A 57,671-nucleotide genomic window follows, 5' to 3' on the forward strand; every position below is an offset into this window, starting at 1 on the left:
TCGCGGGGTGGAGCAGTCCGGTAGCTCGTCGGGCTCATAACCCGAAGGTCGCAGGTTCAAATCCTGTCCCCGCAATCATGAAAAAAACGAAACTTAGGTTTCGTTTTTTTGTTTTATCTGATATTCGAAGAATATGTCCTTAACTTATTTGTTTCTTCTTTTGAAACAAGGTAAACTACATATAGAATGGTTTTTGTTCCATAATATTGCGTTTATGGTTCTCGACATGAACTATAGGACGGACGTTTTCCTAATAATGATAAAGGTGATTGATATATGCAACATGTTGAATGGATTTCTCAGAATGAGGAAGAAACAGCGCAATTTGCGCACAAATTGGCACAAAAGCTTTCCAGTGGAGATGTGCTGGCTCTAGAAGGTGACTTGGGTGCAGGGAAGACGGCATTCACAAAAGGGCTGGCTAAAGGATTGGGTGTTACCAGAATGGTGAATAGCCCTACCTTTACGATAATAAAGGAGTACATGGGTCGCTTGCCTTTGTATCATATGGATGTCTATCGGGTAAGTGAATCGGAAGAAGATTTAGGATTTGATGAATATTTTGATGGTGATGGTGTGACTGTCGTTGAATGGGCCCATTTAATAAAGGATCACCTCCCAGAGGAAATCTTGACCATTTATATCTATCGTTTGGGCGATACAAGCCGGCGTATTGTTTTGGAAGCCAAAGGCGAACGATATGTAAAGTTATGTAAGGAGATTATTTGATGAAGGTTTTAGCTATAGATACATCGAATTTCACATTAGGGATTTCACTTGTAAACGGGAATCAAGTAATTGGTGAGTATACGACGAACCTAAAGAAAAATCATTCGGTGCGGGTAATGCCAGCAATTGAAACACTGTTGAGGGACTGCGATACTAAACCGAAGGAATTGACTAAGATAGTGGTCGCTCAAGGTCCAGGCTCCTATACAGGGGTCAGGATTGGAGTGACGATAGCGAAAAGCTTGGCCTGGACGCTTCAGATTCCGTTATCAGGTGTTTCCAGCTTAGAGGTTTTAGCAGCTAATGGACGTTATTTTAACGGGTTGATATCTCCCTTGTTCGATGCAAGAAGAGGGCAGATTTATACTGGTTTATATGAAATGGAAAAGGATTCTTTAAAGACAGTCATTGAAGATTGTAATATTCTATCCTCTGAGTGGGCGAATCAATTGAAGGAATTAAATCGTCCTGTTTTATTTGTTGGTCAAGATGTTGACATCCATCGGGTTGCAATTACCGATGCATTAGGTGAATTAGCGGTATTTGCTCCAGTACAGTCTTATAATTCAAGGCCAAGCGAACTGGCCTTCATTGGTCTTGATAAGGCTGAAGTGGATGTTCACCAGTTTGTACCGAATTATATCCGCATGGCTGAAGCAGAAGCTAAGTGGCTTGAACAGCAGGGGAAATAAACAAGGAAAGCGACGATCATTATGAGTAAAACATTGACGTTCCGAAAGATGAATACGGCAGATATCGACCAAGTGCTTAACGTGGAAAAGCAGTCCTTTACTTTGCCTTGGAGCCGGGAAGCTTTTTTTAATGAATTGAATCATAATCAATATGCTGTATACATGGTGATAGAGGATGAAGGGAAAATTGCCGGTTATTGCGGTGCCTGGATCGTCATTGATGAATCACACATCACCAATATTGCGATATTACCAGAATACAGAGGGCAAAAGCTTGGAGAAGCTTTGCTCAGGAAGATGATTGAAATCTCCATTTCAATGGGTGTGGTGAGGATGACACTAGAGGTCCGTGTCAGTAATGTCGTAGCCATTTCGCTTTATGAAAAACTTGGTTTCCAAAAGGGCGGAATCCGAAAGAATTATTATACAGACAATCAAGAGGATGCTTATGTTATGTGGGTGAATTTTTCATGAAAAAGGAACAAATTATATTAGGAATTGAAACAAGCTGTGATGAAACTGCTGCAGCCGTCATAAAAAATGGAACGGAAATACTGAGTAATGTCGTGGCTTCACAAATAGAAAGTCATAAACGTTTTGGCGGTGTCGTTCCGGAAATAGCTTCCCGTCATCATGTAGAACAAATTACTATTGTTCTTGAAGAAGCACTGCTGCAAGCGGGTGTGACATATGAAGACTTGGATGCCATTGCCGTTACAGAAGGTCCCGGCCTTGTAGGGGCACTATTAATAGGTGTGAATGCGGCGAAGGCTGTAGCTTTCGCACATGGAATACCAATTGTCGGTACGCATCATATCGCAGGTCATATCTATGCAAATCGGCTTATTCAGGAGATTGAATATCCTGCGCTTTCTTTAGTCGTTTCGGGAGGCCATACGGAATTGGTGCTTTTAGAAGAACCGGGTTCTTTCAAGGTCATCGGGGAGACGCGGGATGATGCAGCAGGAGAGGCGTATGATAAAGTGGCTCGAACCTTGGGGCTCCCTTATCCTGGCGGGCCTCATATCGATAGGCTTGCGCAAGAAGGCTCACCATCTTTGAAACTGCCTAGGGCATGGTTGGATGGCAGCTATGACTTTTCTTTCAGCGGGTTAAAATCAGCGGTAATCAACACTTTGCATAATGCAGAACAGCGCGGGGAAAAAATTGAACCTAAAGATTTAGCGGCAAGCTTCCAAGCAAGCGTGATTGAAGTGCTTGTAATGAAAGCTGTGAAGGCTGCAAAGGAATATAATGTGAAACAGGTATTGCTTGCTGGAGGAGTTGCGGCAAATAAAGGCCTTAGGGAAGCATTAACGGAAGCTTTTAAGGATTTACCTATGGATATATCCATTCCGCCCCTATACCTTTGTACCGACAATGCTGCCATGATTGGTGCTGCTGGCAGTGTCATGTTTGAAAAGGGAAAGCGATCCGGTTTGGATTTGAACGGAAATCCTGGATTGGATATAGAAGCATTTTAATGGACGAGAAGACAGGATCCCTCACTTTGGCATCCTGTCTTTTTATCGTGTTAATGAAATAATAGAATATTCTGTGGATAAAGTTTTTTTGATAATCATCCTGCATGTGTATAAAGTGGTGTTTCTGTGGATAAGTGGATATGTTTCTGTGGATAATGTGTATAACTCAAATTAATGGCTAATGAGCGGTAAGTGGTTTGTTAACAAGTTTGTGGATAACTTTCAAGCGACACTTTGGTTGGAAAAGAAAAAGACCGAGTCAATTGACTCGGTCTTTTTCATTCTTCCAGTTCAGCCCATTCTTCGAGAAGCTGATCCAAACTTTCTTGTGCATGATCAAGTTTTGTTTGGACTTCCATTACCTTTTCGTGGTCCTGAAAAACATTTGGATCACATAGGAGGTCATTATATTCGTTTATTTCGGTTTCAAGAAGCTCCATGGCTGCCTCGATTTCCTCAATGCGCCGTTTTCGCTGGCGTTCAGCTTTTTTTGCTTCTTTATCAATTTTGTAATTTGTTTTTTCTACAGCTGCATCTAAAGATTTAGCCTGATCCTGCTGTTCAAGTGCTTGGATTTCCGCTTGCTCCTGTTTCTTCTCTAGATAGTAATCATAATCACCGAGGAATTCTTCGTTGCCGTCTTTGGAGAGCTCTATCACTTTCGTTGCTATCCGATTTATGAAATAACGGTCATGTGAGACGAATAGAATAGTTCCCGGATAATCAATTAATGCATTTTCAAGCACCAATTTACTATCGAGGTCCAAATGGTTCGTTGGTTCATCAAGAATTAAAAAATTGCCTTTTTGCATCATCATTTTGGCTAGAGCAAGCCGAGCCTTTTCGCCCCCGCTTAGTGTGGAAACGGTTTTCAAAACATCGTCCCCGCTAAATAGGAAATTACCGAGTACGGTGCGAATGTCCTTTTCCGGTTTAAGGGGATAGTCGTCCCATAATTCATTGAGTACGCGTTTATTGGAAACAAGGTTAGCCTGTTCTTGATCGTAGTAGCTGACTTCTACGTTCGTTCCAAACCGGAAATCCCCAGAAAGGGCAGGCAGCTTGGAAATGATCGTTTTCAATAAAGTTGATTTTCCAACTCCATTTGGGCCGACAAGAGCTATGCTCTCTCCTTTTGTCATCCGGGAATTAATATTCTTTGATACCGTTTCCCCTTCGTATCCGATAGCCAGGTCCTGGAGGTGGAGTACTTCATTTCCGCTTTGCCTTTCAATCTGGAAAGAAAAATTCGCGGACTTTTCATCACCTTGCGGCTTGTCCAGTACATCCATCTTTTCGAGCTGTTTACGTCTGCTTTGTGCTCTTTTCGTTGTGGAAGCCCTTGTGATATTACGTTGGACAAAATCGCGAAGCTTTTCGATTTCCCCTTGCTGTTTCTCGAACAGTTTCATGTCCCGCTCATAATCTTCCGCTTTTCCCTCTAGGTAAGAACTATAATTACCATGGTATTTTTTCATGTTATTCCGGGAAATCTCATATACCAGGTTTACTACTTTATCTAAAAAATAGCGGTCATGGGAAACAATGAGGACAGCTCCCTGGTAGCCTTGTAAATATTGTTCAAGCCAAGAGAGGGTTTCGATATCCAAATGGTTCGTCGGCTCATCCAGAATCAATATATCCGGTTTCCTTAAAAGCAGCTTACCTAATGCAAGCCTTGTTTTTTGCCCGCCGCTTAAAGTGGAAATTGGGGTAGAATAGTCAAAGTCGGCAAACTGAAGACCATGCAATACGGAACGGATATCCGCTTCATATTGATAACCGCCTTTCTCTTTGAATGCCACCATCAAAGTGTCGTATTCATTCAGCACTTTTTGGTAAACCGTTTCGTTTTCAAAGATGTCAGGTCTGGCCATATCAGCCTCAAGGCGACGCAGTTCCTTTTCCTGCTCTATAAGATCAGTGAATACAGTAAGCATTTCATCCCAAATTGTCAGTTCGGATTCCAATCCAGTATCCTGGGCCATATAGCCGATGGTGACGCCTTTTGGTTTGATTATTTCACCGCCATCATGGGAAAGCTGCCCGGCTATGATTTTTAGCAGGGTGGATTTGCCGGCGCCATTTCGGCCGACAAGGGCAATTCGATCTTTATTTTGAACTTCGAGCTTCATATTTGATAAAATAAGTTCAGCTCCATAATATTTCGATAGTTGATTGATTTGTAATAAAATCATAGATTTCACCTCAATTGATTACTGTTAGTTTAACGTATTTTAGTTATTATCGGCAACAGCTTGGTTCCAAGCTGAAAGAAAAGCTGTTACATAAAGTGGAATAATAGTGTATGATTTAGGAGGGGTTACTTAAATGGGAGACTTAACGCATTTTAATGAACAGGGCAGGGCCAAAATGGTCGATGTGAGTGCTAAGCCTGAAACAACCCGGACGGCAGTGGCTCAATCGAGCATTTTATTGAATGATGAAATATATGAATTGGTCACGAACCATAAGATGAAAAAAGGTGATGTACTGGCTGTTGCACAAGTTGCAGGAATCATGGCCAGCAAAAATACATCCAATATAATTCCGATGTGCCATCCCATTGCTCTGCAAGGGGTCAATATAGCCTTTGATTGGGAAAAAGAAGAACAAGGATATAGGCTTAGGATTGAAACGGAAGCTAAGACAAAAGGGAGTACAGGTGTGGAAATGGAAGCGTTAACAGCTGCATCCGTGACTGCCTTGACTGTTTATGACATGTGTAAGGCCATTGATAAGGGAATGGTGATCGGGCCTACATTCTTAGTGGAGAAAACAGGCGGAGTGTCTAGTAGCGATTATAAAAGGCAAGTAAAACGAACAGATAGAGATTAAGTTGAAAAGCATGTGTGAAGGCGGGGAAGAACAATGAACCATGACCCAAAGATACCGCAGGCAACAGCCAAAAGGTTGCCATTGTATTATCGATTTTTAAAGAACTTACATTCCTCAGGCAAACAAAGAGTTTCCTCGGCTGAGCTAAGTGAAGCCGTAAAAGTGGATTCTGCTACCATTCGCCGTGATTTTTCCTACTTTGGCGCGCTTGGGAAAAAAGGCTACGGCTACAATGTCAATTATTTATTATCCTTCTTCAGAAAAACACTTGATCAAGATGAATTGACCAAAGTCGCTTTAATCGGAGTGGGAAATTTAGGAACCGCTTTTTTAAATTACAATTTCATGAAAAATAATAATACAAAAATTGAAATGGCTTTCGAAGTTTCTGAAGAAAAGGTCGGCAAGCGAATAGCTGATGTGCCCATCTACCATATGGATCAAATCGATACACTATTGCAGGAAAATAATATTACTGCAGCTATATTGACAGTGCCTGCACAGGTAGCCCAGACGATAACCGATCGTCTAGTCAAAGCTGACATAAAAGGAATATTGAATTTCACACCTGCACGGCTGACCGTGCCGCCATCCATAAGGGTCCACCACATTGACCTGGCCGTGGAACTTCAGTCGCTCATCTACTTCCTGAAACATTATCCGGTAGTGGAAGAAGCCGCTTTGGAGGAATGAAAAAACGCTGCTTTTATGCAGCGTTTTTTCATTTTTTCTTATTTTTTTGTGCGGCTTTAATCTTAAAGTGCAGCATGATCATGCGTAATCCCGATCCAAAATCAAGAGTCGCAATAAGGACAAGTATGTAGGCAAAGAGTCCCCATCCTGAAGAATTGACGGTTTGAATTGCGATAGCGGTAAAAAGAGCTCCTAAGCCTGCATAAATGATGCCCATGAATAATGGTGATTGACGTTTCATAATAAACCTCCGATGAAGGCCTGTGCAGTATCTAGCATCTTCTCAATATCCTCCCGATATACCACTTGAAGGATGATAACAAGCGTGTTCATCGCAATATGAGCGCTCATGGATACGAGAATGCGGCCTGTTTTCGCATAAAGGAAAGCAAAAGTGAAGCCCATTGCCGTATATAAAAGAAGATGTTCAAATTCACCATGCGCCAAGCCGAAAATAACTGAGCTGATTAAAGCTGAAATAAAGAAGTTAAAGCGTTTATGAAGTGATCCGAAAATAATTTTACGGAAAATTAATTCTTCCAATATAGGTCCAATTACTGAAGTGACGAAAATGACCATGGGGACTTTGTAAATAAGTGAAATGAGTTGCTGCGTATTTTCAGATTCAGACTCCACCCCAAGCATTTGTTCAATGCTTCCGGCAATGCTTTGCGCAAAAAGAGCCATGAAGACTCCTGCAATTGCCCATAATATCGACATGGATACGGAAGTTTGGTTTCTCGTGTCCAGCTTTTCCCTCATATCTTTTCTCATTAAAAAAAGAATCAAGAATAAAGCAGCGAGAAAACTGAAAACTATCCAGTATGCTGCAGATTTCACTTCGAGTTCATCAGCCGGCATTCCGGTATAAGACCCGATCAGCATGAAAATGGGTACCCCGACAATACTGGATAATTGCATGGCAATATAAATGATGATGACGAACCAATATTCTTTTTTCAAAAATGAAAACTCCTTTATAGTCACCCATCCGCTTGGAACGTTACTGACATGGGGACAATCTATAAACGCATACTACAAAATGGTATCAAAAATTGGGGCAGAACACCACTTAAAGGTACCCCTAACATGACATTTCAATGACTATGTTTAGGAAATCATTATGCTAATGTAGTTTACCCGTAATTTATCAGAAATTAATAAAAAATTTTCAATAAGATACTTGCAAAAAAGGCTCGGTTTATTTAATATTATAAATGTGTTAGCACTCGATGATGAAGAGTGCTAATAATCATGAAACAAATTATCAAGAGAATATGAGGAGGTTGTTTCACTTGTTAAAACCATTAGGTGATCGCGTTATTATTGAACTAGTTCAAACTGAAGAAAAAACTGCAAGCGGTATTGTTCTTCCTGATACTGCTAAAGAAAAGCCACAAGAAGGTAAGGTAGTAGCAGTTGGTACTGGCCGTGTCCTTGAAAATGGCGAACGTGTTGCTTTAGAGGTTGCCCAAGGCGATCTAATTATCTTCTCAAAATATGCAGGTACTGAAGTTAAATACGAAGACACTGAATACTTAATTTTACGTGAAAGCGACATTCTAGCTGTTATCGGCTAATTATACATCATACTTAACTGAACGAAAATTTTCTTAAATTTTAGGGAGGTACTTATAAATGGCTAAAGAAATTAAATTTAGTGAAGAAGCTCGCCGCTCCATGCTTCGTGGTGTGGACGCACTTGCAGATGCAGTTAAAGTAACGCTTGGACCAAAAGGTCGTAACGTGGTTCTTGAGAAAAAATTCGGTTCGCCGCTTATCACAAATGACGGTGTGACGATCGCTAAAGAAATCGAATTGGAAGATGCATTCGAAAACATGGGTGCGAAATTGGTTGCTGAAGTAGCAAGCAAAACAAACGACGTAGCTGGTGACGGTACAACTACTGCAACGGTTCTTGCGCAAGCGATGATCCGTGAAGGTCTTAAAAACGTAACAGCTGGTGCGAACCCAATGGGTATCCGTAAAGGAATCGAGAAAGCAGTCAATACTGCAATCGCAGAATTGAAAGCCATTTCCCAACCTGTTGAAAACAAAGAGTCTATCGCACAAGTTGCTGCCATCTCTTCAGCTGATGAAGAAGTGGGCCAACTGATTGCGGAAGCAATGGAGCGCGTTGGTAACGACGGCGTCATCACAATCGAAGAGTCTAAAGGTTTCACAACTGAGTTGGACGTAGTGGAGGGTATGCAATTCGATCGCGGATATGCATCTCCATACATGGTTACTGATTCAGATAAAATGGAAGCTGTCCTTGAGAATCCATATATCTTGATCACTGATAAAAAAATCACGAATATCCAAGAAATCCTTCCTGTACTTGAGCAAGTTGTACAACAAGGAAAACCGCTATTATTGATTGCTGAAGATGTAGAAGGCGAAGCACTTGCAACTCTTGTTGTGAACAAACTTCGTGGAACATTCAACGCTGTTGCGGTTAAAGCTCCTGGATTCGGTGACCGTCGTAAAGCAATGCTTGAAGACATCGCAGCTCTTACAGGCGGTGAAGTAATCACTGAAGAAATCGGACTTGATCTTAAATCTGCAACAATCGATTCATTAGGCCGTGCGTCTAAAGTGGTTGTTACGAAAGAAAATACAACGATCGTTGAAGGATCTGGGGATACAGCTCAAATCCAAGCTCGTGTAAACCAAATCCGTGTTCAATTAGAAGAAACAACTTCTGAATTCGACCGTGAAAAATTACAAGAACGCCTTGCTAAATTAGCTGGTGGTGTAGCGGTAATCAAAGTCGGTGCAGCTACTGAAACAGAATTGAAAGAACGTAAACTTCGTATTGAAGATGCATTGAACTCCACTCGTGCCGCTGTTGAAGAAGGTATCGTAGCCGGTGGTGGTACAGCACTTCTTAACGTATACAATAAAATCGCTGAAATCCAAGCGGAAGGCGACGTAGCAACAGGCGTGAAAATCGTTCTTCGTGCCATCGAAGAGCCTGTTCGTCAAATCGCTCACAACGCTGGACTTGAAGGCTCTGTAATCGTAGAGCGCCTTAAAGGCGAAGCAGTAGGCACTGGCTTCAACGCAGCTACTGGACAATGGGTGAACATGATCGAATCAGGTATCGTCGATCCTACAAAAGTAACTCGTTCAGCTCTACAAAATGCTGGTTCTGTAGCAGCTATGTTCTTAACTACAGAAGCTGTCGTTGCTGACAAACCAGAACCTGCAGGCGCTGGCGGCATGGGCATGCCTGACATGGGCGGCATGGGCGGCATGGGCGGCATGATGTAATTAGGGTTTTAAAACCTTGTTATATCAACGTCTAAAATGATAATATGCTTTTCTTGTCCTCGGATTTGTCCTCGTTTTATAAAAAACATGGCAACCTATGACAAAAAGTTAACTATAGGAGAAGGTCTTTCATCAGTTTGCTAAACTGTTGGGAGGCCTTTTCTTCCATATTGGCAGTCATGTGAGCATAGATATTCATTGTAGTATTAATATCTGTATGTCCAAGCCTCTGTTATATTTCTTTAATGCCTACTCCAGCTTCAATCAATAGTGAAGTGTGAGTATGTCGAAATGAGTGTGGAGTAATGTTCTTTTCTATTTCTGCTTTTTTCAGAAGTCTCTTAAGCCGGGTCTCAACAACTTTTCTTAATTTTGGATGTCCATCCTCTCGAGCGAAAATAAATCCATAATCCTGGTAAACAAGTCTGTTTTTAAATTTATTCTCATTTTGTTTAAGCCGATGCTTCTTTAACATATTGATTATCATTTCATCAATCCTGATTGTACGGACAGAGCCCTTTGTCTTTGGTGTTAACAGCTGATATTTTTCAAAATGATTGGTAGGGTTATAAAGAGTTTTAGTAACCCGGATAGTACCCTGATTTTCATTAAAATCCCCCCATTTTAAGGCCAATAATTCACCTATTCGCAATCCTGTATAGGATAGTAACGTAAAGACAAGATGATTCATTTCAAGCCCATCTGTATAGGCTAATTTTAGAAAATGGGCAAGCTCTTCTTTTTCAAGAAAAACAATATTCTCTTCTGCTTTCTCCAGTTCTTCAACACTCTGCTGCTTTTTAGGCATTTTGAATTCCTCAGTAGGATTATTTTTTATCAGTCCTTTCCGAAAAATCATCCTTCCACAAGCATGAATACCATCCATATAATTTTGGCTGTATTTTTCGTTTAACTCCAGAATCCTTTCTTCATACATTTTCTTAGTAATGCGACTGATTGGATAAGGTCCCCAAACAGAGGTGAAATGCTTCATTTCCTTTTCTCGAGCTCTTACACTGCTTATCTTCACACCACTGCGGCTATACGTTTTTAACCAATCCTGGGCGAATTGTTCAAACGGCATATCAGATTCTTTGATTAAGGTCCCATTATCTTTTGCAAGTTCCACGAGGCGAGCTGCTGCTTGTGCCTCCTTTTTTGTTTTAAATCCACCTTTTGAAATTTCCTTCCGCTTCTTGGTAAGTGGATCTATCCCTAAATAAATGTGATAGCTCCATGTCTTTCCTCGTTGTTTTAATTTAGCCATGTTAAGATATCTCCTTTATTGAATACATAATATTGCTTTTGTTTATTGCACTTGTTCTTTAGTAAATCCATACTTTTCAGGATCTTTTCTGATCCTAAAAGCCTCCTGTTTACAAGCATTTGAACAGTATTTTTGCCGCTTTATCTTTTTAAAAGGTAATTTACAATTTAAATTTTCACATATATGAACAGGTTCATTGCTAGATACTACTTGCCAGAGATCATGATAAATGGCCCTTATCAGATGTGGGGTATATTTCCATTCCTTAATGGTAAAACCTAAAGGTGGTTTTCCCGTTATTATTGTTTCAGGAATCATTTTAATGTCTTGATTCCCAATTGAATTAACTTTAAGCGCTAATAATCCCTGGGCAAGTTTTAAAAAGTCTACTTCTTTTTCCATTGTGAATTAAGGAACTGTTGAGTGACAATAAAGTTGTTCCGTTAAAGGGCGCGATTCTTTAATAAGAATCGCTTTTCTTAATGAACTCCCTCAGTTTAATAGATAATGCTCACGAATACTCGCTTATTCGCAGGATTTCAAACCACATGGTATAGGTTGCTTTAGATGAACGAAAGAGATAGGACCGTTTTAATAAGAGGGCAGAGTGAAATAGGGGATCTGTCTAAAATCCTATATTATTACATATACTGCACGCATTTTCCATGCTGCCCCTGGAGGCTTTCCCTCCCATGTCTCAACGGGTCATAATCATATGCCCTTTCATTCCTTCGTCATACCTATCCAAGGGGTGGAGGCTGGTTTTGCTAACGGAACGGGTCATTGCCCTTTTGTTCATTACATCCAGTACTTCGTGCTTTCTTTGAAATCCTACGAATAAGCCAACTTTCGTTAAATAACAATGTGAATGTAAATTTACGCAGCTAGTTGTTCAAGAGGGAAGACCATTTCCGGTTTATAGGCAGAGCCATTACGAGTAATCCCTACTAGGACACGGGCGAGTTTTCCACATAGTTTCATGATGGATTTCATTTTCTTAATCTTCTTCACCTTAACATTGTTCGAGTGTAGGGCTTTAAATTCAGGGTTATTCATCACCAGACTCATGGTCGCAAGGAAGAGGTAACGCCGCAGGCGTGATCTTCCACGTTTGGAAAGAATAATTTGGCCTTTCCACTTCCCAGAGCTTGCCTCAGCGAGATGCAATCCTGCATGACGAAGGAGCGCATTCCCGTGAGAGAACCCACTCAGATCTCCAGCTTCTCCTAAGATGCCCGCCAGTGAAATCTCACTGATTCCTTTAATGGCTAGTATTTGCTCAACGAATGGAATCTGTTCTAAGACGTTTGTGACTTCTTGCGTCACTCTTTCGAGTTGGGATGAAGCGAGATCATATTCCTCTAATAATTGTTCCAAGTGAAGTTTATACGCATCAAGGGCTTGTTTCGTACCAATTGAACGCTTGGCCAATGCGAGCAGGGAACGGGCTTTTTTATGGCCGGAATGTCGCTTCATACATGATTTCCACCCGGTTACGATATCTTGAGGCTGTAAGGAACATAATTCAGCTGGGGTAGGAAAGAGGCGTAGGGTTGCGATTGCCCCTTTACATGATACGTCTTTAAACACTTGCCGGAGCTCGGGAAAGACAACATCCACCCAGCGATTAATTTGATTGATGGAGCTAACAAGACGCTTCACGATCACATCTCGGTTAGCCATAAGGACACGAAGTTTTTCAAATGATTCTGAAGTGGAACGAACGAAGGCATAGTAGCCATTCTTCACCATATCAGCGATGACAAGGGCATCTTTTTTATCACTTTTGGATTGCGTATTATCACGATTTTCTTTGTTTCTTTTGACATAGTGAGGATTGACCGTAACGACATCAATGTTTTGTTTGACTAGCCACTTTGAAAGGTTCATCCAATAATGACCGGTAGGTTCCATTCCGACTATCGTGGTGTCTAGGTTTTTCATGTGTTTTAGTTCCTTGATCCAGTTTAGTAATCTAGTAAAACCCTCCTCGTTATTTTCAAAAGACAAAGGTTTTCCGACCACAATGCCCCGATAGTTTACAGCACGGGCCAGTTGTACGTGTTGGGCAATATCCACACCAACAACTAGATGTTGATCCGTCTATTAAGAATCAACCTCTTGGAATCGAAAACATTCAGTCTGCTTTTGAATTATACCTAGGGTGAACAATTTTAATGGTTATCTAAAAGGAACAATCATAACTATGTAGAATAAAACTATGTAGAATAAATATGATATTTATAAAGGGGGTTTAGTCATGAGGAGAGACAACGATAAACCAATTAGAAAAAGTGAGAGTATAAATCATCTAAATTTTTGCTCAAAATGCAATGAAACCTTAATGACATATCAAGAGAGGGAAATATCAGTTTTAAATAACTGTTTTGAATACACAGTCAATGAAATCTTCAACCAGTTTTAAAAATAAAACAAGAATTCCCTACTTCAGTGATAAAAAGATAAATTTTATCCTAAGCAAGAAATAAAAAAGGTGTTCGCTATCAGCAAACACTTTTTAAATAATAACTTGTTATTTTTCACTCTTTCCTACTTATTCATTGGGTTCGTGTGAAAGCTGGTTCTCATAGTAATCTACCTCGTCTTCGTATCGTTTAATTAATTCTTCTAAAGAACCCAAGAATAGCTTTTCCACAAAGTCTGTTAAATTAAAATAAAATGTTTTTATAATACTTAACATTTCTTGTGGATCTCTCTCCGCCTCCATTTGAACAGCAACGTTAATTTTGAGAATTGAAAGTTCTGTTTCTCCATCTTCTAAGCCTTGTGCTTCATAGTCCTTTAACTTGTAATAAGGTTGGAGAGGGTCTCTTCTATGGGTTAATGCATGTCTATACTCTCTGAGTGCTTTATTACCTTCACCCTTTGATTCAAAAGCTTTAAAAAGACTCGTTAAAGTATGATTAGTATATTTATTAATCATTGCTTCTTTAACTTTATAAAACGATACATCTTTTTCTTTAATATTGAGTGACATTAATTGATTAACCATCTGTGCAATTTTTTCTAATAAGGGAAACATTCTATAGGTTATATTCTCCATATAATACTCTAAAGTGCGCTGAAAGTAGACTTTTTCATGGATAGAGTTAGTATCAGTTAAGTTCCTTATAAACTCTTCGTTTATAGCTTCACAACAAATTAAAGATTCTCTGCAAACATCCCAAATGTAAAATATTTCTTTTCTCCAGTAATCTATTATTGGAAATACTTTAAGATGCTCATTGAAATATAAAAGATACTCATTCTGCTCATTTGTGTCTTTTTCAAATCTGTTATAGACCTCTGCCACCTCTGCTAAAGTATCTAGAAATTTATCTGAGTGCTTCTCATATGATTTCTCATCAACATTAAACAAAGTTATGCCCCCAAACTTGATTATACAGAAGTATTCTTATACAGTATTTTTGTTTGACGTATATCTTCAATTTCTTTTTCTATTCGTTCTAAAGTTTTTACTAGTTTGCCAATCTGATCTTCTCTTTCAAAAGCTAACCAAACTCGTTTTTTTTCTTTGTCTACCTTGCTTCTTTCATGTGCAAATTGTCGATATCTAGATATAAATTTTTTTTGATCTTCTGTAAGCATTCCCTTCACTGATTTACTAAACTCTTCATAGACCATTTGTAAATCAACGCTTATTGCCTCTGAAAACTCAGTGTAAAATGTAAAACACTCAATAAGTCCAATCTGTAATTCTATATCATCAACGCCTTGTAAATGAGAAAATACTTGATTGTTTATTGGTTTTATTTCAAAGGCTTTACTTTCAACTTCTTTACAAGCTTCCTTTTTCTCTTCAGTTGTTAACTCCTCTTTTTCGGTCCTATTTCGTATATAACCTTCATGTACTTCGATACGTTCTTTTTTTATATCGTTTACTTTTTGTATTTGTTTCAACATCTGTTTCAACTCAAATTGTATTTGAATTAAATAAGGTGCTTGTTCAATTTTACGACTACGAGCTTCTTTTTCGAGTTCTTGTACTCGTTGCTCATCTATTTGCTTTTTAAGTATCTCTCTCTGCTCTACTGCTTGTCTATTAGCAATCCACAATGCAACTAAAGCTCCGACAAATGCTCCTGAGTAGTTCCCCCAGAAACCTAGCCAATTGTCACCATCTCCAAATGTCCAAGGAGCTTTCCAAGTGAATAAGACATAGTTAAGTAGTGGCGGAGTAATAAGAAACAAAAATAGAACTATAAAGAATTCTTTCTTTCTTAAAAACCATTTGCGCTTGTTCATAGGTCTACCTCATTGATTTTCTGGTGAGCTGTCTTTGTTTAAATTCTTGATTTTTTCAACATCTTTAATTTCTGAATTGATTTTCTTTAATAGGTTTTCCAGTTGGTATACAAACCCAGTATCCATAAAGTGCCAAAACTCTTCCTTCCTTTTCTCAACTAACATTTCTCTTCTCTGGTTTATTTCTCTTGCTTCATATACAGCAACTTTAAGATCAATTCCATTCTCAGGCTTATAGTTCCAATCCTTATCTCTAGTATTAATTGCAAGTGCTTCACCAAAATCTTTATATTGGCTAAGCTTTATAAATAACTTACTTTGTAGCTCCATATCTTCAATAAGATGTATGTAAGAAAATAAACTTCCATTAATAGGTCGGATGTTATAGACATTCTTTTCAGCTTCAATTTTTATTTCTGATTCTCGCTCTTTAGTATTAGCTTTTTTATCTCGATCTTGAATATGCTTAATACTTTCTCTTCTCATGATATTCACTATCTTAAGCGAATAAATCATTTCTTTTATCTCATATTGTGCAATTATAAGAGGTTGAAGTTGAGCCAATTTCCTTTGCTTAGCTTCCTTCTCCTCCTCTGCTAGTTTTGATCGTTCAAACTGAGTTGAATTTTCCTCTTTTGTTGCTGCAAGTTGTATCTCAATAAGTTTTCTCTGCTCCTTAAGTTGTATTTCAGCCAATTTCCTCTGCTCTTTACCTTGTTTTCCCGCAATTATGAGAGCAACCATAGCTCCAATAAATCCACCAGCATAGTTACTAAAAAAACCTAGCCAGTCCTCTCCATCTCCAACATACTCCCAACAAACCTTACCGTATTCAATTACTAAGTTTAGTATAATAGGAAAACCAAAGAAAAGGAGTATTAACCAAACCCAGTATGGTATTGCTTTAAAGATTGCCCCCAACTTTCTCCTGTCATGATTCTCCTGTCCTACACTCGTGTTATGTTCATTATTTTCTTCCATTAAGCACCTCTTGTATTTTAAATAACTAAATAATTGAAATGAAGTTTTATAAACTAACTCTTAAGTCCAATTTAGTAAATATAGTCATTATATAAGTCTGACTGAACAACTTTTTTATGAGACAGTTCATGTTTTTGAACTAATGCTTTGACCTCAGCAACGAATTCTGGAGAGCTCTTTGGAGAAACATATATCTGATCAATTAGCTGATTAAGATTACAAGGTATAAGAGTGCCTACATCATGAGTAAATTCATAAGATTTATCTTCCCATTCTTTTTCTTTATCATCCCATTCGTGAACTGGCACATTATCATTCTCTAAGACCTTTTCAAGCCCTCTGCTCTCTATTCTGCTTGCAACGATTAATAGCCTTAATTCATTTTCATGACTGAATGACTTTCTTTTATAGAACAGTGTGTCATAAATATTTCTACTCGTCATTTCTTTCTGAAAATCTATATATTGCACTTTTCCAGCAAAGACCCTATACCTTAAATCATCTATACTACGCATTAAATTATGATAGTTTGTTTTTATACTATTTGTTGGAGCTTAAATATAAATCCCACATACCAGCGGATTCATGTTCATTAATATGCCAACATGAGATAGCAGAAAATTCTTGGATTTTCTTCATATAGTCTCTTGATGTTTGAGTATTAAGTTCCTAATTTTCTTTAAGTTCCTTTACATCCCACATTGAATAGCTTCCCTCAAGAGGGTCTGCAAAAGCACTTGGTTTAGCGAAGAACAAAGAACTATTTTCCAACAATGACTTAAACTTTGAAATGTCCATATAACGCCAAACAATAGGATTGTCGTTAACTTTATAATGCTCATCATAATAATCATAAGTTGACTCAAATCCCATTGCATGTTTGTAAGCTCGATATTTATAATCTAGATTCATATTGTAGCACCTTCTTAAGTTGAGTAATGTGTATTAACTAGATTATAGCAACCAAGTAATGAATTATCTTACATTTTTATAGTTATTTAAATTTAGTTTAGTTACTAAATTTAAACTCATTAACTTCAAGATTATGTAGCAATTTACTTAATAGATACTAAATTCTTTAAAGAATGAAAACCAATCTATATACATCTCTGATAATAATTTTGTTACCCTTGTGGCTTGTGCTTGCATACCCAACGTCTCCCACACTAGTGGCCACCCCAATTCATTTGAACTGAAATGATTCAATTCGGGAACAAAGCTAGGAGTTAAATTAGAGTAAGCGTAAGTAGTGACCTTATTTGAGTTTGGAGAATCCAGCACAAAGATGATATGGGAAGCTTCCCAACCTTTAAAGCTGTGAACTGTGCAAACCTTTAACCGAACGGCACGACTTCTGAAGTTGTTTCACTGCTATTGTTGGCACCATTCGTTAAGGAGATTTGGGGAATTGGGAGACTCTAGAAATTTCAGCACAGAAAGATATTGGAAGGATGTTATTCCATATTTGCTGGGCGAAATAGAGTTTGAAAACCTACAATACACCATTGACCATCTCATTATCGCGAATCGCCCTAGAGCGGCCTTTATGAACGTTCAGCATCGTTTAAAAGCAATACCGCCAAAGCTGTTATTCAGATTAATGTCTGCAATATTAAACAGTTCTCAGGAAGCAAGTGGAACTTACATGCTAGATAGTTACCATTTTACACAAGCGTTCATATTGCTAACGGAAAGTGGGGAAATTCCTGTTGATCAAATGGCCGGATTGGAGTTTCAGTTTATTGATGCCTTCCGGTGAAGCTTATAAGATCCCGAATCTCGAAAAGCAAATAGAGGAACAACCTGAACTTTTCGTGCAAGCTGTAGCAATGGCATACAAGCGATCTGATGGAGGTGAAGATCCAGTAGAACTTCGTCCACCGAACCAACATGTTAAGGAGCAGCGAGCAGGGGCAGCTTATCGTCTTTTGGAAAAGTTATCGACCATTCCTGGTCATAACAGCGAAGGTGAATTAGACCCTGACAGAATTGTGAACTGGGTTCAAAAGGTTCTTGAGTCGGCAATTGAGCTTTCTCGCGAAGATGTATGTGATTTTTGCCTTGGGAAACTATTTTCAAAAGCTCCAATCGGCGAGGATGGTGTCTGGCCATGTGAACCTGTTCGTAAAGTTCTTGATCGCATTGTAAATGCTAAGGTTTCTAGGGTGTGAGAGTGGGTCTTTACAACGGTCAGGGTGTACATTGGCAAGGTGAAGGTGGTGACGATGAAAGAAAGTTGGCTGGGAAGTACGAGGATTGGGCAAAAGCGCTAGAATTCAGTTACCCGCAAGTCGCAGCAATCCTAAGGCAGATGTCGAAATCCTATTTGAATGATGCAATAGAGGAGGATCGTTGGGAGGGTGTAACAAGACGTTTGCTTAACTAGGTTTGCTCCTTTAAATACTATATGCTTTCTTTTAATCTAAATCCAGGTCTGTGATTCTGGGGTATTAACGTTAGAAGGTAAAAAGGACAAATGGGGTATTACTACTGTCCTCCTATTTGTCCTCTTCTTATTTTAAAAGTATTATGTTTTGTTAAGTCCAAAGAAACTCAAATCTTAATATAAAGCCAATATTTGAAACGTATTTCTTCCTATTTTATATAAAGATGAATGGGCGGGCATGATGTAATCATTGCTTAATCCCTTATTATAGGGGTCTAACGGGAGATTCAGTCATGAATGCTCACACCAAATATGTGAATATCAAATAAGGGAATTATGAAATGTAAATTATATCGTTTCATTTTTGGAACGAGGGGATTTACTAAATATATTAGTATAAAGATAGAAGTGCGGAAACACTTACCCTAATCCCATTGTTAAAAGGAGTTTGACCAATATGAAAATTATTAGAGTTAGAGAAATTGGTGTTAAGAGAATTATAGTTCCAGCTGTTGCAAGTGCTTTTCTATTTTCAGCTTTTGCTCCATTTTCAAAAGCTTCTGCTTCTGAACTAAATGAATCAACAATTCGAACAAATACTGAAATTGGTTCTATAATAGTAACCGAGCAAACCCAAATTAGCCTAGAAGAAATAGAAAGTGTCATTGCTGACCAATCGACTCCCTCAAGTTTGTTAATGCAACAGGCCAACCCCGTCAACCCTTATGATGGTACTCAAATGTCATCTGAAATTATTCAACAATTAGAAAATGAGTCCAAAAAAAGGGGATTTAAAAAGACAGTTGTAGTGTATGCACTAAAGTATGGTGGTACAGCAATGGGTAAAATTGTTGGTAGTTTATCACCTGCCAATGGTAAGCTTTTGAAAAAACATGCTTTTGAAATTGGTGATGCATTAGACAGAATGTCTAATAAAATTGAAGCAAGATTAGTTGATTTCATGATACATGAATTAGGCTTTGCACCAAGTGCTGCTAGATCTATTGCTTGGGCAATTGCACTTTGGGTATTATAATAGTAGGAGCTGAATTTAATGGATGAGTTAATAGATGAATTTAAAAAGATGAAATATCATCAAAAGTTATTACTTACAATTGCTTTGGATAAAAATCCTGAACAATATACTTTTTTTCATTTCATTTTGAATAATGATCTGAGTGAAAATGATACAAAGGTGATTTTTGATATACTTCATGCTTTAGAAGATAAAAAGGAAGGTACTTACCAAAAGGGTAAATATGAAGCAGCCATTGCATCATTATTAGGAGATAATCCTTCAGTGTCCATGGATACCTTTGAAAAGGCATTGTTACATGTGAATATTGATGTGAACCCTATTTATCTAATTAAATCCTTGAGAAATCAATATTTTCAAGTTGATTTTTGTAATTACCTCTTGGAACAATAAAGTATAATCTCAAAAAGCATCAGTATATAATATTATTTCGGCAAACTAACTAAATATGCAAAAGCGAGATAATCCTTTTTTTATAATTGCACTGACCTGAAAAATGAGAAAAGTAAAAACACCTTTCGTTGAAAAGTAGGTATTAAATATCAACCAATCAATATGGAGGTGTTTTTTTCTATGGAAAAAAATGCAGTGTAGTTAAATAACTCTATAAGGATAATAATTAATTTTTTGTCTATAGGGTAGCTCATCCACGTACCCATTTTTTTATAATTTTCATAATAATGATGAATTGCGTATAATGAGAATGGAAGTGTATACCTACATTTAAATCAATACGAAATGAAAGAATGGTCATCATTCTATTCTAGAAGCAAATAATCGATTAAAGGTGAAATGATTATGATAGCCAGTCTTATGAGGTCTTGGACAATATGGATAAAAATTGGAGTAATTTTATTCGGGGTATTCTTACTGTCGTGGTTGGGTCCTGACGAAATTGGCCTTACTGATTTGCTTATTTCTTTAAGAGAAGGTGAAGAAACGGGAAATAAGCTAATGCTTGCCGTTTTTTTGTTAATTTCTTTAAATACAGTTTTAGCTTTGTTTCATTATATTGGTGCACTGCTGTTGGGAGACGAAATCGGTGCTCGTTTAAACCGTCCATGGTTAAAAATCGTCATTCCCCTTATTGTTATTCCTCTCGATTATATCGTGATAAATGCTTATTATTCTTTAACATACTCATTTAGCGCATATGCTTTGTTATTGTTGTTAGCCATCTTATTATTGCAAGCCTTTGAAAAGGATAGACTAAAGCCAATTATTAAAACGATTATTTGTTCTCAATTAATCTTTGGGATTGAATGGCTGAATGAGATTCCTGCTTTATCCCAATTTGGATTTGGCCAAGGATCGATTTCAAAGGAATTAAAAGATATAGCGGTTCAAATTGGATTTGAGCAATCTTTAACATTGTACAGTTTAACTTTGTGCTTGATTTTCGTTATTAATGCCGTTATTTTAGCTGTGTATTTTTCATTGGCTGAACAAAGATGGCGGATAAAGCAAGAGCTTCATTATGCGCAGTTGGAAGCAATGCAGTCAAGATCAGGCCGGGAAGCACTATATCTGGTCCATGATTTAAAAACGCCTCTCACAGCAATTGAGGGGCTGAATTCTTTAATTGGTATGAAAGTGGACGATTCTAAAATTAAGGAATATTGTCAAAGGATTTCAGCATCGATTCATTCCGTTAGCGACATGATTTCCGAGATTTTATATGATGATAAAAAACATTGGTGTCGTATAAAAGATTTAGTTGAATATGTCGAAGCAAGCAGACTGAGCGGGACAAATCTTAATCTGAAGGTAGACTTTCAAACAGATCCTGAAATTAAAATTTTCATTAATAAAATCCGAATGACAAGGGCATTGGTGAATTTAATTGACAATGCTTATGATGCAGTGAATGGAGTGGAAGATGGAAAGATTTTGCTTAAGGTAAAAACCTATGAAAATGAACTTTGGTTGGGCGTATCAGATAACGGGAAAGGGATTTTACCTAAAGAGCAGGTGGAAATATGGAAAGCTGGGTTCAGTACGAAATCGCACCCAGGGATGGGATTAGCTTTCGTACGACAAGTTGCTGAAGGGCATGGTGCATCTGTGGAAATTGACAGCAAGCTTGGACACGGGACAATAATTTGGATTAAACTAGCTGAGGGGAGTGTGTCAATATGAACATTTTAGTCATTGATGATGATGCATCAATTCAATACATGCTAAGTGAAATTTGTGAATTTGCCGGCTGGAATGCAGATACGGCTAACAACGGAAAAGAAGGGTTGAATGTGTTTGTAGAAAAAGGAGCGGATGTTGTTTTAGTTGATTATCATATGCCGGAAATGGACGGAATAAAAACAGTGGGTGAGCTTCGTAAACTTAATGCCGATGTTCCGATTCTTGTATTAACAGTCGATGAACGACAGGAAATTGCTGATCGCTTTCTTGAAGCAGGCGCAACGGATTTTGCGTTAAAGCCTGTAAAAGCGCCTGATTTGATTTCAAGAATTCAACTGCATGCCCGCCTAGCAAAATTAACCCAATCAGCTCCGCAGCAAAAATCCAGTGAAGAGAAGGATGTATTTGTAACAAAGGGAATTAGTAAGAGAACACTTCGTCACGTTAGTGATTTTCTACATTCTAATCGTGAGCCTTTTTCTGTTGATACAATTTCTAAAGAAGTTGGATTGGCTTATCCGACCGTCTATCGCTATATTATGCATTTACTTGATGAAGGAAAAGTGGAAACTATTGTGAGTTATCAAAAAATAGGAAGACCCAAAAATTTATATCAATGGATTGTTGACTAAGAAACTGCCTTAATACTAGGCAGTTTTTTATTATGATGGGGGGTCTCCGTTGCTGGGCAGACCGTTAATGCAACAAGACTTTTTTTCTTTTTTTTCTGTATTTTTATATTTTCTGATAATATAAAATTATTTTACAACACTAAAGATTCTTTAAAATGTAAATACCTTCATTGAATGTCTTCAAGTTAAATGAATGAATTTATAAGTTTATGCCCATGTAGATTTTGCTATCAGATTCTTTTTGCACCAGAGCGAAGATTAAAAATGAAAACGCTTACTGATGGTGGGTTGGATGGAATGAGTGGCCATCATCGTACCATTCAATTGTCTATTAAAATAAAGACCATGCAATTATTTTGTGAATGTAACGATTGATGGTTAACCATATTGAGGAGGACTTTATTATGCAAGCACTATTAAAAGAAGAAGTTCAGCAGCCAAACCAGTCCAGGAAAAAGCATCCTCCAGGATTGTATATGCTGTTCGCTACTGAGGCATGGGAGCGCTTCAGCTATTACGGAATGAGGGCAATCCTTGTTCTTTACTTAACGGCAACGGTTGTAAACGGCGGGCTTGGAGTCGACAAATCTGCGGCTATGGGCATATACGGATTCTTTACTGGTGCCGTTTATATTACGCCAATGATTGGCGGATACTTGACTGACCGTTTCATAGGCAGAAGATTGGCGATCACGATTGGCGGTATTTTAATGGCGCTGGGTAACTTTTCGCTATTCGCAAGTCAGAGTTTGACAGCGCTTTACATTGGTCTTGGTTTATTGATTATCGGTAATGGTTTCTTCAAGCCAAACATCTCGACAATTGTTGGTGATCTTTATGAAGACAACGACCCGCGTCGTGATGGGGCTTTCACCATCTTCTATATGGGTATTAACGTTGGGGCTTTCTTCGCACCGTTAGTGGTCGGGCTTATGAGCTATAAATATGGGTTCTTGACAGCAGCAATTGGCATGATTGTAGGACAGTTAGTTTTCAACTTATTAGGCAATCGCTATTTAGGTGATATCGGTAAAGAACCTACTGGCAAACCGGATGTTACAGCTGGTAAAAAATCAGCTGCACCGTTAACGAAAAGAGAACAAAAACGTACAACGGCTATCGTGATTTTGGCAGTATTCGTCATTGCTTTCTGGGCCGCTTTCGAGCAGGCAGGAAGTTCATTGACATTGTATGCCAATGACCAAATTGATCGGAATGTATTTGGCTTTGAGGTTCCAACTGCCTGGTTCCAATCATTGAACCCATTATTCATCGTGATTTTAGCGCCAATTATGTCTGCTTTATGGTACAAGCTTGGCAGCTCAAAACGCGGTGACTTAAAAACCCCAACGAAGATGGCTCTTGGTTTAGTCACTGTTGGTTTAGGTTTCTTAGTACTGCTTCCTGCCGTTATGTACACAGGAAACGATACAGCGCTGAAAGTGAACATCCTGTTCATGATTGTAACGTATTTCCTTCATACATTAGCCGAACTAATGATTTCACCAGTTGGTTTGTCAATGGTAAGCAAAATTGCTCCAATCAAGCTAGCCTCTCTTCTAATGGGAGTATGGCTGGCAAGTTCCGCAGTGGCCAATATGGTAGCCGGACAATTAGCTGCATATACGCAGTCTTTAGGTTACCTGGAAATCTTCAGTGTGATTGGTTTTGTAACAATTGGTTTAGGTATTGTATTGTTGTTTCTTTCGAAGCCAGTCGCTAAGCTGATGAAATAATGAAAGAATAAGCTGACCCAAAAGGCATATAATGTGCCATTTGGGTCGAGCTTTTTTTAGTGGGAAAATAATAGAATCGGTCCAAACTGGTGTAAGAGGAGTCTCCACAACGACCCAAACCAGAAAGGAACGATTCTCTGAAGTTTTATTTCTGTGTGCTTAATCTTATTGTGTTTCAGCATTTTCACGAGTCTTTCATCAATTTGAATGGTACGGAACATAAGTAAACAAAAGCAAATCAATGGGAAGTTCTTATAGAACCAGTCAAAGCTATATTAGATGAGAAACAATAATAAACACTTAGGTGGATTAATAAACTTGGTTTCAATAATCGACCAGCCACTTTTAGTAGAAAAGCACTCAAAGCTGGTTATGTAAAAGAGCCTATGAATTAGGATGTAATTCACTCCACTTAAGTGATTATATGAAATTTGTACGAGTGGTAACTTGCAACAAAAAATGGGGAATCTTGAGGATAAGGCTGGCCAGTTTTCCAAAGGCACGGGACCAGGCGCCAGGCCCAACCAGATGTAACATCCGCAATTATAAGGGGAGGTGGAGGCTATGCAGGAGAAGGAAGGTAAGTGAATAGGTGATCTAATCCTATATGGAAACAGAAGAAAGGAAAAGGGAATCTTATCGCTATCCCTAACGACTTCTGGATAGGCTATACTTATCTAGACAGAAAATTTAAGGTCGGGTAGACTACAGATACAACTAGTTATAGAAAAGAGGTCCGATATGCGACGCGATATACAACTGAATGAACGAGCTTTCTCTTCCAAGGAAGTGGCAGAAGAAGTGGGGATTGCAACTCCCACTGTTCGAAAGTATGGTCAAATCTTAGAGCGGAATGGATATGAGTTTTTGAAAGATGGAGATCGGCGTATCTTTGTTAAATCTGACATCGGAGCGCTTATAGCGCTACGCGATACGGACAAGCCCCTAGACGATACAGCTAAAGACCTTGTGTATCAACAAAAAGAAAGATTAGAAGGATCCAATGAAACACACATAGCGATACCCGATACATATGAAAATTCACCCCACGACCCCAATCAATTAAACGAGGTCTTAATGTTTTTAGCCAATGAACTTGCAGCTACACGTGAAATGAATGTCCAACTGACAAACGATATGTCACAGCTTAAAACAAAGGTTTCCCGGCTCCAGCAAGATCATCATGTTATAAGTTCTAGTATTGGAAATTCAGCTCAAAGAACTAATACTAAAATTGAACAATTAACTGAACAACAAAATACCCATTACGAAACATTGCTGGAACAAGAAAAACAAAAAAGTGAACTCTTACAAAAAGAAATACAAAATATGCGGGACGAACAGAAAAAAGAATGGAGTTCACAAAATGAATTTAATAAACGTTTAGAAGAGGCTATACAAAAACGTTCCGAAAAATGGCGGGGACTTTTCTCCATATTCAGAAAATAAGGGATGACTGTTAAGGTTTTTTGCCTAGCTCTGTATTGATTTGTTATTGATGAAGAAACATTTGATAGATTGAGAAAAGCATTGTAATGCGAATCCAAAAAACTTTAAAAAAATTCATAGTGCCATATATGATTCGCGTAGCTGAAAAACAGAATGAAGAAAGAATATTTAACTTTACAGGTTTGGCACCTGTTATGTAAGAGCTCGGCGATTCCAATGTATCGGACGTTCTACCAAAGGCAAGCGAAGGCTCAATTGAAATTCATTGGAGATTTGTTTAAGCGATATGCATCTAAAACAAAATGCACAATTTGAAGCAAGAAATAAAGGCATGTTTGATAAAAAGGGAGTTGAAACATGCATTCAAAAACAAGAGTCATTCTTACTAGAGGTGCTCCAGACAGGGATTTATCGGCTCCTTTTTTGTGTGTTGCGTATCGCTGGGCGATATAACTTGCAAATAAATTCGAATCTTTAGGTTTATTAGAAAAGTGAGTGACGTTTAATGCAAACATGATATACATCCGAATGAACGAGTATTCTTTGTATTCTTTTCTAAGGAAGTGGCAGAAGAAGTGGGGATGCATACCCACTGTTCAAAAGTATGGTCAAAACTTAGAACGAAACGGATATGAGTTTTTAAGATGGTGGTTACCTATCTTTATACAATCTGACATCGAAGCGCACATAGCGTTATACGATACGTGATAAGGGATTGTCCCTGGATGGTACAGCTAAAGATCTTATGTATCTATTAAAAGATAGATTAGAAGTAACTGATGAAAAGAGATAGCGATACTCGGTATAAAGACAACTTAACCCATAATTCCAAACAAATAAATGAGATTTTAAATGTTTTAACCAATAAACTTGCAGCTACCCTTGAAATGAACGTCCACTGACAAACGATATGTCTCAGCTTAAAACAACGGTTTCTCAGCTCCGGCAAGATCCATGTCCTCAATAGTGTTTTTCAAGAAAGGGGCTAATCGGTTCTTTTTTTGTTTCGTATCGGTGTGCGATATAACATGAAAATATGTCCACAGATTCTTCATCTTTAAATAGAAAGGAAAGTCCTATATGCAACAGGATTTACTTCGGAATGAATGAGCATCCTCTTCAAAGGAAGTGGAAATGTAAAATCAATGCTCGAAAGTATGTCTAAAACTTAGAGCGAAATGAATAACCATTATTAAAATGTGGGAATTTACACACCTGCTTTTAATCCGACATCGAAACGCTTAAAGCGATACGCTATAAGGGGAACCCCCTAAACGATAGAGTTAAAGGCCCTTGTATCAAGAAAAAGAAAGATTAGAAGGAACCAATGAAACAGAGATAGCGATACCCGATACATATGACAATTTATCCCATGCTCTCATTCAATTAAAAGGGAGCTGAATTTTTAACCAATATACTCGCAGCTACGGGTGAAATGAACATTTAACTGACAAACGATATGTCATAGCTTAAAACTGAACAACAAAAAAACATTAAGAAACATTACTTCAATAAGAAAAAGGTTTCATTACTTTTTTTTAGTCTCTTTGACTATATTGAGATGTTAAATAACACCGAGGCAATCAAATCTATAGTAGAAATTCCTTTGTTCCAACTATTCAGAATCACTATTTTTCAAATTTCAACAATTTCCCGAGAAATAACTACAAATTCTGAGTAGATATCGACAAAATGAGAGGGTTCTAAAAGATGTAGTAAAACTTTGGTGAAAATTTCCAGATAGGAAGCGTGGTCGATTGAGTTAAAAATTTGATTGAAAACGTTTATGGGTATTGAGTGTGGGGAAGTAGACGAACTATATCTCTTTTGAATGAAAGCGTATGTGTCTTTAGAAGAACACACCTTTCAGGACTAAAGAAATTTTCAACCAATACACTCGCTGCTCTACGCGTGAGGTGAACATTTAACTGACAAACGATATGTCATAATTTAAAACTGAACAAAAAAACCATTAAGAAACATTACTTCAAAATAAGAAAAAGGTTTCTTAATGGTTTTTTTTAGAATCTTTTACGATATTGAGGTGTTAATAACAATTTAAACCGAGGCAATCAAATCAATAGTAGAAATTCTTTTGTTCTAACTATTCAGAATCACTATTTTCAAATTTCAACAATTTCCCGAGAAATAACTACAAATTCTGAGTAAATATCGACAAAATTAGAAGCTTCTAAAAGATGTAGTGAAACATTGGTGGAAATTATGACTAATTGAGTTTTTTTAACAAGGAAATCAGATAGGAAGTTTGGTTGATTGAGTTAAAAACTGATTGAAAACGTTTATGGGGTATTGAGTATGGAGAAGTAGACGAATTATTTCTCTTTTGAATGAAAGTGTATGTGCTTGGGAAGAACACACCTTTCAGGATTAAAGAAATATAAAGGGGTGAATGAGGGACAACCTACGATAGTATTGAAGGCAGCTAAATTGCCGCGAGTAGCAACCTGTGCTAGCTCAAACAACACAAAAAGACCTATAAAAGCAAGTCAAAGAAAACAAGGCTAATGCCGAAGACAAAAGGAGGTCCCAAGGCAAGGGATACAAATGTCTCGTAGCGAAGCCAAGACAAAGCAGGTAAACAATGATAGCGTTTTTTATAGGTGAATGGGAGCCATCACTAAAATAAGGAAGGCAGCCAGATCCCCGCGAGTAGCAACCCATGCTAGTTGACAAGTACTATGCAATCTCTAATTGGTCTAGAAAATCAACTATATAAAACGTTACAAGCATAGCATCTTAAACAGGTGCTTTTTTATGTGCATACTTAATAAACGCTCCTTTTAAAAGGAGTGCCTTCTAGTTATGCAATTTCAGAGTGATAATTATCTGGTAATTTTCTAAAATCTACATACTAAAGCCATCTAAACCTTGTTGGGTCAAAGTAAAAGAAACAATTGCCCAATTTTCTAATTTAACACGATATGTAGCGCCTTGGGTAACACCATTCCAGTTAGTGCTGTAGTGCCATCAGACACTAATTTCCTTAACAACTTAGTTAGAGATAAAAGTTTCGATGTAATAGTATCCAATATGGTTATTCAAGTTCTTGAAAAAAAATAAGAAATGTATCGTCAATCAGTAGATGCAGGCTGTTTTATATTTTCTATTTTACATCCTTAGTTTGTTATATCAGAAAGTGGTTGGGAGAAAACAAGAGACGGTAAAAAGGTGCAGTGGAACGTGATGTCTGTACGGCCGAAACGATGCTGAATTTCCATTACTCCTACACCCTCTTATGGTGGTGGTGGGTGTCTCCATGTGTTCATACTGTACAAATTCAATCTGTTTATTTCACCAAAAAGTCCAGCTCTAAAGGTGTTACCTAGCATAAAATATAGTAAAATTCATTGCTTTCAGGAGAGGGTAACATTGACAAACTATGAACGAATTCCGAGTGGCGTTATCGTAATGTGGAGCGGATCCATTAAGAATATTCCAAAAGGATGGTTGTTATGTGATGGAACGAAAGGAACGCCAGATTTGAGGGAGCGCTTTGTTTTGGGAACAGCTAAAAATTCGGAAATTGGCGATAGGGGTGGACATAAAAGAATAAAACTGGACAAATCCCAACTTGCTCCCCATAGTCATACCGGAAACACGGCTGAGGCTGGAGACCACACACATATGGGTACGACGGATATGGGGGGAGACCACACGCATACGGGAACAACGAATGTGGCTGGAGACCACACACATATGGGAACAACGGATGTGGGTGGAGACCACACGCATACGGGAACAACGAATGTAGCTGGAAACCATACGCATACGGGGACAACGAATGTAGCTGGAGACCACACGCATACGGGAACAACGAATGTAGCTGGAGACCACACGCATATGGGAACAACGAATGTAGCTGGAGACCATACGCATACGGGAACAACAAATGTAGCTGGAAGCCACACGCATACGGGAACAACGAATGTTGCTGGAAGCCACACACATACCGGTATGACAAATCCTTCTGGAATACATTCACACCAATACGTTGATCGTGGCGACACAACCACTAATAAACCGGCAGGCGGGAATCAAGCAGCGGCCAATAACACTTCCGGCATTTATACCACATCTCCAGCAGGGGAACATACCCACAACTTTACGACATCTGAGGCTGGAGCCCATAGCCACGACTTTACGACATCTGAGGCTGGAGCCCATAGCCACGACATTACGACATCTGAGGCTGGAGCTCATAGCCACGACTTTACGACATCTGAGGCTGGAGCTCATAGCCACGATTTTACGACATCTGAGGCTGGAGCTCATAGCCACGATTTCACGACATCAGAAGCGGGGGCCCATAGCCATGACCTTACGACATCTGAGGCTGGAGCCCATAGCCACGACTTCACGACATCAGAAGCGGGAGCCCATAGCCATGATTTGACGACATCAGAAGCGGGAGTCCATAGCCACGACTTTACGACATCAGAAGCGGGAGCCCATAGCCATGATTTTAGGACAAACTTGGCAGGTAGCGGAAAGTCAATTAATATAATGAATCCGTACTATAAACTGGCGTTTATTATGAAAAAATAGGCAGCTAAGGTCTAGTGGCTTCTTTCTTTTGAGCCGCATTTTCGCCTGCCATGAGAATCAGGTAGGTATTTTCTCCGAATGAATGTTATTATTGTGATTCCGAGAATTAAGGAATTTTATCCATTAATCATAATAAATAAGGCTATGTATTAATATATTTCTAATTTCTTCATTCTCAAATACAGAAGAACGAAAAAATATGGCTAAATTTCTGATCATTATGGAGACGGATAAGAAAAAGTGTCCTATGGTCATAACATGCTCATAACCTTTTTTCTTCTTTTTTAAAGTATAATGAAAAGGAGAAAACCCTTTTCATATCATATATATATATGCCTTATTGAATGGGCGACACATGTGAATATCTTTAAAGTTGAAGGCCTCCCAGTTTACCGTGGGAGGCCATTTCTTATTTGGCAATTTCAACGAAAAGTGGGATGGAGGAGAACATCAACTCCTAGAATCATTCCAAGTAAAAGGGACTGGTAGAAGTTGGATTAATTTGGAGTTTGGGTATTAAAATCTAAAAGTTAGTCTACTGTGAAATTATTTTTTATAGGTTCAATTATTAAGGGACTGAATTGTTCCTTTCTATTTTTGTATTGTTCGATTATCTTTTCATTATTTAGTTCAATTTCCCGGATCCCTTCCATAATATCAAGAGCTAGTGTATCGGAATCGGTTGAAACGACTAAATTCTCCAGCCCAAGGGACTGAAACAAATCAAATACTTTAAATCTGTATCCGAGGGCGATACAGGGGACATTTCCTGCTAAGGAAAGGATATTAGCGTGAAGTTTAAAGTTAATGCTCAAACTGCAGACAGAGAGTTTTTCAATAAGCTCTTCCTCTGAGTATAAAGATGGATCATAAGTCACATTCAACGGGTCATTCAATTTATCGTAAAGTCGTTTGGAGGCCTTCCGGTCACTGCCCCAGACGTACAATAAAATTTTATAACCCGACTTTATTAATTTTTTGGATACTTGAAGAAGCGCATTTTCAATAGCAGCTTCTTGGGAATGTCCGAAAGCTTTAAGTCTTTACAGGCTCTCAGGAAAATCATGCAGCTGTTTGCCTTTGTCCATGCTATTCAGTAATGGAAAACGGAGTGCAGCTGTAAACAGTCCACACTCCACTTCGTCTGGATCGCCAAACCAAATGAACAATGGCGCTATACAAAAAAATGAGAAAATGTCAGGTGATACATTCCCAGTCCTTTAACACCATATATGTTCGGCATTCTCAGCAAGAGCGTTTGGGACATTCACAAATCTATACAACGATTAATGTCCACCTTCCGATGTCTTCTATGTACAAATAATTATATTAGAATAATATTATCAGCTTTATCCTCTTATAAGGTTAAGAGGATTGCAACTGATGATTGAGTTATCAAAAAACAGGTGAATGATAATTATTTCTTCACGACGGAATGTAATTCATTTTGGTCAAGTTCCTTACTTTCACGAACAATACCGGTTTTAAAAGGGGTCGAACGTGTGAATATTCGGAGTAGCATCATCATTCATGGCTGAAAAGGATATTGGGGATCTACGTATCTACATATGATTTCTTATAAACATAATTATATTTTTTGAGAGTTTCGACATTATATTGACAATAATATAGTTACTCATTACAATTGAAAATAATTCTCAATATGGTACAGGGGGCACCAATGGTTATGTCAAAACGAAGAAACAGCAAAAAAGTGTTATTTATATCGGCAATCGTTTTAATTCTATCAACGCTTTTACTTGGATGTACAAATGAATCAAAAGAAAATTCAACTTCAAACAAAGACAATAAAGACATGCTTACTTTGGCTTGGCCGAGGGATATAGGTGAAATGAATCCGCATGTCTATAATCCTTCTCAATTATTCGCTACATCAATGATATATGAACCTTTGGTCAGCTACCAAGATGGAGGTAAGCTGAAACCGCATTTAGCTGAATCTTGGGAAATTTCCAAGGATGGGAAGGAATATACGTTCAACCTCCGTCAAGATGTGAAATTTTCTGACGGTACAAGCTTTAATGCTGAAATTGTGAAAAAGAACTTTGATACTATATTGAAAAATGTTGATTTGCATAGTTGGTTGGGCTTTATTACGAAAGTGGATCAAACGGAAGTAATTGACCAAAATACATTTAAACTAACATTAAAGGAGCCATATTATCCTACTATTCAAGAGTTAGCCGTTGTTCGTCCAGTCCGATTCTTAGGTGATGCTGGATTCCCTAAAGATGGTGACACTTCTAAAGGTGTTACAAAACCAGTCGGTACAGGCCCATGGATTTTGGAAGAATATAAAGCAGATGAATATGCTATTTTCAAACGCAATGAAAATTATTGGGGTGAACTCCCTAAAGTTAAGAAAATTAAAGTCAAGGTCATTCCTGATGCGGAAACCCGTGTTCTTGCTTTTGAAAAAGGTGACCTGGACCTAATTTATGGTGAAGGTGCTATCAGTCTGGATGCTTTCAAACAATTAGAAACAACAGGTAACTATGAGACTAGTATTTCTGATCCGGTTGCGACAAGACAACTAGTTATGAATACGAAGAAAGAACAACTTTCAGATTTACGTGTTCGTCAAGCGTTACAATATGGATTTAATAAAAAAGCAATGGTTGACGGAGTTACTTCAGGTTTGGAAGAGAAGGCAGATTTCATTTTACCGACAAACTTCCCGTATACTTCAGACATTGATGTAACACCGATTGATTATAATGTCGAAAAAGCAAAAGCTTTATTAGATGAAGCGGGATGGAAGCTTCCAAAAGGAAAAAACGTTCGTGAGAAAGACGGAAAGCCGCTTGAAATCGAGTTAATGTACGACTCTGCAGAATCGATTCAAAAAGCAATGGCCGAAACATTACAATCGGAGTGGGCGGCACTAGGTGTTAAATTGAATATCGTTGGAGTTGAGCTAACGGTACAAATTGAAAGATTCAAAGCTAATGATTTTGAATTGAATTTCTTTAGTAACTATGGCGCTCCATATGATCCACATACTTTCGTAAATGTCGTTGGCTCAGAAGGATTTGGTTTTAACGAAGCCATTTCATCTTATCCGAACAGAGATGAGTTGTTAAAACAAATTGCAGATGTTCCTGGAACAACAGATGAAAAAGAACGTCAAGAACTTTACTCAACCATTTTGGAATCACTGCAAGACCAAGGAGCGATTGTGCCCATTTCTTATATTAAGAAAATAGCTGTTTACCAAAAAGATGTATCTAATTTTACATTCCCTGCTAACCGGGATGAACATCCATTCACAGGAATTAGCATCGAGAAGTAAGTTACAGGAGGGTTTTCATGGGCACTTATATCTTGAAACGAATTATGGCCATTATTCCCATCTTTCTCTTGGCCACTCTTCTTACGTTTGGAATGATTCACCTTTCACCAGTGGACCCAGCTGAGGCATATTTATCTGCAGCACATATCCAATCTACAGATGAGATATTGGCTCAGAAAAGACATGAGTTTGGCTTAGATCAACCCCTCCATGTTCAATATGTAAATTCTATTATTAAGATATGCCAATTTGATTTTGGCATATCTTATCTTTCGAATAAACCTGTTTGGGAAGAGGTAACCTATCGAATGCCAGCGACCATTCAGTTAGCTTTAGGGAGCATCCTATTAGCTATCCTGGTCAGTGTCCCTCTTGGATTTTTGGCAGGCATAAAGAAAAACAGTGTTATTGACCATTTTAGTCGCCTTCTCTCTTTTTTCGGGGCGTCCATCCCTTCTTTTTGGCTTGGTTATTTATTGATTTTTTTCTTTTCTGTTAAACTCGACCTATTTCCTGTCGAAGGAATCGGGACTTGGAAACATCTGGTTCTTCCTTCCGTTACTTTAGCTTTGCCATTAATAGCTTTGTATACTCGATTATTACGTGCTAGCGTTCTTGAAAATTTGCAGGAACCTTATGTCCTTTTTGCTCGCACAAGAGGCATTCATGAAAAAGTCATTATGGGAAAACATGTATTGAGAATAGCCATATCCCCCATGATTACTGGACTGGGGATGAATTTAGGAAAGCTGCTGACTGGAACAATTATCGTCGAAGCGGTCTTTTCCTGGCCAGGATTCGGTCGTTATTTCATTGAAGCTATTTTTAATCGGGATGTTCCTGTCATTCAATGCTATGTGCTTTTAGCTGCGGGACTATTCATTTTTAGCAATTTGATTGTTGACCTAATTCAAATGTGTATCGACCCACGCATCTCCAGAAAAGGAGGGCAACGTCAATGATAACAAGTCTTCGTATTATGATGAGAAGTCAGAAAGTGATTGTCCTTTGTTCAATAATATTAAGCTTCCTATTTATCATCACCATCTTGGCTCCTTGGATTGCACCTAATGATCCTATTGCTGTCAATTTAGCAAATAAACTACAGCCATCTTCCTTTGAGTATCCATTGGGAACGGATCATTTAGGAAGATGTACGTTATCACGCATCTTATATGGAGCTCGCATTTCGTTAGGATTTGCTACATTAATCTTTATTTCATCTTTAGGCATCGGTTTGATTGTCGGAACCATTGCTGGTTATAAAGGCGGATGGGTGGACCAGGTGCTAATGAGACTGTGTGATGGCGTTATGGCATTTCCGAACCTTTTGCTCATTCTTGGACTTGTTGGCATATTGGGACCTGGCCTTAAACAGGTCATCATAGCATTGATGCTTGTGCAATGGGTGTATTATGCGAGAATTTTCCGAGGAATGGTACTTAGTCTAAAAGAACAAAACTATATAGCGGCAGCTAAAATAAGCGGTTCTTCTCAATGGAAGATAATAAAGAAACATATTGTTCCAAATGTTCTTCCTCCGCTCGCTGTTATGGGTACATTAGAAATGGGTTGGGCCATCATGGATATATCGGCCATGTCGTTTCTAGGTTTGGGCGTGCAACCCCCTACACCGGAATGGGGAGCAATGATTCATGAAGGGAAATCCTATATTCGGACGAATCCAGAATTAATGCTATATCCAGGTTTGATGATTATGCTTGTTGTCGTCACCTTCAATTTATTAGGCGAAGCGCTATCAGAACGTTTTGGAGTCAAACGTCGTTAATAAAAAGGAATGAGAAGATTGAGAACAGAACGGTCGAATGTATTAACAGTGAGCGATCTACATGTAAAAGTACAAACAAAGGAAGGTGCTGCCACCCTCGTTCAGGACATTAATTTTGAACTGGAAAAAGGGAAGGTATTGGGTCTTGTTGGGGAAAGTGGGAGTGGCAAAACCGTTACGAGTATGTCCATTCTACAGCTTCTTGATCGGAAAACAACGACAATCAAAGGAAGCATTACCCTTCAAGGACGAGAATTAAATGGTTTGGACGATAAAGAAATACGTGGAATTCGCGGCAAGGATATTGGCTTTATTATGCAAAATCCGATGAATTCATTTACGCCTGTTTTTACAATTGGCAATCAATTTGTCGAAACGATTAGGTCTCATACCGCATTGAATAAAAAACAAGCAAAAGAGCTTGCCATCGAAGCGATGCAAAATGTAAACCTGCCAAATCCCGCGAAACTATTAAAAAGCTATCCTTTTCAACTGAGTGGAGGTATGCTTCAACGCGTGATGATTGCGATGGCTGCATGTTTACAGCCATCCGTTATTATTGCTGATGAGCCGACGACTGCACTCGACGTACATAACCAATTACAGGTACTTCGCCACTTGGATAAAATCCGTTCTGAATATGGAACATCCATTTTACTCATTTCTCATGATCTTGGCGTCATTTCTGAAATGGCAGATGATGTAGTCGTTATGCAACATGGCAGAATTGTAGAAACAGCAAATGTGTATGAACTATTTGATAATCCGCAACATGAATATACAAAGAAACTGCTAAATGCCCGCCTTAGCATTAAACATGAAGAGCCTATCACCCATATGTTGTGATATATGGACTGCATTTTTTTGAGGGGTGAACAAATGAGTTTATTACAAGTAAAAGCAGTAACTCATAGCTATAATTCTCATACGTTTTTGAAATGGAAAGAGCCTTCTAAAAAAGTACTCACTGACATTTCCCTCTCCATTGACGAAGGAACATGTTTAGGGCTGCTTGGCACGAGTGGAGCTGGAAAAAGTACATTAGGAAAAGTGATCCTTGGCTTAGAACGTCCACAGCAAGGACAGGTTCTGTTTCAAGGGCATGATATCTATACCGCTGATAAGCTTACTCGACAAAAGATACGCCGAGATCTACAGGTCGTCTTTCAGGATTCATATTCAGCTGTCAATCCACGAATGACCGCCGAAAGTATTGTAGGCGAGCCATTAGAAAACTATGAAAAACTAACCGTAACCGAACAAAAAAGAACGGTTATTGAGTTATTGGAAAGAGTGGGCCTAAGTGAAAAGGATTTAAAAAAATACCCACACCAATTTAGCGGTGGACAATTGCAAAGAATTAATATTGCTAGAGCAATCTCTCTTAAGCCACTGTTAATCGTCTTGGATGAATCCGTAAGCAGTCTGGATATGGTTAATCAAACACTGATTTTAGAATTATTAAGTGAGTTGAAAAAAGACTTCGGCTTATCTTATCTTTTTATTACACATGATATTAAAGCGGCTTATTCAATCTCTGATACTTTGGGTGTACTGGAAAAAGGGGAATTAATCGAGCATTACAATTCTAAAGATCAGTTTTTTTCATCAGAACATCCTGTCGTTAAACAGATGAGAAGTTCTATACTCGCTGAGCATCCGCGATTTCGTTCTCTTCCAATGAGGATTAACAAGTCTTAGTTTAGAATATACATTTGAAGGCCGCGGTTTCAGTTAGAAAATCGAGGCCCTTGTTTATCTCATATTTAAGGAGTTGCAATAGCATACTTTATACCGGTTATTCGTTTTTTACGATTTAGCGATGTGGGCGTTTCGTTATTATGACTAACGTTGAATATCTTGCTGCCATCTGGCAGCTCCTTTTGTTTATGCAACTAAAGGGGAAGTTGGTTGCACAAGCTATCGAGCATTTCGCTGTAATGGGGAATGCTTTTATTTTTGTCTTATAAATGTTTAAACAATAATAATATAATTAGATACAATAATACTTTATTGTAAAACGATAAAAAACGTGTTAAATTCAAATTGACAATAATTAAATGAGGTGCTTTTCATGAAACGAAGTTCAACACTCTTTTTAAAGGTAGCTGTTATTTTTATCGGCATTCCGGTTCTTGCTTTGTGTCTATTTTTGTTGCCTCAGATAGCGAATGAAGCAAATGAAGCAGCAGAAAGAGGTTCAGATTTGGCTTATGTGGTATATGGCCTATTAATGGTTATGTATGTGTCGGCAATCCCATTTTACTTCGCCTTGTATCAATCGTTTAACCTATTAAGCTATATTGACAAGAACCAAGCTTTCTCGGAATTATCTGTAAGAGCGCTAAAGAAAATCAAAAAATGTGCCATCACAATCAGTGGCTTGTATGTGGTGGCCCTGCCATTCGTCTTTATCCTAGCGGAAGTGGATGACGCACCGGGTCTCGGACTAATCGGAATGGTCATGATTTTCGCCCCCATGGTGATTGCTGTCTTTGCGGCTGTCCTTCAAAGACTTTTACAAGAAGCCATCGATATAAAATCAGAGAATGACTTAATAGTCTGAGGTGAATAACATGGCAATAATAATCAATATTGATGTGATGCTGGCTAAAAGGAAAATGAGCGTAACGGAACTTTCGGAAAGGGTTGGAATAACGATGGCTAACCTTTCTATATTGAAAAATGGAAAGGCAAAAGCGATTCGACTATCCACGTTAGAAGCGATTTGTAAGGCTTTGGACTGTCAGCCGGGAGATCTTTTGGAATACAAAAGTGAAGAGGGAACTCAAGGAGAATAAATCATTTAGGTAGGCTGCTGCGGCAGCCTTTTTCTTATGGAACTGACGGAGTGGAATAGTTGAATAGTGCTCTTTGACCTTTCTTCAACTATTGGGCCAGATTGATGAATAAGGATATTTTCCGTTTTTAGGGAAATTTAAAAAAGCCATCCTCAAAATAGGTGGCTTGTGATCTTTGTCATTCTTGTTTTATAAATTAAAGAACCTGCTGTATCAAGTCATTGATGATGTACCCTCTGTTAATTTTCATGAAACAGCAATTCTCCAATTACTTAGGAAACTTTATAAATAATAACGCCACTAATCCTGAGATATATTAATAACAGCAATAATGCAACAATGCATATCGTTCCGATTGAAGCTAAAACATTAAGGATTTTAGTAGCTTTAGTACTGAACAGCTTACAAAATACACTATAAACTCCAACTCCAATAATTCCACCTAATGTATTTCCCATAAAGTCAGTTATATCGCTAGCTCCTATAGCAAAGATGAATTGCATTCCTTCAAATAGCAAACTAACTCCTGCTATTACTGTAATCCTTTTCAAGAAAGACCAATTTGATTTTAGCATACTGATATAAATTCCAAATGGGATAAATGCAAGTACATTATAGATTATTTCATTAAAATCTATTTGGTTATTAACATTAGCTGAACCAGCAAAAGGGATTAAGTTGATTTCCCTAAAATCCGGCAAGCCTTGGAATGAAAATTGCATTTTAAAGACTATAATCCATGTTAATGCAAATAAATATACGGCCAACAAGCCAGCAGTTATTTTTTTTGATAGTTTTTTTGATTTTTCCATATAAACCCTCAATTCCTAATTCATTTTCATATTAATAACCTATGCTTTAACCTACTTTACACTATGCTATCATCTCCGAAATTTTTTCAGATTTGATCCTCCACTTTATCTTGGGATACCGGTAATATCTTAAGAATAAAAGCTAATGCAAAAACCAATAAAATCCCCACTTTTTCATTTTTATTCTCCTCCATAAAGTAACTTGTATATAGGATAGGAAAAACTTCTAAAATAAAAAGTGGGGTAAATATTAAATTTTTCTTAAAATTTTACTTGGTATTTATTATTAATCTTCTTGGGAATCCGACATTGGTAATTGGGTCTTTAAAATAAAATTGCGATGTTTGAAGATAGATGCGAGGTTTTGTATAAAGTTGTGATACTTTATCTTTTCAATCAAAGATTTCTAAATGAGTTTTGATTAAACTTTTTTATAAAATGGAGAGTCCATTTAAAAGGAAAGAAAACCATTTTGATTCCTTTTATTAGCCATAGCTTGGGGTTTACAGAAAACTTTTAATCAAACTTACCAACACCAATAATTGATGGATTTTGACATTCCGGCCATAGAAATTCACGTAGATAAAGTTTTTCCGATGAGAATCGCTTTTCTTAATGAACGAACAGGGGCGTTAGCTGAAGACCGGAGCTGTCTTAAGGCAACTTTTTTTTATGGAACTACCATGAAAATAAGTTCCTTTAAAAATGAAAAATGGCAGAAGACCCTCCTCAATCGTTAAAAAAAAGAGGAGAGCGTAAATAATTAGTCTATGGATTAGGGTTGACTGGATTAAGGTCAGTATCAGTATTGACACTACCTAACCATTTTCATTTTTTGTGGTGAATCGCCGATTTTTGCGCTTCATGGATGGCTAACAGGTGCGTTAGTTGATGAAGGAACACAAAAATGACCAATCTTTTTTATAAAAGAATAATCCAATTAAATAGTATTAGGGCATGTTTTAATTAATCTTTTTTCAAAACATGCCCTTTCTATTTAGTCATTCACCTTATTAATATACATTTTTTTCTAAATGAATACTTGAATATTTAACTCACATCTATTAAACTTGTGGTTAGTTGTTAGAAAATACCAAGTAAGGAAAAGTTTAGTTATTTTCTATTTTTCAAACTAAAAAAATACTGAATTTGATCCTTTTTTGGCAAAAGAATTACATATCTAATAAATGGATATTGGAGGTTTTTGTTCTTACCAAATTATTATCATGAAAACAAAAAAGCTGAGGGAGATTAGAGAATGAGAATATCAAAAAAGATAATAGGTATATGCGGGGCTGTAGGATTATTATTTGGGGGGACAACAACATTTGCTGCCACTTCTGCGAATACTCCTCAAGTTGTTAAACATGAGAAAAAGGTAGAAGGAAACATACAAGAGGAGATAATAAAAGTAGATAGTAGCGAAGTTAAAAAAAGGGAAATCCTTACTTATTTTAATAATAACAAACCAAAGAAGTATAAAGAAAATGAGGTTATCGTAAAATTTAAAAAGAATTACTCCATAAAAAGTCTAGGATCCCTGAGCACTACTTTAGGTTTAACAAATGCAAAAGAATTGAATAAAGAAGGAACACATGTAATGAAATTTTCCAAAAATAAAAAGATGGCAGATGTGTTAAAAGAACTTAACGCTTCTTCTAATGTTGAGTATGTAGAGCCAAACTATGTATATCAACCGACAGCAGTTACAGATCCCCTATATAGCGAACTATGGGGACTTAAAAATACTGGACAGGAAATATTAGGACGAGTTGGTAAAAAAGGTATTGATATAAATACGGAAGCAGCATGGGCTAATACAAAGGGCAGTTCCTCTCTTGTTATTGGAGTGATTGATACAGGAATCGAAATTAATCACCCAGAATTAAAAGATAGAATTTGGGTAAACACTGAAGAAATCCCTAACGATGGAATCGATAATGATAAAAATGGATATATAGACGATGTAAACGGCTGGAATTTTTATGATAAAAATAATAAATTGTTCATTCGAGGAGAGGAAGACTTCCACGGAACTCATGTTGCAGGAACAATAGCTGCAAAAGCAAATAAAATTGGAGTTACCGGTATTGCTCCAAATGTGAAAATTATGCCTCTCAAGTTTCTCGGACCATATGGAGGGTACGAATCTGATGCGATTGTTGCCATTGAATATGCTAAGGCAAAAGGTGTAAAGATTTTGAATAACTCATGGGGTGGAGGAGAACATTCACAAGCATTAAAGGATGCTATTAAAAACTCAGGCACCTTATTTATAGCTGCGGCAGGTAACTTTGCAGAGAACTCGGATACAAGTCCAATGTATCCTGCTGCTTATGATTTGCCTAACATTCTTTCTGTAGCCTCTATTAACAATACAGGAAATCTTTCAGGTTTTTCTAACTACGGTGCAAAAAGCGTAGATGTCGCTGCTCCTGGTGAAAGTATTTTAAGTACAACCCCAAGTGTGGAAGGCGACTATTCTACGGCTTATGAATATCTTGATGGAACATCCATGGCTACCCCGCATGTTACAGGAGTAGCAGCGTTAGTAAAAAGCGCACGTTCATCGTATACTCCCATTCAAATCAAGGATGCCATCTTGAGAACCACTACAAAGCTGTCTTCATTAACAGGAAAAGTTGGTACGGGAGGACTTGTGAATGCAGGGAAAGCTGTTAATTTCGAGGTAGATTCTGATATCCCTGGTATTGCTTGGAAGGGAGGGAGTATCAGTACTTCACTTGATGCAAGTAAAGATAAAAATGATGTTTATTCTATTAAACTATTAAAAGGGGAAAAGGTGAAGGCTACACTAACTGGTGATTCCGGGACGGACTTTGATTTATATTTGTATAACGACACTACAAAGACTGTAAATTCGAGCAACGGCATTGTAGCACATTCAGAAATTACAAATTCATCCAAGGAGTCCTTTACTTTTACAGCTCCTAAAACAGGCACATATTATTTGAATGCCCACGCTTTTAGTGGAGCTGGAAAATACACTCTTTCTGTTACAGAAGGCATTGGAGCAGGAACATATGAAAATACAAGTAAATATTTTGGATATGAAGGAACATGGAATAAAATATCCGATGGAAGTGCGTCGGCAAGCTCATACACAAGTACAAACCAAACCGGTTCAACTGTGAAAATTGTGTTTAATGGTACAGGAATATCCTATAAAGCTATAAAAAATGACAAACAAGGAATTGTAAAAGTGACATTGGACGGAAAATCAGCAAATTATAGCTTGCATGCTGCTACTCCTAAGTATAAAGAAGAAATCTTCAGTAAAACAGGACTAACTGCAGGTAAGCACGTATTATCTATTGAATGGACTGGTCAGGCAGATCCTGTTGCCCGTAAAACTTCAACGGAGGTGAATGTTGATTCCATCTCAGTTTTAAAATAGTTGTTATATATATGTATACCTTTAACTTCATCCATAAAGAGGATGAAGTTAAGGGTTTTTGTGGTCGGGAAAGTGGGGGAAAGGTTCCCATAATCCTATCTTTAATAGCTATGTATTTCTTAAATAATCATTAGCCTGGTTAAATCCTTCCATATATCTAGTAAAAATGAAAAATCTATGTTTTCATAAGTTAAAATGAATGCCTAAAAGTTAGAAATGTATGATTTTGTGAAATTATCGTACATTTAAATCATTGGTACATAAGGGTTTGAAGAAGGGGAGGTCGATGATGATGACACAACAAAAAAATGTGCAGCCGATCCGGGATCAGCAGCAGTTAGAAGATATGAAATGGGCGCTGAAGCGCCATTGTTCGGAGCGCGATTACATCCTGTTTGTTGTATAGGCTGTGAGACCGGCCTACGTGTTAGGGACCTACTCAAGCTCACCACGAAGCAGATCCTGGACCTTAAAGGCAAACAAAACAAGATTCTTCGGGTCAAGGAAGGAAAAACGCAAAAAATCCGCGACATGTATATCGCGAATTACTTTGAAGAGGTCTTTGAGTACGCCCAAAGCGTCCTAAGTCCCTAATTATTCCCATCCAGGAAGGGAGAACGCCCCATTCGCCGCCATAGAAGTTTCTTATGGAACTAAAGGGGCAGGTTAGTTGCAGAAGGCTATTCTATTTAATTAAGGGACATAAAATAAATAGAACCCGACACAATAAAAATGAACTATAACTATAAGGGAAGGTTTTATATCGGTGTTGAAGGTAACCTTGAAAAGTGTACTTTTTTTATTTTCAATGTATCTAACTTTATCACAAGATGTTTAAACGGAAGAAAATTATAAAAAAGAAGGGAAAGTAGTTTATCAAATCCACTATGATTATAAATCAATCTATAATTAGCTAAAAGTTAATCAGAAGGAAAATGACCAATACTGATAGAAGGTCTTTCTATTGCTGAAATGGCAAAGAAACAGGGTTTCCGAGAAGGGATTTGGAAAACTATTTTGTAAGTTCACTATAAAGTAATGCATAAGTGGAGAACCAAAGGTTCCCTTTCAAAAGAGGATTATATCGATCTGGTCTATAGGTTAAAAGCAGATGAATCGAGGAGTTTATGACCCAATCCAAATACTTAATTCAAATGTCCTGCAATTCTGTATTAAGAAGGATCGCTTTTTCTTATGCTACATTATAAAACCCAAAATAAGATCGATTATGTTGGGTTTTATATGATTGTCATTATATGATTCATTGAAAATTAAACATGAATTACTTAAAAATTTTATTTATAGAAGCTATAAAATCGCCCATCACAATATTTTTGACATGTGGTCCCCTGAAACCTTGAACGTTCACACACCCCTAGCAGATGAAAGTAATCCTCTTATGAAAGTAATCCTGTATCTCTTGCCTTTTGCACGGCTTCTTCTCGATTTTTGACTCCCAATTTGTCATAGAGAGTGGAAGCGTAATTTCTTACAGTGCCGTTTGATAAGTAAAGTTCCGAAGCAATTGTTTTATAACGAATTCCTTGAGACAAAAGATTCAAAACCTCTAGTTCGCGTTTCGTTAAGCCATACTCTTTTCCATCTAACTTCAATCCGGCTGGCTCTGCCTCATCATTTCCATCCCACATTCTATGGAACAAATCTTGGTCAATCATAGTGGCTCCCCGATAGACGAGGCGAATCGATTCAGCTAGTTCACGTGACTCTATGGATTTTAGCAAATAGCCGTCAGCGCCGCTTCGTATGATTTCCTTCGCCCTTTCTATATCCTGAAACGTTGAAAGGATGAGGACACGAATGTCAGGCCATTTATCCTTGATTATTTTGGTGGCACGAATCCCATCCAGATTGGGCATCTCCAAATCCATTAATACCAAATCTGGATTCAGCCTTCCACACAATTCTACAGCTTGCTCTCCATCTTCAGCCATGCCCACTACCTGCAAGTCCTTCTGTTCATCCAAGATTGTATAGAGACTTTCTCGAATAAACGAATGATCATCGACGATACACAAGCGGATTCGTTCGTTGGATAATTGCTCCAGTTTAGGTAACACACATGAGATGAGCGTCCCCACGCCTTTTTCGGAGTATATAGTGACTCTACCTTGTAATTGTGCCGTACGTTCTTTCATCGCAGTTAACCCGAAGCCATCTTTCCATTCCTCCACTCCGCAGCCATTATCTTGCACATCCAATCTCGTCTGTTGCGGCTCAAAATGCAGTGACACAATGATTTCGGTGGATTGTCCGTGTCGTACAGCATTAGTCAGTGCTTCTTGCAAGCTCCGATATAATGTCATTTTCACTTGTTTGGGGACCGTGTACTCTTCCCCTATTATTCGAGTGCGTACATTTACTTTTGCATGTTTCTGGAACTCTTCCGCTAATTGTTTCAAGGTAACAATTAGCGGAAGTGATTCTTGTTGTGAATCCATTTGATGTAAATACGTTCTCACTTCTGCCATACTGTTACGGGCCAACTTCAATAATGAGTCAAGTTTTTGTTCCCCATCTTTTGTCTTTAATTCCTTACGTAATGTTTCCATCCCCATAATGATTGAGGTATAGGAATGTCCCATCGTATCGTGCAAATCTTTTGAGAGTCTATCACGCTCCTCTAGCAAAGTAATTCGTTCAATCTGGGATAAATACTGTTCCAATACATGCTTCTGGTTACGAATAATTTCATTGTTACGGTAATTAACAACGAGTAAACGAAAGGAAAATCCCATTGCAAAGGCCAGACCCATTTGTAGGATAATCACCCATACATCTATTTCACGGGAAAATATTGCAATGAGAAACGGAAACAGAACAATTGTGATAGAACCCGACCAACGGTATGATTTATGGGCACTATTAGCCGCGATCATGAAAGTCGGCATTAAAAAAGCTAGATAAGCCGCTGGGAATAATAAGATTAAGTAGAAGCAAACTCCACCAAACAAAACTATCTCAGTAAACAGATAATAGCGATAACTGAACATTAAACAAATCCAAGGTACTGAAAATGAGGCCACTTCCCAAAGAATGATGATCCAAAGTGGCACAGTCAAATGGTCTTGGTGTTGGATAGTAGTTAACATCATTGAGAGCCAGATGACAAAACGTATACAAAGTAATACCCAGTCAAACCAAAACCATTGTTTCAAAATCCCAAACAAATTATCACCCCTTAATAGCTTTGAACATGGAAATCGTGTACTTTCCAATCATTTGAACTAAACTGTTTCCAATACAAATACGTATCCAGGAGAGAATACCCCCAACGATCATGACACATATGGATTCCTTCCATGAATTCACGGTTATTCCTAATAAATATATCTCAAGATATTGAAAAAGTAACGGTGTAACGATAAATACAAGCGGAGCTACGTACAATATAACGGCACATATGAGACTAATTACCCCAATTAGAAACTTCTGCATGAGCCAAAAAATAGCCCTCCAATTGTTATTATTAAGAATTGCTTCTTTCGCTTCAATCCATTTATCATCTCCACTTTTTGTCCTTGGTAGGATTGGCTCTATCGATATATCCGTATAAACCTTCGTCTGAATACGTTCATACTGGACAAACGTGTGAGTTGTCCGCAACACACTCGCTAACAAGGGAATACCTACGAAAATAACTGTCATCACGAGTGCAAATGTAATGCTGGCCAAATAGAAGCAAAAGTAAAACAATCCGGATCCGAAGGTAAACAACAAAAAGTAGAAATCTTGCAAACTTTTTTGAGCTGCTTCTTTCGTCATTAGAATTTCTCCTCCTCTTTCTAATAAGTTATGAGCCGCTCTTCGATTCTAACTTTTCGCCTGTCACATACGGTAGTGTCAAAGTGTCATGATTTATAGATCATGACAATGAAACTAACCGTTCTACGCTCTATTTTTTATGTCATGCATGAAGATGACGAAAGGTCACTAGCTACTATGACTTTCCGCTTGCTACACTCGGTTTATACAGCTGAAGAGCTGACTGCTCGTTGTGCTGACAAGAAATTTTCAATCAAACAAAGGAGAGTCCGAAAATAAAAAAAGCAATCAATACACAGTCTCACAATTCTTCTCACTTCCACTAGCATGATTTCTGCGTGTTCCCCACAATCATTAGAAGTTGGAGAATCAAAACCACCGACATCCACGACCGATGTCCAAATGGCGAAAGCCCCAATAATGCAAAAGAAATAGAATCTTTTGCTGATCCGTTATTTGAGGAAAAAATGAAGGAGGACAATGTAAACGGTTCAAGTTTTGTCGTCGTCCATGATGGAAAGGTCGTCATCAATAAAGGTTGCAGATAAAGAAAAGAAGATTCCCGTCAATAAGGAAACGGTCTTCCAAATTGCTTCAGTCTCGAAAACTTTTACTGACTTGGCCGTGATGCAACAAGCCGATAAAGGAAAGCGTAAACTAGATCAAGATGTACAACAATATCCCGGTGGATTGAAAATACCCAATAAAACAGGAAAACCCCTTTTGATATGCTGACCCATACCAGCGGCGTGGATTTTCCCGATATCACTACAATTACCGGACCAGAATACGTTAATCAAGATATCCCGATGAAGGAGTTTTTCTTTAAACATATGCCGACGGTGGTACGGCCGCCCGGTGAAGCTTATACGTATGACAACTTCGCATTTGCACTCGCAGGATATGCAGTGGAGAATGTTATGGGCTCATCTTTCTCACGATATATGGAAAAGAAAATTTTCAAACCATTAGGCATGGAGCCTACAAGTATACGTTTTACGTCTGATCTTACCAAGAGAATGGCTACACATTACGGGCCCACTGATCCTGTTCCAACAAGTGGCGCATGGTCTAACAGATGCACCACAAGGAAGCATTTTGTCCACTGGAGAAGACATGTCAAAGTACATGATTATGCAGCTACAGAATGGAAAGTTTGGAGGTAAAGAAATCGTAAGTAAAAGAAGCATGGATATGATTCATGCTTACCAAGTTTTCGCAGATATGACGATTCCTATTGCGACAGTTGGATTTGAAACGTATTTCAATGATCTAGCTAACGGTCAACACGTGGCATTAAAGGGAGGGAATATGCCGTATTCTTCTTTGATGGTTTTGGTTCCTGAACAGAAAAGCATTTTTCCAGTAAAGACGTGTATTTATTTGGAATTTAATGCATAAGATTGGAACCAATGCCCATTTTAATCGTAAGTAATGTAAAGGCTTAAGGTTGGGAGGCATTAGTATGAGGCAGCTTTATATTAAACAGAAGGTATTCAGTCTTAGTGGGAAATTTACAGTAAAGGATCAGCAGGAGAAGGATATATATTACGTGGAAGGAAGTTTTATGCAAGTTCCAAAGACTTTCTCCATTATGAATACAGCAAGAGATGAAGTAGCACTCATTACGAAAAAGGTGTTCAGCTTTTTACCAAAGTTTTTGGTTGAGGTGAATGGCCGAGAGGTATTAACAATAAAGAAGGAATTTTCCTTCTTTAAAGCACGATATACAATTGATGCGGCAGGCATTGAAGTACATGGTAATTGGTGGGATATGGATTTTCAAGTTTTACAGCATGGTCAAATCGTAGGTAAAGTGTGCAAGGAGTGGTTCACTTGGGGCGATAGCTACAAGGTTCAAATAATAGATGAAGAGATGGAAACGATTATTATTGCACTTGTTGTTGCAATTGATTGTGTGAAGGCTGATCAAGCAGCTGCTTCCTCATCAGCTTCGATTTAAAATAGAAGTGTAAAATTTCTACTTATATCTATCTTAATCCAAATATTACCTTGTTAAACTAACCTGGCTCTTTAGTTCCATAAGAAAAAGAAAAGGCTGGCATTTTATTGTGAAATCAGGACTTGAACAGGTACTGTGAACTATATTCAGCTAACACACCTGTTCGTTCAACAAGGTTTTTCCTTTTTCCACCACATGGCCTTGTCATTTAATTAGGGTAAAAGTTAATAATAAAGCGTGATTTTTTGGAGAAAAATATTGGGGATGTAGATTTTTTTAAACAAGTAGAAAAGGACTCTGCAAAAAACAATATTTCTCCTCAGAGACCTAAATTTGAAATCATCGAGAACGTAATGGTTATTAGCATTAAGAACCATTTAAAGATGGAGTAGACTTAGATTGATTTAATATTTTAAACCTTATTTACCGAACAATTGGATCTTTAGAAAAGAGCTGAACAAACAAGAAATAGAATTATTGAGGCTTATCAGAATGTCAAAGCATTTTATGTTAATTATAACAATGAAATGAATACCATTTGGCGATGAATTACTAAGTTTTTAATGTTTTTACTGATATATGCAAAGTTAGCGGTACACTAAAAAAGTAATAAGGTTTACTTCAGTAAAATAAGGTATATTATATTGGTTGAATAGATTCTCTTTAAAGACAAGAAAAGTAGGTGAACAATGTGGGAAAATATCAATTGGATACCAAAGGTAAGGTAGCTGTGACAAAGTTTCATGAAAAACATATGCCTGCCAAATTTGATAAAAAGCAGCAACTTGAAAAAATCCGTGCGGAGTATTTGAAAAAGAAGCAAAAACAAACAGATAAATAATATGATTTAAAACATAGGAAGACTAAAATCTCCCTATGTTTTTTTTATTCGAAGTTCTTTTTGATGACACAGTTTATTATTATTCCATGAATTTCAGATTCGGTGACAAAAAACTCGTCATCAGATATCCATTCTTCACTGAAAGTTCAATAGAGCAGCCGTATACACCAGTAATCTCAAGCAGAAATTTTTAAAATATTTGAATACTCACTAGGCCTAGGATGCTTCTTAAATCTTTGTTTTCTTGTGGAACTTAGAGGTAAACCCGTATAAAAGAAAGAATTTTAAGTTAGGTGGGGTTAATAGAGTGGACAAAGACTTTTTTTGGTCTATATTTACAACTATATTTGGCATTATCGCAACCTGGACTGGTTTGATTTATACGACTCGTTTTCGGTTTGATAATAGCAAATTTTTTGAACACATCAAATATATAACGCCCTTACCACAAACAGTTAATTATTGGTTTCTTAAAGTTTTATTTATTTTCGGAGGATTAATGTGTGTTGTTTTGGGTCTATACGAAATTCTTTAAGGTATTCATTATAGAACTAACGGAGCAGGATAGTTGTATATATAAAAGGGTAATTATGGATAATTAAAAGGGGAAAGAAATATAAGTGGAGAATGAGTTTATTCAAGTAATTAAAGGAGGAAAACAGGGTGAATAAAAAATTATTAAGGGTTGGAACTACTTATATCCCAGTTTCAAATGTAGAACTTTCTTCTGAATGGTATGTAAACAAATTGGGGGCAGAGTTAAGCTATAAAGACGAAGACAAAGCAATTCTTAATTTTGCGAACCAAAGTATTTTCCTTGTTAAATCTAAAGAAGATCAAAGCTCAAATTTCTATGATATTTACGGTGTTGAGCGTTTTTCTATAACTTTTGAAGTTAATGGATTAAATGCTTTAGAAGCTATACATAGAGATTTTAGCGATAAACAGATTAGAGTTGGTGTAATTGAAAATAGAGGACATTCTGGAAGGAATTTCGTTTTCTTTGATTTCGATGGTAATAAATTCGATGTATGGAGTGAATTATGTCCAATTTTCAAAGAAAAATACCTTATCTCGCAATAAAAAAGACTGTTTTCTTATAGAACTGACGGGTGCGTTAGTTGATTAAGGAACACAAAAATGATCAATCTTTTTTATAAAAGAATAATCCAATTATATATTATAAGGGCATGTTTTGATTAATCTTTTTTCAAAACATGCCTTTCTATTTGTTCATTTATCAAGGTTTTTTGTATTAATTTGATCAAAATTTGTTTCGAAGCTACAATTGTGCGTAAAAAAGGTTTTCAACTTGGTTGTGTAAAACAAGCGTTAAATCGTAACTTAGGGCTAGTTATAGCAATAATTGATTTCGCGGTAAACCTGCTTAGCCTGTAATGGGCTGGGCTTTTTTACTTTTTAGGGGTACCACCACATGCCCATCAAGCCAAGAAAATAGGTCACCCCCAAAACAATAAATTGAGCTAATAAGTTACAAGAAAATCCAAAATTTCGTTCTGGGGGTACTACAAAACTTTAACTTGATGGGTATGGGGTAACATCAGGAAAATGCGGATTTATAACATAAAGCGAAATTCCAATATAAAAAGCGCAATTTCCCAATTTTAATGCTGAGAAATTGTGCTTTTTTCATTACTACATAATGGCACCCGTTAGCTGAATAAGGATTACTGTACTTTCTTTTCTAAAACAGCAAGTTTCTTAAATTTTTTATCATAACTTTGACGTTGAATAAGATTAGTTAACCAAAATTTTGCCCTTTCGATGTCCTCATTTATTATTAATGCTTCAATGGCTTGTTTTAAATTGTTATGGTATTTAAAATTCTCATTTATCATTAGTTCAAGGCCTTGATGGTAGTAATCTGAAGTTAATTTATATTCCTTTATTTTTGAATATAAAATCCCCAAATAAATAAAACCACTTGATTTCTCTTCTTTACTGAAATTTGGTTGTTTAATGGCTAAATTCAATATATCTGTTGTCGGATTTCGTATTCTAATAGACGTGATTGCACAGAATAATTTTGATTGGACACCTTCTTTTCAAGCCCATTTTTCTAGTTTTTTCTTTTATTTTACGTTTTCTTGTATTTTTTATGTGGCAAAAGTCAACCGTTTTTACAACCGGCCTTTGATTATCGGATTGATTGGCATTACCATTGAAATTTTGTCCGAACTTGGTGGAGTTAATCGCGCAATATATTGTATTGGGAACAACAATTACGTTAGCGGCACTAAACGGAATGATCATTATCGCGATTTCTCACAGCTTTATTGTTCTCAGCTTTTTCAATATGATAAAACTGTATGAAGCACAGTCGAGGGAACGACAAATTAGAAAACAGAATGAACATATGTTGATGCTCATTTCCAATTTATATGAGGAATCGGTTCTTTTAAAAAAAACGCTGCAAAAAAATTGCCTGTATTTTTTGTAGTTTTTCGTCTGATTCTGTAGTTCGAATTATATCATTATCAATAACAGGTATGGAAGCGCTTTCAAATAGTTGGAAACGTAGAAATCCATAGACAGTATGCAAAGCGACACGAAAAGTTTTCTGGAGTATGTCCGGATATCTCTTTTGCGATCCTTCCACCGAAATAAAAACTATAGAAAGCGAGGTTAAACCTTGATGCTTCAAAGGATGATACAAGAGGAAAAACGTCAATTACGCGACCTGCAGATGGATTGCCTGGATGAATGGGTCACGCATTACCGTTCCTTTAGCGGTGAAGGACAATGTGCAGCCTATATTCCTGCGCTGGAAAAAGCAAATCCCTTTGACTTAGGCATTTGCATCATAGGGCCTGGTGGAACGGTAATAAAATCTGGCGATTGGCACGTCTCTTTTACTTTGCAAAGCATCTCAAAAGTGATCAGCTTTATCGCTGCCTGTCTGGGCCGTGGTATTTCTTATGTATTAGAACGAGTAGATGTTGAACCGACAGGAGACCCCTTTAACTCGATTATTCGTTTAGAAATGCATAAACCAGGGAAGCCATTTAACCCGATGATCAACGCTGGAGCGATTACGGTAGCTTCCCTTCTTCCTGGGGAGTCACCACAAAAATAAAGTAGAATCTCTTTGCACAATAATAGAAAGCATTGTGGGAAACGGCCAACGATTAATGAAGCCGTTTTCCAATCTGAGTGGCAAACGGCTCATCGAAATAGAGCGTTAGCCTACTATCTAAAAGAGACGGGCTTTTTAGAAGTAGAGGTTGAGGAAGCCTTAGAGATTTATCTGAAGCAATGTGCGATCGAGGTAAATGCAGAAGACATCGCGATGATTGCGTTAATTCTTGCTCATGATGAATACCATCCTCTCCGCAATGAACAAATTATTCCGAAAGAAGTAGCTAGATTAACGAAAAGTTTAATGCTCACGTGTGGAATGTATAATGCTTCTGGCAAATTTGCCGCTTTTGTCGGAATACCAGCAAAGAGTGGTGTATCTGGAGGTATTATGGCGCTCGTACCCCCAAGGAGCCGGCAAGAAGTACCTTTTCCAAATGGATGTGGTATCGGTATTTATGGACCGGCTATTGATGAATATGGAAATAGTCATGCAGGTGTAATGTTACTAAGGCACATTGGGGAAAAATGGGATTTAAGTATTTTCTAAATGAATTATGGCAAACACTTCAAGGATCTTTTGCCTCATTTTTGGCATTTGAAATAGATTGATACATTTATTGATGTATAGGAGGATTGTAAAATGAAGGATGTTATCAACTGGCTTACAACAGACTTTAGTAATTTTCTTTGGAGTTATGTACTCATTATTATGCTTATTGGTATCGGGCTTTACTTCACATTAAGGACAAAGTTTGTCCAATTCCGCATGTTCGGTGAAATGTTCCGCCTGTTAGGGGAGGGAGCAGCATCTTCTTCTGAAAAGAAAGGTGTCTCATCATTTCAGGCATTCTGTATAAGCACAGCTTCCCGTGTAGGTACGGGCAACCTGGCAGGTGTAGCTCTGGCGATTACAGTCGGTGGGCCGGGCTCTGTTTTCTGGATGTGGTTAATTGCCCTTATCGGTTCTGCAACCGCTTTCGTAGAAGCGACACTGGCGCAAATTTATAAAGTTAGGGATAAAGATACAAATATATTCCGGGGCGGACCGGCTTATTATATGGAAAAAGCATTGAAAGCCCGCTGGATGGGTGTTCTCTTTGCAATTATCATCACCATAACATTCGGTCTTGCGTTTAACTCTGTACAAGCGAATACGATAACGAGCGCTTTTAACAATGCATTTGGATTCGATCCGGTATGGACAGGCCTTATCATTACTGCTGTAACTGCGGTTATTATCTTTGGCGGTATTAAACGAATTGCGAAATTTGCCGAATGGGTGGTCCCACCTATGGCTGGTATGTACATCCTTATTGCAATCTATATCGTTGCAAAAAATTTCGGGGAACTTCCTACCGTGTTCTCACTTATTTTCAGCAATGCGTTTGGTTTAAATGAAGCTGTCGGCGGAGGACTTGGAGCCGCAATGATGTATGGGATAAAACGAGGTCTTTTCTCTAACGAAGCTGGTATGGGTAGTGCGCCAAACGCTGCAGCAACTGCAGATGTGAGCCACCCTGTTAAGCAAGGGCTTATCCAGGCGCTTGGCGTGTTCGTCGATACACTTGTGATTTGCAGCTGTACAGCATTTATTATTTTATTGTCAGGCGTTTATAAATCATCCGAATCTGACGGTATCATTCTTACACAGTCAGCGCTAAGTTCTGAAATGGGATCCTGGGCCACTATTTTTGTCGCCATTATCATTTTGCTGTTTGCGTTCAGCTCTATTGTCGGCAACTACTACTATGGTGAATCGAACATTGAATTTATTAGTAAAAATAAAACATGGTTAGTTATTTACCGTATCGCAGTAATTGGCATGGTTATGTTTGGCTCATTAGCCCAGCTTGCAACCGTTTGGAGCTTAGCCGACGTATTCATGGGCATTATGGCCATCATTAACTTGATTGCGATTGTGTTACTTGGCAAGATTGCTATTGCCGCATTGGGTGATTACATGAAACAGAAGAAAGCAGGCAGAAACCCTGTCTTTCATGTTTCTAACATTCCTGGTCTAAAGAATGTAGAATGCTGGGGAGCCGATGAAAAACAATCTTTAAAGAAGGATGCGTAAAAAACAACTAAGACATTCTTATGGAAGTTAGAAGAGTGGTAAAGTTAGATGGTAAAATTGTTAAGGGAACCAATTCTAACTGGATATTATATACTTTTAAATAATGTAATTCTTTACAGGATATTTTTGTGGGGCAACCTTTGGAAGAGTATTAATGAGTTGCCCCGATTATTCAAACTTCATTTTTTAGGTGATAACAAATTGACCACTGACCACAAGATGACCACACACATAAGTAATTTATATGAATTTAGTGCACTTTAATATAAGAATAAATTCTCATATGTATAGGCTCTATAAACATAATCCTCATACTATCTTAATGGTTTGATTAGTGAAATTAGGGGTCCTACCACATGCCCATCAAGCTAAGTTTAAACAATACCTTTAAAAATGAAAAAACGCTATGCTTATCGTAAGAAGTTAACGAGAAAGGATGGTGTTTTTTTATGAATCCTATCATCTCTAGTGAACTAACACTTTTCGCACATAAATACAACGCTTTACTTCAGCAAGGGGTTGCTTCGGCAGCTCTTTTTCTTATGGCACTAACGGGGCAGGATAGTTAAAGAAGGAATACTGTTAAGTGACATTAAGGTCGGTTAAAAACGCTTGTCCTGTTATTCCATTAAAGGGCCGGATTTTGTAGGATTGGAAAATTTTGATTCTACAAATAATTGGAGAATTAGAAGAAGGGAAGCTATGATAATTAGAGATGTAAGTTTATGCTTTTTTATGTAATAATTATTTTGTAGAAATGAAAAGTTACAATTCATACATAGTGAAGGTGGGGATCATAGTGGCAATGGGAACGCATACTGTAGTAGTTCCAGTGGATGTACAAGCAGTTTGGGATTATGTCAGTGATCTCGAAAAATGGGCAACGACAGTACCAGCCTATAAAGAACATGAAATCATAAATGACAAGCAATCTATTTGGACATTTGAAGGTAGTGTGAAAGGTATTAAAAAAACAATACAAGCGCAGGTAGATATTACCGAATGGAATGAACCTTCAAACATTAAGTTTGAACTAAAAGGTTTATCAGATAACTTTACAGGAAGCGGTCACTTTACTGCAGAAGATGTTAATGGTAAAACAATAATGACTTGTACGGTGGAAATCCATGCAGGCGGATTATCTGGTGCGGTGTTAACACCAATTATTAAATGGGCTGTTCCAAAAGTAGCATCTCGTTTAACAGAATCTATCGCACGTAAAATTGCAGTATTCTCATAGTTTTCAAAGATTGAAAGCCAATTCATTTTGGAGATACCTACTCTGAAGTATAGATGGTAACATTCTGAAGTAACCAATATAATGATGAGCTCTACTAGAAATTTTATAATTAGCGGAAATGGGGCTGTCCAAAAGGATGGCCTCCTTTTTTTAATGAACTAACGGGTGCGCTAGTTCACTAAAAGAAAAAAGGAGAGTACATATTATACATGGCTAATATGTACTCTCCTTTATTTATTAAGGTTTTTTATAATTAGGTCTAGATAATTTTGAAAAACTAACAAACATTAAAGGACCGTCAATAGACCTGTTTTTTGTACGAAAGAAGGATGGCCACCAAGTTTTGACGAATATATTAATATACTTTTTGGAGGTGTTGGATATGGGGATTTGTTGTGGAGAGTGTCACGTTGAATTAAAGAGTGATGATTATGTCACATTGGATGAATTTAGCACGCTGAGGCACACATATTGCGGTTATGATCTTATTGCCGAGCTGATCAAAGACATTGGGACTTATCGAAATATCAAAACAAAGTATTGGTTTTCCCGTGAGCGTACTAAATGAAAATCGGTAAAATCCTGGAGTTAATTATAACTGATACACCAGCGAATATTGTCAAAAGGGCTGATGTTCATCTTTCAGAAAAATCACTAAGAAAAGCTTTGAATAAAGCTGGTTATGAGTATAGAAATTCAGGCGAAAAAGGCTGGTATTTTGTTGGTGATGGTGACGAGGAAACGGTACAAGAGCAGCTTATTTATGACTTTGCAACAGCAGGAAAAGAGAAGGCGAACGTTTCAACTAATGTAAATAAAGAACCTAAAGATACCAACCAACGTTCTAACGTTGGCATAAAACGTGGTAAAGAACAGGTCAAACAGGCGAACGAACAATCAGCACCAACCATAGAACGAACCAACGTAATAAGAAAACGTTCTTCATTCGATATGGATGTCGAACTTATGAAGGAACTAAAAATACAAGCAATCATTCATGATAGGACGGTTTATGAACTAGTTGAAAATGCCGTAAGGCACTATTTAGCTGAATTAAAGGGAAAATGATGTGTCTTTGAAATAAAGTCACGATGTTTATAATAAAGTTGCATCATTTTACCCCTTTAGATAATATCCTCTAGAGGGGTATTTTTATGTCCAAGAGATAAAGTGCATCTGAAATTCAAAATGGTTCAAGGGGATTTTTGAGTGGCAATAGAGTTGTTCCGTTAAAGGGTGCGATTCTTTAATAAGAATTACTTTTATAGAAATAACGGGTGCGTTAGTTGATTAAGGAACATAAAAATGTTCAATCTTTTTTATAAAAGAAGAATCCAATTAAATAGTATAAGGGCATGTTTTGATTAATCTTTTTCAAAACATGCCCTTTCTATTTATTCATTTATCAAGGTTGCTTGTATTAAAAATACCCTCGTGTCGTTTTGAAATAAAGTTGCGACGTGTTAAAAATAGAGAAAAGACACCCTAAGGTGCTTTTCCCTCTCTAGAAGCATCAACTCGAAAATAACGAACCGACAACCAAAGACAACGTTTGCTCGTAAACGGCATGTGCGGACTGCACATCACCAAAATGTCCGCACATGTAAAGATGGATAACACCGTGGAGCGACGCCCAGAAGATACGGACGACGGTTTCCGTGTCATACGGACCGGTAATCAGTCCCTGCTCTTGCGCATTACCAATTACCGTCAATAATTGCCGCATGGCTGTTACGGTGCCGTGTATGCTCTCCTCGTCTGGTTTGAAATCCGCGAAGGCTCCTCCGAACATCAGCTTGTAATAACCGGAGTATCGCTGTCCGAATTGCCAGAAGGTTTCGCCTAAATTAATCAGCTGCTGCATCGGATCGTCAGCGCGCGGCGTTCTCTCGAATTCGTTGGCGAGAAGCTTGCAGCCGTCGAGATAAAGCTGCTGAGCCAGTCCATCTTTATTGACAAACAGGTTGTATATGATTTTGGTTGAGCAATCCATCTTCTGCGCAACTTTACGCACCGTCACAGCTTCAGGACCCTCATCGTACAAAATCGTTGCCGCAGCATCGACGACGAGCTTTCGAAGATTTTCAATATTTTTCAAGCGAGCCTCCTGATACGTTTCCAACTTTTGCGTATTTGCATCGAAGGAATTATTTTGGTCTGTCATCGCTATCACTCTCAATTAATACATTTTTAATAAGAAACATTGTTTCCAGCTCTTAACAGGAATTTTAATATAATTGTCGGAGCGTTGTCAATGTTGCAAGGGATGCCAAAAATCAACGATTCAAAAAACGATGTTGACTTTCTTAAAAAGCTTAGTTACAATGATTTCAATTAGAAACAGTGTTACCGAAACGCATCA

Annotated in this window: 51 protein-coding genes, 1 tRNA gene and 5 pseudogenes; 38 read left to right on the forward strand and 19 right to left on the reverse strand. The window is 37.8% G+C overall.

Annotated features, from left to right (window positions below; genetic code table 11):
* Position 1: 1 nt before the first annotated feature.
* The 5 genes from ACFX4H_RS22615 (at position 2) to tsaD (ending at position 2,905) form a co-directional block, all read left to right on the forward strand.
* Positions 2 to 75: transfer RNA gene (locus ACFX4H_RS22615), tRNA-Met, on the forward strand.
* 201 nt (positions 76 to 276) lie between these two features.
* Positions 277 to 729, forward strand: a complete 453-nt coding sequence (gene tsaE, locus ACFX4H_RS22620) for a tRNA (adenosine(37)-N6)-threonylcarbamoyltransferase complex ATPase subunit type 1 TsaE (protein WP_034306358.1) — start codon at positions 277 to 279, stop codon at positions 727 to 729.
* Complete coding sequence (gene tsaB, locus ACFX4H_RS22625) at positions 729 to 1,421, forward strand: tRNA (adenosine(37)-N6)-threonylcarbamoyltransferase complex dimerization subunit type 1 TsaB (protein ID WP_241637708.1); 693 nt, start codon at positions 729 to 731, stop codon at positions 1,419 to 1,421. The genes tsaE and tsaB overlap by 1 nt, the downstream gene beginning before the upstream one ends.
* Before the next feature lie 21 nt (positions 1,422 to 1,442).
* Complete coding sequence (gene rimI, locus ACFX4H_RS22630) at positions 1,443 to 1,895, forward strand: ribosomal protein S18-alanine N-acetyltransferase (RefSeq protein ID WP_034306352.1); 453 nt, start codon at positions 1,443 to 1,445, stop codon at positions 1,893 to 1,895.
* The gene (tsaD, locus tag ACFX4H_RS22635) at positions 1,892 to 2,905 is read left to right on the forward strand and encodes a tRNA (adenosine(37)-N6)-threonylcarbamoyltransferase complex transferase subunit TsaD (protein ID WP_034306605.1); all 1,014 of its coding nucleotides are present in this window, start codon (positions 1,892 to 1,894) and stop codon (positions 2,903 to 2,905) included. The genes rimI and tsaD overlap by 4 nt, the downstream gene beginning before the upstream one ends.
* 278 nt (positions 2,906 to 3,183) lie before the next feature.
* Here tsaD and ACFX4H_RS22640 read toward each other — a convergent pair whose 3' ends face one another.
* Positions 3,184 to 5,103, reverse strand: a complete 1,920-nt coding sequence (locus ACFX4H_RS22640; protein WP_063592365.1) for an ABC transporter ATP-binding protein — start codon at positions 5,101 to 5,103, stop codon at positions 3,184 to 3,186.
* 133 nt (positions 5,104 to 5,236) lie between these two features.
* Between ACFX4H_RS22640 and moaC the strand changes: the two genes are divergently transcribed.
* On the forward strand, positions 5,237 to 5,743 hold the full coding sequence (gene moaC, locus ACFX4H_RS22645) for a cyclic pyranopterin monophosphate synthase MoaC (protein ID WP_034306347.1): 507 nt from the start codon (positions 5,237 to 5,239) through the stop codon (positions 5,741 to 5,743).
* A 33-nt stretch (positions 5,744 to 5,776) separates the two neighbouring features.
* Positions 5,777 to 6,436 (forward strand): redox-sensing transcriptional repressor Rex, encoded by a 660-nt coding sequence (locus ACFX4H_RS22650; protein ID WP_034306345.1) that lies wholly within the window; start codon positions 5,777 to 5,779, stop codon positions 6,434 to 6,436.
* Positions 6,437 to 6,464: 28 nt separating this feature from the next.
* Here ACFX4H_RS22650 and ACFX4H_RS22655 read toward each other — a convergent pair whose 3' ends face one another.
* Positions 6,465 to 6,677, reverse strand: coding sequence for a YdiK family protein (locus ACFX4H_RS22655; protein ID WP_034306342.1), 213 nt, complete (start codon positions 6,675 to 6,677; stop codon positions 6,465 to 6,467).
* Positions 6,674 to 7,399, reverse strand: coding sequence for a CPBP family intramembrane glutamic endopeptidase (locus ACFX4H_RS22660; RefSeq protein ID WP_063592363.1), 726 nt, complete (start codon positions 7,397 to 7,399; stop codon positions 6,674 to 6,676). Before ACFX4H_RS22660 ends, ACFX4H_RS22655 begins: the two co-directional genes overlap by 4 nt.
* A gap of 332 nt (positions 7,400 to 7,731) precedes the next feature.
* Between ACFX4H_RS22660 and groES the strand changes: the two genes are divergently transcribed.
* Together groES and groL are read left to right on the forward strand one after the other, a co-directional pair.
* Positions 7,732 to 8,016 carry a co-chaperone GroES gene (gene groES, locus ACFX4H_RS22665; protein WP_034306337.1) on the forward strand — a complete coding sequence of 95 codons (285 nt, stop codon included), beginning with the start codon at positions 7,732 to 7,734 and terminating at the stop codon, positions 8,014 to 8,016.
* Between the two features lie 58 nt (positions 8,017 to 8,074).
* A complete protein-coding gene (gene groL / locus ACFX4H_RS22670; RefSeq protein WP_034306335.1) occupies positions 8,075 to 9,712 on the forward strand; it encodes a chaperonin GroEL in 1,638 nt (545 codons plus the stop codon).
* Between the two features lie 232 nt (positions 9,713 to 9,944).
* Here groL and ACFX4H_RS22675 read toward each other — a convergent pair whose 3' ends face one another.
* From ACFX4H_RS22675 to ACFX4H_RS22710, 8 genes and pseudogenes are all read right to left on the reverse strand, one after another.
* On the reverse strand, positions 9,945 to 10,979 hold the full coding sequence (locus ACFX4H_RS22675) for a site-specific integrase (RefSeq protein WP_377436296.1): 1,035 nt from the start codon (positions 10,977 to 10,979) through the stop codon (positions 9,945 to 9,947).
* Between the two features lie 42 nt (positions 10,980 to 11,021).
* The gene (locus ACFX4H_RS22680) at positions 11,022 to 11,381 is read right to left on the reverse strand and encodes a hypothetical protein (RefSeq protein WP_377436297.1); all 360 of its coding nucleotides are present in this window, start codon (positions 11,379 to 11,381) and stop codon (positions 11,022 to 11,024) included.
* 474 nt (positions 11,382 to 11,855) lie between these two features.
* Positions 11,856 to 13,082, reverse strand: a pseudogene (locus ACFX4H_RS22685) (IS110 family RNA-guided transposase); the annotation flags it as partial.
* 451 nt (positions 13,083 to 13,533) lie between these two features.
* Complete coding sequence (locus ACFX4H_RS22690; RefSeq protein ID WP_377436298.1) at positions 13,534 to 14,358, reverse strand: Cthe_2314 family HEPN domain-containing protein; 825 nt, start codon at positions 14,356 to 14,358, stop codon at positions 13,534 to 13,536.
* A 20-nt stretch (positions 14,359 to 14,378) separates the two neighbouring features.
* Entirely contained in the window at positions 14,379 to 15,245 is an 867-nt protein-coding gene (locus tag ACFX4H_RS22695; protein ID WP_377436299.1) for a hypothetical protein, read from the reverse strand.
* Positions 15,246 to 15,254: 9 nt separating this feature from the next.
* Positions 15,255 to 16,226 carry a hypothetical protein gene (locus tag ACFX4H_RS22700; RefSeq protein WP_377436300.1) on the reverse strand — a complete coding sequence of 324 codons (972 nt, stop codon included), beginning with the start codon at positions 16,224 to 16,226 and terminating at the stop codon, positions 15,255 to 15,257.
* Positions 16,227 to 16,297: 71 nt separating this feature from the next.
* Complete coding sequence (locus tag ACFX4H_RS22705; protein WP_377436301.1) at positions 16,298 to 16,696, reverse strand: hypothetical protein; 399 nt, start codon at positions 16,694 to 16,696, stop codon at positions 16,298 to 16,300.
* Between the two features lie 199 nt (positions 16,697 to 16,895).
* On the reverse strand, positions 16,896 to 17,138 hold the full coding sequence (locus tag ACFX4H_RS22710) for a hypothetical protein (RefSeq protein WP_377436302.1): 243 nt from the start codon (positions 17,136 to 17,138) through the stop codon (positions 16,896 to 16,898).
* Positions 17,139 to 17,634: 496 nt separating this feature from the next.
* Between ACFX4H_RS22710 and ACFX4H_RS22715 the strand changes: the two genes are divergently transcribed.
* The 9 genes from ACFX4H_RS22715 (at position 17,635) to ACFX4H_RS22755 (ending at position 25,604) form a co-directional block, all read left to right on the forward strand.
* Complete coding sequence (locus tag ACFX4H_RS22715) at positions 17,635 to 17,985, forward strand: hypothetical protein (protein ID WP_377436303.1); 351 nt, start codon at positions 17,635 to 17,637, stop codon at positions 17,983 to 17,985.
* Positions 17,936 to 18,397 (forward strand): hypothetical protein, encoded by a 462-nt coding sequence (locus ACFX4H_RS22720; RefSeq protein WP_377436304.1) that lies wholly within the window; start codon positions 17,936 to 17,938, stop codon positions 18,395 to 18,397. The genes ACFX4H_RS22715 and ACFX4H_RS22720 overlap by 50 nt, the downstream gene beginning before the upstream one ends.
* Positions 18,398 to 18,399: 2 nt before the next feature.
* Positions 18,400 to 18,612, forward strand: a complete 213-nt coding sequence (locus ACFX4H_RS22725; RefSeq protein ID WP_377436305.1) for a hypothetical protein — start codon at positions 18,400 to 18,402, stop codon at positions 18,610 to 18,612.
* Positions 18,613 to 19,069: 457 nt separating this feature from the next.
* Positions 19,070 to 19,648: a hypothetical protein gene (locus ACFX4H_RS22730; RefSeq protein ID WP_278090195.1), complete on the forward strand. Its 579-nt coding sequence runs from the start codon at positions 19,070 to 19,072 to the stop codon at positions 19,646 to 19,648.
* A gap of 18 nt (positions 19,649 to 19,666) precedes the next feature.
* On the forward strand, positions 19,667 to 20,041 hold the full coding sequence (locus tag ACFX4H_RS22735) for a DUF1878 family protein (RefSeq protein WP_377436306.1): 375 nt from the start codon (positions 19,667 to 19,669) through the stop codon (positions 20,039 to 20,041).
* A gap of 405 nt (positions 20,042 to 20,446) precedes the next feature.
* A complete protein-coding gene (locus ACFX4H_RS22740; RefSeq protein WP_377436307.1) occupies positions 20,447 to 21,787 on the forward strand; it encodes a sensor histidine kinase in 1,341 nt (446 codons plus the stop codon).
* Positions 21,784 to 22,419, forward strand: coding sequence for a response regulator (locus ACFX4H_RS22745; protein WP_034306328.1), 636 nt, complete (start codon positions 21,784 to 21,786; stop codon positions 22,417 to 22,419). Before ACFX4H_RS22740 ends, ACFX4H_RS22745 begins: the two co-directional genes overlap by 4 nt.
* 404 nt (positions 22,420 to 22,823) lie before the next feature.
* Complete coding sequence (locus ACFX4H_RS22750) at positions 22,824 to 24,155, forward strand: peptide MFS transporter (protein ID WP_098186332.1); 1,332 nt, start codon at positions 22,824 to 22,826, stop codon at positions 24,153 to 24,155.
* A gap of 741 nt (positions 24,156 to 24,896) precedes the next feature.
* Positions 24,897 to 25,604, forward strand: a complete 708-nt coding sequence (locus tag ACFX4H_RS22755; protein ID WP_063592345.1) for an SH3 domain-containing protein — start codon at positions 24,897 to 24,899, stop codon at positions 25,602 to 25,604.
* Positions 25,605 to 25,855: 251 nt separating this feature from the next.
* Here the strand turns inward: ACFX4H_RS22755 and ACFX4H_RS22760 are convergent, their stop codons facing one another.
* A complete protein-coding gene (locus ACFX4H_RS22760; RefSeq protein WP_377436308.1) occupies positions 25,856 to 26,119 on the reverse strand; it encodes a hypothetical protein in 264 nt (87 codons plus the stop codon).
* A gap of 2,875 nt (positions 26,120 to 28,994) precedes the next feature.
* Here ACFX4H_RS22760 and ACFX4H_RS22765 point away from each other — a divergent pair.
* A complete protein-coding gene (locus tag ACFX4H_RS22765) occupies positions 28,995 to 30,170 on the forward strand; it encodes a hypothetical protein (RefSeq protein WP_377436309.1) in 1,176 nt (391 codons plus the stop codon).
* Between the two features lie 530 nt (positions 30,171 to 30,700).
* On the opposite strand, the gene ACFX4H_RS22770 is transcribed toward ACFX4H_RS22765, so the two are convergent.
* Complete coding sequence (locus ACFX4H_RS22770; protein ID WP_377436338.1) at positions 30,701 to 31,177, reverse strand: polysaccharide pyruvyl transferase family protein; 477 nt, start codon at positions 31,175 to 31,177, stop codon at positions 30,701 to 30,703.
* Positions 31,178 to 31,857: 680 nt separating this feature from the next.
* Here ACFX4H_RS22770 and nikA point away from each other — a divergent pair.
* The 8 genes from nikA to ACFX4H_RS22810 all read left to right on the forward strand — a co-directional run bounded on the left by nikA (position 31,858) and on the right by ACFX4H_RS22810 (position 38,073).
* Entirely contained in the window at positions 31,858 to 33,483 is a 1,626-nt protein-coding gene (gene nikA, locus ACFX4H_RS22775; protein WP_377436310.1) for a nickel ABC transporter substrate-binding protein, read from the forward strand.
* A 17-nt stretch (positions 33,484 to 33,500) separates the two neighbouring features.
* On the forward strand, positions 33,501 to 34,445 hold the full coding sequence (gene nikB / locus ACFX4H_RS22780; RefSeq protein ID WP_377436311.1) for a nickel ABC transporter permease subunit NikB: 945 nt from the start codon (positions 33,501 to 33,503) through the stop codon (positions 34,443 to 34,445).
* Entirely contained in the window at positions 34,442 to 35,272 is an 831-nt protein-coding gene (gene nikC, locus ACFX4H_RS22785; protein ID WP_034306314.1) for a nickel ABC transporter permease subunit NikC, read from the forward strand. The genes nikB and nikC overlap by 4 nt, the downstream gene beginning before the upstream one ends.
* A gap of 18 nt (positions 35,273 to 35,290) precedes the next feature.
* Positions 35,291 to 36,118 (forward strand): nickel import ATP-binding protein NikD, encoded by an 828-nt coding sequence (gene nikD / locus ACFX4H_RS22790; RefSeq protein ID WP_377436312.1) that lies wholly within the window; start codon positions 35,291 to 35,293, stop codon positions 36,116 to 36,118.
* 33 nt (positions 36,119 to 36,151) lie between these two features.
* Positions 36,152 to 36,973 (forward strand): nickel import ATP-binding protein NikE, encoded by an 822-nt coding sequence (nikE, locus tag ACFX4H_RS22795; RefSeq protein WP_283866960.1) that lies wholly within the window; start codon positions 36,152 to 36,154, stop codon positions 36,971 to 36,973.
* A 140-nt stretch (positions 36,974 to 37,113) separates the two neighbouring features.
* Positions 37,114 to 37,242: a hypothetical protein gene (locus ACFX4H_RS22800; RefSeq protein WP_377436313.1), complete on the forward strand. Its 129-nt coding sequence runs from the start codon at positions 37,114 to 37,116 to the stop codon at positions 37,240 to 37,242.
* A 104-nt stretch (positions 37,243 to 37,346) separates the two neighbouring features.
* A complete protein-coding gene (locus tag ACFX4H_RS22805; protein WP_034306308.1) occupies positions 37,347 to 37,838 on the forward strand; it encodes a DUF2975 domain-containing protein in 492 nt (163 codons plus the stop codon).
* 10 nt (positions 37,839 to 37,848) lie between these two features.
* Entirely contained in the window at positions 37,849 to 38,073 is a 225-nt protein-coding gene (locus ACFX4H_RS22810) for a helix-turn-helix domain-containing protein (RefSeq protein WP_057276524.1), read from the forward strand.
* Between the two features lie 272 nt (positions 38,074 to 38,345).
* On the opposite strand, the gene ACFX4H_RS22815 is transcribed toward ACFX4H_RS22810, so the two are convergent.
* Positions 38,346 to 38,885, reverse strand: coding sequence for a VanZ family protein (locus ACFX4H_RS22815; protein WP_377436314.1), 540 nt, complete (start codon positions 38,883 to 38,885; stop codon positions 38,346 to 38,348).
* An 89-nt stretch (positions 38,886 to 38,974) separates the two neighbouring features.
* Positions 38,975 to 39,063: pseudogene (locus ACFX4H_RS22820) on the reverse strand (carboxypeptidase); the annotation flags it as partial.
* Between the two features lie 1,080 nt (positions 39,064 to 40,143).
* Here ACFX4H_RS22820 and ACFX4H_RS22825 point away from each other — a divergent pair.
* The gene (locus ACFX4H_RS22825; protein ID WP_377436315.1) at positions 40,144 to 42,303 is read left to right on the forward strand and encodes a S8 family serine peptidase; all 2,160 of its coding nucleotides are present in this window, start codon (positions 40,144 to 40,146) and stop codon (positions 42,301 to 42,303) included.
* A gap of 1,397 nt (positions 42,304 to 43,700) precedes the next feature.
* Here ACFX4H_RS22825 and ACFX4H_RS22830 read toward each other — a convergent pair.
* Both ACFX4H_RS22830 and ACFX4H_RS22835 read right to left on the reverse strand, forming a co-directional pair.
* Entirely contained in the window at positions 43,701 to 45,491 is a 1,791-nt protein-coding gene (locus tag ACFX4H_RS22830; RefSeq protein ID WP_252297090.1) for a helix-turn-helix transcriptional regulator, read from the reverse strand.
* 4 nt (positions 45,492 to 45,495) lie between these two features.
* Entirely contained in the window at positions 45,496 to 46,086 is a 591-nt protein-coding gene (locus tag ACFX4H_RS22835) for a sensor domain-containing protein (RefSeq protein ID WP_283866969.1), read from the reverse strand.
* Between the two features lie 327 nt (positions 46,087 to 46,413).
* On the opposite strand from ACFX4H_RS22835, the pseudogene ACFX4H_RS22840 reads away from it, so the two are divergent.
* The 4 genes and pseudogenes from ACFX4H_RS22840 to ACFX4H_RS22855 form a co-directional block, all read left to right on the forward strand.
* Positions 46,414 to 47,448: pseudogene (locus ACFX4H_RS22840) on the forward strand (serine hydrolase domain-containing protein); the annotation flags it as partial.
* 103 nt (positions 47,449 to 47,551) lie between these two features.
* Complete coding sequence (locus ACFX4H_RS22845) at positions 47,552 to 48,049, forward strand: LURP-one-related/scramblase family protein (RefSeq protein WP_328138910.1); 498 nt, start codon at positions 47,552 to 47,554, stop codon at positions 48,047 to 48,049.
* Between the two features lie 691 nt (positions 48,050 to 48,740).
* Positions 48,741 to 48,890 carry a hypothetical protein gene (locus tag ACFX4H_RS22850; RefSeq protein WP_034306261.1) on the forward strand — a complete coding sequence of 50 codons (150 nt, stop codon included), beginning with the start codon at positions 48,741 to 48,743 and terminating at the stop codon, positions 48,888 to 48,890.
* A gap of 663 nt (positions 48,891 to 49,553) precedes the next feature.
* A complete protein-coding gene (locus tag ACFX4H_RS22855) occupies positions 49,554 to 49,973 on the forward strand; it encodes a VOC family protein (RefSeq protein ID WP_249598720.1) in 420 nt (139 codons plus the stop codon).
* Between the two features lie 605 nt (positions 49,974 to 50,578).
* On the opposite strand, the gene ACFX4H_RS22860 is transcribed toward ACFX4H_RS22855, so the two are convergent.
* On the reverse strand, positions 50,579 to 50,884 hold the full coding sequence (locus tag ACFX4H_RS22860) for a hypothetical protein (protein ID WP_377436316.1): 306 nt from the start codon (positions 50,882 to 50,884) through the stop codon (positions 50,579 to 50,581).
* Between ACFX4H_RS22860 and ACFX4H_RS22865 the strand changes: the two are divergent.
* From ACFX4H_RS22865 to ACFX4H_RS22890, 6 genes and pseudogenes are all read left to right on the forward strand, one after another.
* Positions 50,826 to 51,327, forward strand: a pseudogene (locus ACFX4H_RS22865) (ATP-binding protein); the annotation flags it as partial. The gene ACFX4H_RS22860 and the pseudogene ACFX4H_RS22865 sit on opposite strands and share 59 nt — an antisense overlap.
* A gap of 270 nt (positions 51,328 to 51,597) precedes the next feature.
* Positions 51,598 to 52,539: pseudogene (locus ACFX4H_RS22870) on the forward strand (glutaminase).
* 93 nt (positions 52,540 to 52,632) lie between these two features.
* Positions 52,633 to 54,069, forward strand: coding sequence for an alanine/glycine:cation symporter family protein (locus ACFX4H_RS22875; RefSeq protein WP_377436317.1), 1,437 nt, complete (start codon positions 52,633 to 52,635; stop codon positions 54,067 to 54,069).
* An 805-nt stretch (positions 54,070 to 54,874) separates the two neighbouring features.
* The gene (locus ACFX4H_RS22880; protein WP_225989259.1) at positions 54,875 to 55,309 is read left to right on the forward strand and encodes an SRPBCC family protein; all 435 of its coding nucleotides are present in this window, start codon (positions 54,875 to 54,877) and stop codon (positions 55,307 to 55,309) included.
* A 382-nt stretch (positions 55,310 to 55,691) separates the two neighbouring features.
* Positions 55,692 to 55,877 carry a hypothetical protein gene (locus tag ACFX4H_RS22885; RefSeq protein WP_034306238.1) on the forward strand — a complete coding sequence of 62 codons (186 nt, stop codon included), beginning with the start codon at positions 55,692 to 55,694 and terminating at the stop codon, positions 55,875 to 55,877.
* Positions 55,874 to 56,377, forward strand: a complete 504-nt coding sequence (locus ACFX4H_RS22890; protein WP_377436318.1) for a hypothetical protein — start codon at positions 55,874 to 55,876, stop codon at positions 56,375 to 56,377. The genes ACFX4H_RS22885 and ACFX4H_RS22890 overlap by 4 nt, the downstream gene beginning before the upstream one ends.
* A gap of 445 nt (positions 56,378 to 56,822) precedes the next feature.
* Here ACFX4H_RS22890 and ACFX4H_RS22895 read toward each other — a convergent pair whose 3' ends face one another.
* Positions 56,823 to 57,473, reverse strand: a complete 651-nt coding sequence (locus ACFX4H_RS22895) for a TetR/AcrR family transcriptional regulator (protein WP_241637670.1) — start codon at positions 57,471 to 57,473, stop codon at positions 56,823 to 56,825.
* Positions 57,474 to 57,671 lie beyond the last annotated feature (198 nt).

Origin of the sequence: Peribacillus sp. YIM B13477 (assembly GCF_042787955.1) — a bacterium.
Taxonomy (GTDB): Bacteria; Bacillota; Bacilli; order Bacillales; family DSM-1321; genus Peribacillus; species Peribacillus frigoritolerans.

What these genes read in the sequence shown, in the direction of transcription:
- ACFX4H_RS22675 (WP_377436296.1), bottom strand. Translation starts at nt 10,979, where the DNA reads ATGGCTAAATTAAAACAACGAGGAAAGACATGGAGCTATCACATTTAT.
- moaC (WP_034306347.1), top strand. Translation starts at nt 5,237, where the DNA reads ATGGGAGACTTAACGCATTTTAATGAACAGGGCAGGGCCAAAATGGTC.
- ACFX4H_RS22695 (WP_377436299.1), bottom strand. Translation starts at nt 15,245, where the DNA reads ATGAACAAGCGCAAATGGTTTTTAAGAAAGAAAGAATTCTTTATAGTT.
- ACFX4H_RS22760 (WP_377436308.1), bottom strand. Translation starts at nt 26,119, where the DNA reads ATGTTTGCATTAAACGTCACTCACTTTTCTAATAAACCTAAAGATTCG.
- rimI (WP_034306352.1), top strand. Translation starts at nt 1,443, where the DNA reads ATGAGTAAAACATTGACGTTCCGAAAGATGAATACGGCAGATATCGAC.
- ACFX4H_RS22885 (WP_034306238.1), top strand. Translation starts at nt 55,692, where the DNA reads ATGGGGATTTGTTGTGGAGAGTGTCACGTTGAATTAAAGAGTGATGAT.
- ACFX4H_RS22730 (WP_278090195.1), top strand. Translation starts at nt 19,070, where the DNA reads ATGAAAATTATTAGAGTTAGAGAAATTGGTGTTAAGAGAATTATAGTT.
- ACFX4H_RS22815 (WP_377436314.1), bottom strand. Translation starts at nt 38,885, where the DNA reads ATGGAAAAATCAAAAAAACTATCAAAAAAAATAACTGCTGGCTTGTTG.
- ACFX4H_RS22750 (WP_098186332.1), top strand. Translation starts at nt 22,824, where the DNA reads ATGCAAGCACTATTAAAAGAAGAAGTTCAGCAGCCAAACCAGTCCAGG.
- ACFX4H_RS22845 (WP_328138910.1), top strand. Translation starts at nt 47,552, where the DNA reads ATGAGGCAGCTTTATATTAAACAGAAGGTATTCAGTCTTAGTGGGAAA.
- ACFX4H_RS22740 (WP_377436307.1), top strand. Translation starts at nt 20,447, where the DNA reads ATGATAGCCAGTCTTATGAGGTCTTGGACAATATGGATAAAAATTGGA.
- ACFX4H_RS22650 (WP_034306345.1), top strand. Translation starts at nt 5,777, where the DNA reads ATGAACCATGACCCAAAGATACCGCAGGCAACAGCCAAAAGGTTGCCA.
- groL (WP_034306335.1), top strand. Translation starts at nt 8,075, where the DNA reads ATGGCTAAAGAAATTAAATTTAGTGAAGAAGCTCGCCGCTCCATGCTT.
- ACFX4H_RS22805 (WP_034306308.1), top strand. Translation starts at nt 37,347, where the DNA reads ATGAAACGAAGTTCAACACTCTTTTTAAAGGTAGCTGTTATTTTTATC.
- ACFX4H_RS22700 (WP_377436300.1), bottom strand. Translation starts at nt 16,226, where the DNA reads ATGGAAGAAAATAATGAACATAACACGAGTGTAGGACAGGAGAATCAT.
- ACFX4H_RS22810 (WP_057276524.1), top strand. Translation starts at nt 37,849, where the DNA reads ATGGCAATAATAATCAATATTGATGTGATGCTGGCTAAAAGGAAAATG.
- ACFX4H_RS22680 (WP_377436297.1), bottom strand. Translation starts at nt 11,381, where the DNA reads ATGGAAAAAGAAGTAGACTTTTTAAAACTTGCCCAGGGATTATTAGCG.
- ACFX4H_RS22875 (WP_377436317.1), top strand. Translation starts at nt 52,633, where the DNA reads ATGAAGGATGTTATCAACTGGCTTACAACAGACTTTAGTAATTTTCTT.
- ACFX4H_RS22655 (WP_034306342.1), bottom strand. Translation starts at nt 6,677, where the DNA reads ATGAAACGTCAATCACCATTATTCATGGGCATCATTTATGCAGGCTTA.
- nikB (WP_377436311.1), top strand. Translation starts at nt 33,501, where the DNA reads ATGGGCACTTATATCTTGAAACGAATTATGGCCATTATTCCCATCTTT.
- ACFX4H_RS22735 (WP_377436306.1), top strand. Translation starts at nt 19,667, where the DNA reads ATGGATGAGTTAATAGATGAATTTAAAAAGATGAAATATCATCAAAAG.
- ACFX4H_RS22835 (WP_283866969.1), bottom strand. Translation starts at nt 46,086, where the DNA reads ATGACGAAAGAAGCAGCTCAAAAAAGTTTGCAAGATTTCTACTTTTTG.
- tsaE (WP_034306358.1), top strand. Translation starts at nt 277, where the DNA reads ATGCAACATGTTGAATGGATTTCTCAGAATGAGGAAGAAACAGCGCAA.
- nikE (WP_283866960.1), top strand. Translation starts at nt 36,152, where the DNA reads ATGAGTTTATTACAAGTAAAAGCAGTAACTCATAGCTATAATTCTCAT.
- ACFX4H_RS22640 (WP_063592365.1), bottom strand. Translation starts at nt 5,103, where the DNA reads ATGATTTTATTACAAATCAATCAACTATCGAAATATTATGGAGCTGAA.
- ACFX4H_RS22745 (WP_034306328.1), top strand. Translation starts at nt 21,784, where the DNA reads ATGAACATTTTAGTCATTGATGATGATGCATCAATTCAATACATGCTA.
- nikA (WP_377436310.1), top strand. Translation starts at nt 31,858, where the DNA reads ATGTCAAAACGAAGAAACAGCAAAAAAGTGTTATTTATATCGGCAATC.
- tsaD (WP_034306605.1), top strand. Translation starts at nt 1,892, where the DNA reads ATGAAAAAGGAACAAATTATATTAGGAATTGAAACAAGCTGTGATGAA.
- nikC (WP_034306314.1), top strand. Translation starts at nt 34,442, where the DNA reads ATGATAACAAGTCTTCGTATTATGATGAGAAGTCAGAAAGTGATTGTC.
- ACFX4H_RS22880 (WP_225989259.1), top strand. Translation starts at nt 54,875, where the DNA reads ATGGGAACGCATACTGTAGTAGTTCCAGTGGATGTACAAGCAGTTTGG.
- tsaB (WP_241637708.1), top strand. Translation starts at nt 729, where the DNA reads ATGAAGGTTTTAGCTATAGATACATCGAATTTCACATTAGGGATTTCA.
- ACFX4H_RS22800 (WP_377436313.1), top strand. Translation starts at nt 37,114, where the DNA reads ATGACTAACGTTGAATATCTTGCTGCCATCTGGCAGCTCCTTTTGTTT.
- ACFX4H_RS22825 (WP_377436315.1), top strand. Translation starts at nt 40,144, where the DNA reads ATGAGAATATCAAAAAAGATAATAGGTATATGCGGGGCTGTAGGATTA.
- ACFX4H_RS22755 (WP_063592345.1), top strand. Translation starts at nt 24,897, where the DNA reads ATGCGACGCGATATACAACTGAATGAACGAGCTTTCTCTTCCAAGGAA.
- ACFX4H_RS22890 (WP_377436318.1), top strand. Translation starts at nt 55,874, where the DNA reads ATGAAAATCGGTAAAATCCTGGAGTTAATTATAACTGATACACCAGCG.
- ACFX4H_RS22895 (WP_241637670.1), bottom strand. Translation starts at nt 57,473, where the DNA reads ATGACAGACCAAAATAATTCCTTCGATGCAAATACGCAAAAGTTGGAA.
- ACFX4H_RS22710 (WP_377436302.1), bottom strand. Translation starts at nt 17,138, where the DNA reads ATGAATCTAGATTATAAATATCGAGCTTACAAACATGCAATGGGATTT.